Source organism: Microcoleus sp. D2_18a_D3 (assembly GCF_036702455.1).
Classification (GTDB): domain Bacteria; phylum Cyanobacteriota; class Cyanobacteriia; order Cyanobacteriales; family Microcoleaceae; genus Microcoleus.
The window spans coordinates 57,672-105,859 of sequence record NZ_JAUBTK010000016.1; the positions used below are offsets into that span (position 1 = coordinate 57,672).

Annotated in this window: 34 protein-coding genes and 1 tRNA gene (1 of these 35 only partly in view); 21 read left to right on the plus strand and 14 right to left on the minus strand. The window is 46.0% G+C overall.

Annotated features, from left to right (window positions below):
• Both QUB06_RS10260 and QUB06_RS10265 read right to left on the minus strand, forming a co-directional pair.
• Positions 1-122, minus strand: the start of a protein-coding gene (locus tag QUB06_RS10260) for a DMT family transporter (protein WP_333435204.1). 940 nt of this gene lie to the left of the window's left edge; 122 of the gene's 1,062 nt are visible here — the first part of the coding sequence; the start codon lies at positions 120-122; its stop codon lies beyond the left edge, outside the window.
• A 227-nt stretch (positions 123-349) separates the two neighbouring features.
• Positions 350-850, minus strand: coding sequence for a thioesterase family protein (locus QUB06_RS10265; RefSeq protein ID WP_333435205.1), 501 nt, complete (start codon positions 848-850; stop codon positions 350-352).
• Positions 851-994: 144 nt separating this feature from the next.
• Between QUB06_RS10265 and QUB06_RS10270 the strand changes: the two genes are divergently transcribed.
• A complete protein-coding gene (locus QUB06_RS10270; protein ID WP_333144098.1) occupies positions 995-1,846 on the plus strand; it encodes a universal stress protein in 852 nt (283 codons plus the stop codon).
• Between the two features lie 120 nt (positions 1,847-1,966).
• Here the strand turns inward: QUB06_RS10270 and psbM are convergent, their stop codons facing one another.
• From psbM to QUB06_RS10290, 4 genes are all read right to left on the minus strand, one after another.
• Positions 1,967-2,080, minus strand: coding sequence for a photosystem II reaction center protein PsbM (gene psbM, locus QUB06_RS10275; protein WP_015177760.1), 114 nt, complete (start codon positions 2,078-2,080; stop codon positions 1,967-1,969).
• Between the two features lie 295 nt (positions 2,081-2,375).
• Complete coding sequence (locus QUB06_RS10280) at positions 2,376-2,672, minus strand: 2Fe-2S iron-sulfur cluster-binding protein (protein ID WP_006631487.1); 297 nt, start codon at positions 2,670-2,672, stop codon at positions 2,376-2,378.
• A 147-nt stretch (positions 2,673-2,819) separates the two neighbouring features.
• Positions 2,820-4,664, minus strand: a complete 1,845-nt coding sequence (locus QUB06_RS10285; protein ID WP_333435206.1) for a TolC family protein — start codon at positions 4,662-4,664, stop codon at positions 2,820-2,822.
• A gap of 141 nt (positions 4,665-4,805) precedes the next feature.
• Positions 4,806-6,191 (minus strand): TIGR03279 family radical SAM protein, encoded by a 1,386-nt coding sequence (locus QUB06_RS10290; RefSeq protein WP_333435207.1) that lies wholly within the window; start codon positions 6,189-6,191, stop codon positions 4,806-4,808.
• Positions 6,192-6,313: 122 nt separating this feature from the next.
• On the opposite strand from QUB06_RS10290, the gene QUB06_RS10295 reads away from it, so the two are divergent.
• From QUB06_RS10295 to QUB06_RS10305, 3 genes are all read left to right on the plus strand, one after another.
• Positions 6,314-7,228 (plus strand): tetratricopeptide repeat protein, encoded by a 915-nt coding sequence (locus tag QUB06_RS10295; RefSeq protein WP_333435208.1) that lies wholly within the window; start codon positions 6,314-6,316, stop codon positions 7,226-7,228.
• Between the two features lie 39 nt (positions 7,229-7,267).
• Entirely contained in the window at positions 7,268-8,062 is a 795-nt protein-coding gene (locus tag QUB06_RS10300; protein WP_333435209.1) for a tetratricopeptide repeat protein, read from the plus strand.
• Between the two features lie 180 nt (positions 8,063-8,242).
• Complete coding sequence (locus QUB06_RS10305; RefSeq protein ID WP_333435210.1) at positions 8,243-9,445, plus strand: tetratricopeptide repeat protein; 1,203 nt, start codon at positions 8,243-8,245, stop codon at positions 9,443-9,445.
• Between the two features lie 193 nt (positions 9,446-9,638).
• Here the strand turns inward: QUB06_RS10305 and QUB06_RS10310 are convergent, their stop codons facing one another.
• A complete protein-coding gene (locus tag QUB06_RS10310; protein WP_333435211.1) occupies positions 9,639-10,541 on the minus strand; it encodes an undecaprenyl-diphosphate phosphatase in 903 nt (300 codons plus the stop codon).
• A gap of 322 nt (positions 10,542-10,863) precedes the next feature.
• On the opposite strand from QUB06_RS10310, the gene QUB06_RS10315 reads away from it, so the two are divergent.
• Entirely contained in the window at positions 10,864-11,475 is a 612-nt protein-coding gene (locus QUB06_RS10315) for a thylakoid membrane photosystem I accumulation factor (protein ID WP_333435212.1), read from the plus strand.
• A gap of 219 nt (positions 11,476-11,694) precedes the next feature.
• Positions 11,695-12,756: a mannose-1-phosphate guanylyltransferase gene (locus QUB06_RS10320; protein WP_333144091.1), complete on the plus strand. Its 1,062-nt coding sequence runs from the start codon at positions 11,695-11,697 to the stop codon at positions 12,754-12,756.
• 76 nt (positions 12,757-12,832) lie between these two features.
• Here QUB06_RS10320 and QUB06_RS10325 read toward each other — a convergent pair whose 3' ends face one another.
• Positions 12,833-13,420, minus strand: coding sequence for a Uma2 family endonuclease (locus QUB06_RS10325; protein WP_333435213.1), 588 nt, complete (start codon positions 13,418-13,420; stop codon positions 12,833-12,835).
• Positions 13,421-13,736: 316 nt separating this feature from the next.
• Here QUB06_RS10325 and QUB06_RS10330 point away from each other — a divergent pair, with 316 nt between their 5' ends.
• The 8 genes from QUB06_RS10330 (at position 13,737) to QUB06_RS10365 (ending at position 29,382) form a co-directional block, all read left to right on the plus strand.
• Positions 13,737-15,389, plus strand: coding sequence for an AarF/ABC1/UbiB kinase family protein (locus tag QUB06_RS10330; RefSeq protein ID WP_333435225.1), 1,653 nt, complete (start codon positions 13,737-13,739; stop codon positions 15,387-15,389).
• Between the two features lie 109 nt (positions 15,390-15,498).
• Entirely contained in the window at positions 15,499-18,810 is a 3,312-nt protein-coding gene (locus tag QUB06_RS10335) for a helicase-related protein (protein ID WP_333435214.1), read from the plus strand.
• A gap of 539 nt (positions 18,811-19,349) precedes the next feature.
• Positions 19,350-20,357 carry a sigma-70 family RNA polymerase sigma factor gene (locus QUB06_RS10340; protein WP_445251372.1) on the plus strand — a complete coding sequence of 336 codons (1,008 nt, stop codon included), beginning with the start codon at positions 19,350-19,352 and terminating at the stop codon, positions 20,355-20,357.
• Between the two features lie 30 nt (positions 20,358-20,387).
• A complete protein-coding gene (locus tag QUB06_RS10345; protein ID WP_333435215.1) occupies positions 20,388-26,177 on the plus strand; it encodes an AAA family ATPase in 5,790 nt (1,929 codons plus the stop codon).
• Between the two features lie 118 nt (positions 26,178-26,295).
• Positions 26,296-26,502, plus strand: a complete 207-nt coding sequence (locus QUB06_RS10350) for a hypothetical protein (protein ID WP_190661448.1) — start codon at positions 26,296-26,298, stop codon at positions 26,500-26,502.
• Between the two features lie 237 nt (positions 26,503-26,739).
• On the plus strand, positions 26,740-27,684 hold the full coding sequence (uvsE, locus tag QUB06_RS10355) for a UV DNA damage repair endonuclease UvsE (RefSeq protein ID WP_333435216.1): 945 nt from the start codon (positions 26,740-26,742) through the stop codon (positions 27,682-27,684).
• 489 nt (positions 27,685-28,173) lie between these two features.
• Positions 28,174-28,845: an SOS response-associated peptidase gene (locus QUB06_RS10360; protein ID WP_333435217.1), complete on the plus strand. Its 672-nt coding sequence runs from the start codon at positions 28,174-28,176 to the stop codon at positions 28,843-28,845.
• 150 nt (positions 28,846-28,995) lie between these two features.
• Positions 28,996-29,382 carry a VOC family protein gene (locus QUB06_RS10365; protein ID WP_333435218.1) on the plus strand — a complete coding sequence of 129 codons (387 nt, stop codon included), beginning with the start codon at positions 28,996-28,998 and terminating at the stop codon, positions 29,380-29,382.
• A 120-nt stretch (positions 29,383-29,502) separates the two neighbouring features.
• Here the strand turns inward: QUB06_RS10365 and QUB06_RS10370 are convergent, their stop codons facing one another.
• A complete protein-coding gene (locus QUB06_RS10370) occupies positions 29,503-30,120 on the minus strand; it encodes a CP12 domain-containing protein (RefSeq protein WP_333143433.1) in 618 nt (205 codons plus the stop codon).
• A gap of 494 nt (positions 30,121-30,614) precedes the next feature.
• Between QUB06_RS10370 and glpX the strand changes: the two genes are divergently transcribed.
• From glpX to QUB06_RS10385, 3 genes are all read left to right on the plus strand, one after another.
• Positions 30,615-31,652 (plus strand): class II fructose-bisphosphatase, encoded by a 1,038-nt coding sequence (gene glpX, locus QUB06_RS10375; protein WP_333287097.1) that lies wholly within the window; start codon positions 30,615-30,617, stop codon positions 31,650-31,652.
• A 152-nt stretch (positions 31,653-31,804) separates the two neighbouring features.
• The gene (locus tag QUB06_RS10380) at positions 31,805-33,097 is read left to right on the plus strand and encodes a glutamyl-tRNA reductase (protein ID WP_333083528.1); all 1,293 of its coding nucleotides are present in this window, start codon (positions 31,805-31,807) and stop codon (positions 33,095-33,097) included.
• 201 nt (positions 33,098-33,298) lie between these two features.
• The gene (locus tag QUB06_RS10385; protein WP_333435219.1) at positions 33,299-36,307 is read left to right on the plus strand and encodes a UPF0182 family protein; all 3,009 of its coding nucleotides are present in this window, start codon (positions 33,299-33,301) and stop codon (positions 36,305-36,307) included.
• A 162-nt stretch (positions 36,308-36,469) separates the two neighbouring features.
• On the opposite strand, the gene QUB06_RS10390 is transcribed toward QUB06_RS10385, so the two are convergent.
• The 3 genes from QUB06_RS10390 to QUB06_RS10400 all read right to left on the minus strand — a co-directional run bounded on the left by QUB06_RS10390 (position 36,470) and on the right by QUB06_RS10400 (position 39,709).
• The gene (locus QUB06_RS10390; protein ID WP_333435220.1) at positions 36,470-37,420 is read right to left on the minus strand and encodes a hypothetical protein; all 951 of its coding nucleotides are present in this window, start codon (positions 37,418-37,420) and stop codon (positions 36,470-36,472) included.
• A 240-nt stretch (positions 37,421-37,660) separates the two neighbouring features.
• On the minus strand, positions 37,661-39,187 hold the full coding sequence (locus QUB06_RS10395) for a site-2 protease family protein (RefSeq protein ID WP_445251373.1): 1,527 nt from the start codon (positions 39,185-39,187) through the stop codon (positions 37,661-37,663).
• A gap of 448 nt (positions 39,188-39,635) precedes the next feature.
• Positions 39,636-39,709: transfer RNA gene (locus QUB06_RS10400), tRNA-Arg, on the minus strand.
• Positions 39,710-40,874: 1,165 nt separating this feature from the next.
• Between QUB06_RS10400 and QUB06_RS10405 the strand changes: the two genes are divergently transcribed.
• From QUB06_RS10405 to QUB06_RS10420, 4 genes are all read left to right on the plus strand, one after another.
• Positions 40,875-41,549 carry an Npun_F0813 family protein gene (locus tag QUB06_RS10405; RefSeq protein WP_333055855.1) on the plus strand — a complete coding sequence of 225 codons (675 nt, stop codon included), beginning with the start codon at positions 40,875-40,877 and terminating at the stop codon, positions 41,547-41,549.
• A gap of 558 nt (positions 41,550-42,107) precedes the next feature.
• A complete protein-coding gene (locus QUB06_RS10410) occupies positions 42,108-43,178 on the plus strand; it encodes a hypothetical protein (protein WP_333435222.1) in 1,071 nt (356 codons plus the stop codon).
• A gap of 271 nt (positions 43,179-43,449) precedes the next feature.
• On the plus strand, positions 43,450-44,640 hold the full coding sequence (locus tag QUB06_RS10415) for an RNA-guided endonuclease TnpB family protein (protein WP_333435223.1): 1,191 nt from the start codon (positions 43,450-43,452) through the stop codon (positions 44,638-44,640).
• A 32-nt stretch (positions 44,641-44,672) separates the two neighbouring features.
• Positions 44,673-45,668, plus strand: coding sequence for a hypothetical protein (locus QUB06_RS10420; RefSeq protein WP_333435224.1), 996 nt, complete (start codon positions 44,673-44,675; stop codon positions 45,666-45,668).
• A 14-nt stretch (positions 45,669-45,682) separates the two neighbouring features.
• Here the strand turns inward: QUB06_RS10420 and QUB06_RS10425 are convergent, their stop codons facing one another.
• Together QUB06_RS10425 and QUB06_RS10430 are read right to left on the minus strand one after the other, a co-directional pair.
• Complete coding sequence (locus tag QUB06_RS10425; protein WP_333202540.1) at positions 45,683-45,958, minus strand: LapA family protein; 276 nt, start codon at positions 45,956-45,958, stop codon at positions 45,683-45,685.
• Between the two features lie 336 nt (positions 45,959-46,294).
• Complete coding sequence (locus tag QUB06_RS10430) at positions 46,295-47,785, minus strand: phosphoglucomutase/phosphomannomutase family protein (RefSeq protein WP_445251371.1); 1,491 nt, start codon at positions 47,783-47,785, stop codon at positions 46,295-46,297.
• Positions 47,786-48,188: the final 403 nt, after the last annotated feature.

Consider the following 48,188-nt stretch of genomic DNA (forward strand, 5'->3'; position numbering starts at 1 on the left):
TCTGGCTTTCCCGAAACAATAGTTTTGTCTTCAGTTGTTAAGGCAGAGTTTAACTCTGTTTTTTCCAAAATATTGCGCTGACGTTCAATATTTGGCTCTGGCAATTCCAGTTTTTTTGACATTATTAAAAGTTCCAATGAAGGCAAAACAGAGAAAGCAGAAGGTATAATTTATAATTATACTAATTATCAAAACTCATGCAACAGTATCTGTAGGGTGCGTCGCCATCAAAAATATTAAATAATATCCACAATCTTTGAGCGACGCACCTTACAAACAGTCTTTCAGTAAACAAACCCACACTCATCATTGTTGCAAGACGAGGCGAGAATTGATAGTTAACAGCAGCTTAGGTTGAAGGTTTAACAGAAAGCCTTGTCAAAGCCTCCTTTATCGCCGGTGGCAATTGCCGGATAATCTTGTTCTTGTCACGATCGACACCAACCAAAGTTACCTGTGCTGTCACATATAACTCCTGAGTATCAGCCGATCGAATTTCGTAATCCCAAAGCAGCCGCACACCCTCGGTAGCAGCCATCCGCGTTCTGACTGCCACAGATTGACCCATTTGTACAGCCCGGTGGTAGCGCAGCGAAAGTTCCACCACGGGCAATTCCAAACCCTGCGCCACCCAGTCTGCATACTCGATGCCAAGAGAGCGCAAACTTTCCACCCTAGCTTCCTCCATCCAAGTAATATAAGTCCCGTGCCAAACCACACCGCTGTAGTCAGTATGGTGAGGGTACACTCGCACCAAATATTCAAACCAGCCCTCAGAGTCTATCCCGCGCCGATTTTGAATAGCACCAGCCGGTGCGAGTTCTGGTTGAGTTCGATCGTTCTCTAACACTTTACAAATCGTTCCAAAACGCTACATTTCTACAAATCATAAGACAAACTTCAGGCTTATGCTTGACAGTAAGCAACTAGAGTACCAACGCCCTAGTTTAACGTCGCACAAGAAAACTCAACTGTTTTTACCGCCCAAAAAACCATGATAGAAAAAATTTTAGTAGCCGTAGCCGGTCGCGGCTTGTGCGAAGAGATGTTTAATATGTTGATGGACATCCCTTCCTTGCAACAAACCTCTGTCACCGTCTTGCACGTCGTGCCGCCCCAAGTAACCTCCGATGGCATGGCCGAGAAATTGGAAGAAGGAGGAAAGATTTTAGCACAAGCAGTCCAGTCTTTGAAAATAGATCCCAGCAAAGTCAACCCCCGGCTCAAACAGGGAGACCCGAAAACCACAGTTTGCCAAGTCGCAGAAGAAGAACAATCCGACTTAGTAATTATGGGTTCCCGGGGACTCGGACGGCTGCAATCGATTTTGGAAAACTCAGTCAGCCAGTACGTTTTCCAGCTAACATCCCGACCGATGCTGTTAGTAAAAGACGACATCTACGTCAAAAAAATCAAGCGAGTCATGGTGGCGGTAGACAAATCAGAATCTGCCAAACAGTCATTGCAGCTTGCGCTATCTTTGGTCAAAGAAGTCAGTGGCGGAGAGATAATTTTAGTACACGTCACCAAAGATTTGACGGGAAAAGCCAGCGAAGATTTAACAGCAAGTGCTGAAAAAGACCCCGTATTGGCCCCAGCAGTAGCACTAACCAAACAAATGGGAGTTAGCTACCGCTGCGTGAGTGCTACAGGCAAGCCAGGGGAAGAAATTTGTCGGATTGCAGACGACTTGAATGCCGACTTGTTGGTAATCGGTTCCCCGGATCGGCGACCCAATGTTGCCAAAAACTTTGTGGATATCGATCGACTCCTAGGAAATTCGCTATCAGACTACGTGCGAGTTTATGCCAACTGTCCCGTCTTGCTAGCCCGCACAGTGGGCTAGAATCTCATCATTAAGAGTTAGCAGCTAACACTCAACATTTAACAAAAAAAGCGCCTCAGCAAAAAGCTGTTGGCGCTTTTTTTTGCAAGCAGCAAAGCCAGAGAGAAATAGCAGCAGTTGCTAATCTTTTCTACCTTGACGGCTAGCTGTTTGAATGTACAGAATGATTAGAAAAACACTGGGAACCAATACAAAAAGAATGGTTGCCACAAACCCTAAATCGTTAACTTCCATGAAGACGCTCGCCTCTATCGGAAAATAGAAAAACACACACAACTAGGATATCACTCAAAGGCAAAAGGCAAACTCGAAGACAGAAGAAGAGCTAACGGACAAGCGTCGAAACCCGCTTTCTGCCTGGATGCCTCGCTGCCCAATCTCTTATTTGTCCTAGAAACCAAGTTTCTTTTCCTAGGCAGGCAAAAGGCGTGATTATACAGTGAAATAGGAAAAAAAACACAATTATTGCATTCTGCATTTTTCTTTCCTTCTGCATCTCTAGCATCTCTAGCCTTCTGCCTTCTGAAAGTCACGGTTTAGTCTTCACGCTCACCTGGCCATTGACCATAGCTTGACAAGCCAACCGATAGTTTTCGGGCTTTTTCTTGAGCTTGCGGTTCTCAAAGTCAGTGCGGGGCGACAGATTTTCACTGCCCTCGACAATTTCCACAATGCAGGTGCCGCATTGACCAATGCCCCCGCAATTCATGAGCTTTCCCGAAAATGTGTACAAATCGATGCGGTTTTCTAGAGCTTTGAGCCTCAAATTGGCCCCGTCTGCTGCGATGACTTCCTGATTTTCCTTCACAAACTTGATATTGGCCATTGCCGATTCCTTAACGCAGTTGACATCGAACTCTATTACAAAATATTAACTAATGTGTCGGACGTTTAATACCCCGATGTCTAATTGCCTTTGTGATTAAATATCCTGAAGCGTAGCTCTCCCGTAGGGAATCGCCCCAACTCAATCTCAAGGAGCATCCGAGAGGTTATTCGTCGGAAGATTGCTCACAGCCCGCTGGAGAGACGAAAGCCCCAGGTTGTAGGTGACAATTGCCGACAATCGGTTTCTCTCAGCCCTAGTCAAATCAGTTTCCGCCTGAATCACATCCGTCTGAGTACCCACGCCAGCTTGAAACCGCAGTCTCGCCAGACGCAGAGCTTCCCTTGACTGCAAAACCCCCGCCTCAGAAGTTTCAATATTCTCAAAACTCGACTCTAAGCCAAAATAAGCTTGTTCTACTTCCCGGCGCACCTGGTTGCGGAGTTGGTCAAATCGACTTTCGGCGATCGCAATATCAGCATCCCGCTGTCTCACCCTCGCGTTCGCCGCGCCCCCATCGAAGATACTCCAAGTCAGACTCGCCCGGATCGAATAACCATCGGCCCACCCACGAGTAGCAAACGGGTTGGGGTCGTCAGGGTCTTGTCCCAGCACGTTGTAACTACCCCCAACACTCAGTTGAGGCAAACGCCCCGCCTGAATCGATCGCCTCTGCTGCTTGCTGATATCCCTCTGCACCAACTGCTGTTCCAACTCTGGGCGATTCTTAAAAGCCTGCACAATACTCTCTTCCAAAGACAGCCTCCAAGAGCCCGCTTGCTCTACCGGATCTGCCGCCGTCAAGTTCGCCGACTGGCTGACATTCAAAATCTCAGCCAGACGCCGCTGGGCAACTCGCTGATCGCGACGAGCAACTGACAGTTGTTGCACTTCGTTAGCCAAATTTGCCTGAGCCTGCAACACAGCAAACCGGGTTCCTACCCCTGCCCGTTCCAGGGCTTCGGCATCCCGCAAACTTTGCTGAGCATTTCTGACCGAAGCTTGGCGGATGGCAACTTGTCCGTCCGCGTTTTGCAAGTTGTAGTAAGCCTCAGCAGTGTCGAAGCGGAGTTCCTCGGCTTGGCGTTCCACATCCAGTTCCCGAAGGCGCAACTGTTCCTCTGCCGCGCGGATGTTAGCGCGCCGCCTTCCGAACAAATCGATGTCGTAGCTCAACTGCAAAGTGCTGTTGAGACTGTTGCTGCCTAAATTTTGCCGGGCTTGCTCGGCGGGCTGCCCGGTTCCGTTAGCCCGAGAGTTGTTGAAGCGCTGTTGAGCTCGGACTCCGAGTTCTCCGCCGGCAGTCACAGACCGGCTGGCGTCCATTTGAAAATTCAGGTCTGGATAAAGAGCAGCTTGCTGTTCGCGCAAAGCTGCTCTGCTTTGTTCCACTTGCTGTCCGGCGATTTGCAAAACTTGGCTGTTGCGGCGCGCGAGGTCGATCGCCTGCTGCAAGGTAATTGACTCTGTTTGCTCGATCCTGACATCCTCCGGGTTTGCCGGAAAATTCAGCGGATTCGGGTTGGGTTCCAGGGAGGCCGGAGGCTTGGTGTCTAAAATGCCCCTCGGAGGGAGAGGGGGGAAACTTTCGTTCGGAGTGCCCCGGAGAATTGGTACCGGGGAACTGGGCACAGGAACATTGTTGGGAGGGTTCGGGGAAGGCTGCTGAGTCTGTGTCGGTTCCAACCCTCTTAGAGGCGTTGAACCGGCCTGAGACAGAGTTGATGGGGAAGCCGGAGCAGCCTGTTGAGGCTTTGATGCTTGCTCGGTTCCGGTTGGGGGGTTAAGGGCGATCGACTGTTCGGGCTGTGATGCTGATTCTGCCGCTGTGTTCGAGGTCGATCGAATATTGGGCCCTAATTCGAGCTGATTGCTAAGGGCCAAACTGTCCTGAGATTGAGCCGGAGACTGTGCTGAAGCACTCTGTGCGGCGTTGCTGAAAGTAATTGCAGCGCCCACTCCGACTACGATGATTTGACGAAAAACACGCATAATTTTTTAATTACTCTGCAATCCTAGAGACAATTTTAGAGCAAGATTGAGGTCTCAAGTTTCTAGTCTGTAGCCTGAACTCGACGGTTACAAGTCACAATTACCATACTCATCTTAACTTTTGAATGTTCGATTCAAAATTTAGAATTTAACTTCAGCATTTGCCAGACCGATCGCCGCCGAGATTAGTTCCTCTACTCCGCTCACCGGCAAAATCCGGGTTTTCAGCGAGCTGGCGAGCTGTTCGAGGGTCATGTCGTCGAGAAAACGCGGTTCCCCCTGTTTTAGCATCACCGACGGCAGCAGGATACCATCTCCCAAGTCTCGCCCCTGCAAACCTTCGAGCAAATCTTGCCCGGTGAGCAAACCCGTAACAGTGATAGTTTGTCCCCAGTAGTGGCTGCACAGTGCTGCCATGTTGACGGACAAGCCGGGAATTTGGTTTAGTTGTTGTACGATCGGCTCAAAAGCTTTTTCGACAGCATTCCCCACCACCCAAACTAACTTGCGCGCAGGCTCGACTGGCATCGGTTGCAGCTTCTCAAAAGCCGTTTCAAACTGCTGGATAAACTGGCGAATCGAACCCACACCGTTACCAATTTGCGGATAATCTTCGTAATCAGCAGCCGACGGCAAATCTAAACCCGCTATTAAAAACCACTCGTCAGCCAGCCAAATACACCGCGATTTTGAATTCTGCTTTTTAGCTTTTGGGCCGCCTTTTCCTTTACTCAAAAGCACTTGAATTTTTTGCACTTGCTCTATTACTTCTCGCGCTTTTTCCGCAGTTACTGCAATTAGTTCATCTTCAGCAGGGCGAAAGCGAGTTAAACCCACCGGCACTACAGCCACCGATGCTACCGTGGGAATATTTCCCGTATGAAACTTTGCCAAATCTAACAATGTGCGTTCTAAATGTTCGCCATCATTAATACCAGGACAAACAACTACTTGAGCGTGAATTTGCAAGCGGCGTTCTTGAAACCATTTGATTTGTTCGAGAATCTTCCCCGCGCGGAGATTTTTTAGCAACCGAATTCGCACTTCCGGTTCCGTAGCGTGCACGGAAACATAGAGAGGAGAAAGCCGCATTTGTTCGATTCTGTCCCACTCTTTTTGAGTCAGATTTGTGAGAGTGAGATAGCTACCGTAAAGGAAGCTGAGGCGGTAGTCATCATCCTTAAGATACAGAGTTTCCCGCTTTCCCGGTGGTTGTTGGTCAATGAAGCAAAAAGGGCAGCGATTGTTGCACTGAATTAGTCCGTCAAAAAGAGCAGTTTCAAATTCCACTCCCAAGTCTTCGTCATAATCTTTTTCTATTTCTAACTTGTGAGTTTTGCCTTTAGTGTCTAATACTTCTAATTCGAGAAATTCATCGGCGCACAGGAATTGATAGTCAATCAAGTCGCGGGGTTTTTGACCGTTGACGGCGACGATTGAGTCTCCGGGTTCAAATCCCATTTCGGCGCAGATGCTGTCGGGGATAACTTTGGTGATTAGGGCGGGCCGGATTGATAAGTCGCTCATGGTTATATTATCGGTTATTGCTTGAAGTTTGCTAAAGGCGATCGCCTTTAGAATCAGGGTTAGTTTTGGCTTGTGAATTTAGCTGAGCTGTGACAGGATATATCAAAAATGTGGATATATTTATGAAATTCAAAATTTTGACTGGATGCGTGACAGGGTTAGTGGTTTTTTGTACCACGAATGTACTTTTTTGTCAACCCAGTCCGGCGGGAAATGATACCTCTTTTAACAGTGGTACTCTCAAATATATTAGCACTGGGATTCGGAATGCAGAACCCGTGGTGTGCGCTGCTGTTAATCAAGATGATACTTGTACGAATAGGACTTTGCTATTCACTCTGAAGCAGGGGAGTGATGCTGACGCTACCTTGAAAAAACTGCCAAAAGTTGACTTAACAGTTGTAGAGTTTACCAACAGTCAAAAGTACAGCGTTGCTAAGATTGCCAACTCCGATTTTGCGGCCGGGACGAAAGCTGAGGATTTCTTTATTCGGGGTGAGGATAAGTATCAAAAAGGAGATTATCAGGGTGCTATAGCCGCTTACACTCAAGCAATTGGGCTTAATTCTAACTATGCCCAAGCCTACCACAACCGGGGAATTGCCCGCTCTAAATTAGGAGACAACAAGGGTGCTGTAGCCGATTACGATCGAGCTTTACGAATTAATCCTAACTATGCCAAAGCCTACTACAACCGAGGAAATGCCCGCGATGACTCAGGAGACAAGCAGGGTGCTGTAGCTGATTACAACCAAGCTTTACGAATTAATCCTAACTATGTCTTGGCCTACAACAACCGGGGACTTGCGCGCTTTAGGTTAGGAGACAAGCAGGGTGCTGTAGCCGATTACAACCAAGCTTTGCGAATTGATCCTAACCATGTTAATGCCTACTACAACCGGGGACTTGCCCGCCGTGGCTTAGGAGACAAGCAGGGTGCGATTCAAGACTTTCAGAAAGCAGCAGACTTATATCAGAAGCAAGGAGATAAAGATAGCTATCAAAAAGCCCTTAACCATCTGAAAAATCTTCAATAAACTGCAACAAATCTCCTTTTTTATTGACAGGTAAAATCCATGAAATTCTTTCACAAAATTTCGATTGCATTGATTGGTGCATTTGCAATAAGTGCGATCGCACAACCAACCCCAGTAGTCGCTATATCTGCTCAGCTTCCGAGTGCGACTGTGGCGACTGGGACGAAAGCTGAGGATTTCTTTATTCAGGGTCAGGAAAAGTATAAAAAAGGAGATTATCAGGGTGCTATACAAGCTTTCAGCCAAGCAATTGTGCTTAATCCTAATTATGCCCAAGCCTATAACAACCGGGGACTTGCCCGCCGTACTTTAGGAGACAACCAGGGTGCAATCGCCGATTACAACCAAGCTTTGCGAATTAATCCTAACTATGCCATAGCCTACAACAACCGGGGAAATGCCCGCTCTCAATTAGGAGACAAGCAGGGTGCTGTAGCCGATTTCAACCAAGCTTTGCGAATTAATCCTAACTTAGACGCAGCCTACAATAACCGGGGAATTGCCCGCCGTGCTTTAGGAGACAAGCAGGGTGCTGTAGCCGATTTCAACCAAGCTTTGCGAATTAATCCTAACTTAGAGGCAGCCTACAACAACCGGGGAAATGCCCGCTCTCAATTAGGAGACAAGAAGGGTGCTGTAGCCGATTTCAACCAAGCTTTGCGAATTAATCCTAACTATGCCGAAGCCTACTACAACCGGGGGGAGGCCCGCTCTGAATTAGGAGACAAGCAGGGTGCAATTCAAGATTTTCACAAAGCAGCAGACTTATTTCAGAAGCAAGGAGATAAAAATAACTATGAAAAAGCCATTAACTTTCTGAGGAAACTTCAATAAACTGCCACCTTACTAATCGCTATAGCCTAATTAACACCTGACAAATCCTCTGTCCTTCCATTTGAGCGAAGTTTGTACGAAGAACATAGCTTTGAAGTTCCTCCCAGTCGATCGCTTGCAATTAGTGTAGAAAGGCGAGTATGTTTAATTTCAAAGCTATTTTATTCCCAGGTAAAATCAATGAATTTTTTTAACAAACTGCCGATCGCGTTAATTGGTGCAGTTGCAATAAGTGCGATCGCACAACCAACCGCAGTTTTCGCTATATCTGTTCAGGTTCCGAGTGCGTCTGTGGTGGCTGCGACGAAAGCTGAGGATTTCTTGATTCAAGGAGAGGAAAAATATGATAAAGGAGATTATCAAGGCGCTATAGCCGCTTACACTCAAGCAATTGGGCTTAATCCTAATTATGCCGAAGCCTACAACGGCCGGGGAAATGCCCGCTATCGTTCAGGAGACTATAAGGGTGCTGTAGCCGATTTCAACGAAGCTTTGCGAATTAATCCTAATTATGCCGAAGCCTACATCAACCGGGGGAATGCCCGCGATGACTCAGGAGACAGCCAGGGTGCACTCGCCGATTACAACGCAGCTTTGCGAATTAATCCTAGCGATGCTATTGCCTACTATAACCGGGGAGTTACCCGCTCTCGTTTGGGAGACAGCAAGGGCGCTGTAGCCGATTACACCGAAGCTTTGCGAAATAATCCTAACTATGCCTCTGCATACAACAACCGGGGACTTGACCGCTCTGATTTAGGAGACAATCAAGGTGCTCTAGCGGATTTCAACGAAGCATTGCGAATTAATCCTAACCATCCCGGTGCCTACTTAAATCGGGGGATTACCCGCTATCGTTTAGGAGACAACAAGGGTGCTGTAGCCGATTACAGCGAAGCTTTACGCATTAATCCTAACTTTGCTCTTGCTTACTACCACCGGGGGAATATCCGTTATTTTTCAGGAGACAACCAGGGTGCTGTAGCCGATTACAACGAAGCTGTGCGAATCAATCCTAACTTTGCCGAAGCCTACACCCACCGGGGGAATGCTCGCGATGATTTAGGAGACAGCCAGGGTGCACTCGCCGATTATGATCGAGCTTTGCAAATTAATCCTAACTTTGCCAATGCCTACTTAAACCGGGGTGTTACCCGCTCTCGTTTAGGAGACACGCAAAGTGCTGTAGCCGATTACAACGCAGCTTTGCGAATCGATCCTAACTTAGCCGGTGCCTACTTGAGCCGGGGAATTGCCCGCGCTGAAGGGAAAGACAAGCCCGGGGCGATGCAAGACTTTCAGAAAGCAGCAGACTTATTTCAGCAGCAAGGTGATAAAAATAACTATCAAAAAGCCCTTAACTATCTGCGGAAACTTCAATAAACTGCAAAAACTTCCCAAAGGTCGATCGCACTACTAATCGCTAAAAAATAGAATACCCGATCCCCGACTTTTTTAAGAAGTCGGGGATATAATTAAAGATTATCGGAATCAGACAATTTAATTTTTTTTTCGTTATTATTTATACCGAGTTCAGAGCGACATAAGTCGCTCCTACTGCAATCAAATTTCTCTTTTAAATATTTTTAACAGCCCCACCTGCGATCGCCGTTAAAATCGCCACACCAAAAGCCAGCCGATACCACACAAACACCCAGGTATTTTGAGTTTGCAGGAACTTGAGCAGCCACGCGATCGACAAATAAGAAAACACAAATGCCGAAATCGTTCCAACTATCAAAGCTGCAACTCCAGCATCGCTGATTCCTTCTCCCAAAGCACCCTTCAATTCCACTAATCCAGCCAGAGTAATTGCCGGAATTCCCAATAAAAAAGAAAACCGCGCGGCTGCGGGTCTTTCTAATCCTATAAACAATCCTGCTGTTAGGGTAGAACCCGATCGCGAACACCCCGGAATCAAGGCTATTGCTTGAGCTAATCCCATAAAAATGCCGTCTGAGACAGTTAACTTTTCATAAGTGCGATGGCGCTTGCCAGTTTTTTCTGCTATTGCTAACAGCAGCGACATGACTATCGAAGCAATAGCGATGCTGGCCAAACTCCTGAGTGGCGAGTTGTCAAAATCTGGAATCAATGCCTTGATTAGCAGCCCAAAAAAGACTATAGGTATTGTTCCCAAAACCAGTGCCACCGCCATTTGAAACTCATGGGATTTGTAGTTGCGTTGCACCACGGCTTCTACAGCACCAACAGTTATATTTGTCAAGTCTTTCCAGAAATACCAAAGCACTGCGACAATACTGCCCAACTGAATAACAGCAGTATAAGCAACCCCGGGGTCGCCCCATCCCAGGGCGATCGGCACTACCTTCAAATGAGCGCTGCTGCTGATGGGCAAAAACTCTGTTAATCCTTGTACAATTCCTAAAACAAGGGCCTGCACCAGATTGATTTGAGCCGGCCCGGAAACATCAGCAGCCGGCGTTTGGGCGAGGAGTGCGTCAAGCAAAGCTATCATTAGTTGTAAATTCCCAGTTGTCAGTTTCTAGTAATCAGTTGAATTTAATATCTTGCACCCTTCTGGGAAGCTAGAAGCCCACCCCACCACAAATAAATTTTATTGTGGCGCGGACAGTTCCAGTCCGCCCCTGAAAAGCCGATCGCAAATAGTGATCTTCGGCCTGTAGAATCGCCTTGTCGATCGCAAGTATCAGCAATTTACGATCATCGAGTCGAAACTACTTTAACCTACTCAACAACATTTGCCTACATTTTGCTGATAAACTTAGGAAAGTTTTTGCATCTGATTCCGCTTTCCTTACAGCAACTGCCAATAACCTATGATATTTCCTGAAAACAAAAATTCGATTGTTACTGCAGCTTCAGGCATCCGCTGGCTGAGGCGAATCTTGTCAGCCAGTCTTTTAACAGTGGCGCTCGCACTTAGCTTAATACTGCTAAGCGGCACTGCGCCAGCCTTGGCAACTCTCACCGACGATCGCTATGACGGTACAATCTTTGCCCTCTACGCCGGCAACGGTTCCCTAGTTCCTCCTAAAGTCAAACTCACAGATTCTTTCAAACGAAATAAACCCGTATTGTTAGTGTTTTACACTGACGACAGCAGCGACTCCAAGCAATACGCGATCGTCGTCTCTCAACTCCAGGAATTTTACGGGCGCGAAGCCGATTTTATGCCCATAACAATTGACTCTTTGCCTCCGCAACAGTCACCCGAAATCACCGAACCAAGCCATTATTACGAAGGTTTCGTACCTCAAACTGTCATCCTCGACCAATCGGGAAAAGTAGTTTTTAATGAGAAAGGACAAATACCCTTTGAACAGGTAGATGATGCTTTTCGGAAAGTATTTGACTTGCTGCCCAGAGAAAAATCAATCCCGCTCAAACGCCGTGTCGTGAACGAACTTAACGTCGAATTGTCGAAGTAATAGGTAATGGCTAATTGCTAGTCGCTATAGCACTTTTCAATGATTCCTTAACGAGAGTTTTTTTGTTTTATATTGGGTAAGGTGCGCCCAGCGCACCCTACATTTAGGGTGAGACAGTCAACAGTCAACAGTCAACCGTCATTCTGCCTCAGTAATTCTTTACACACACCATATCGGGTCTCAGGGCAAAATGGACGTGAACTATTTAAACTTTAAACGATGAGTAGAACCTTAATTCCTGTGATTCTGGCCGGTGGTAAAGGCGAACGTTTTTGGCCGCTGAGTCGCAAGCAGCGGCCCAAGCAGTTTTTGAGTCTCGACGGTAGCGGCAAGAGTTTGCTGCAGGCTACTGCGGAAAGACTTTTGGAATTAGGTAACGGCTGGGACGATTTGTGGGTGGTAACGTCGGAAATGTTGGCTGCGGGAGTCCGCGAACAGTTGCCGCTGTTACCTCCTGAGAATTTGCTGGCGGAACCGGAGGGCCGGGATACTGCGCCGGCGGTGGCCTGGACTGCTATAGAAACTGCGAAGCGTTACGGTGAGGATGCGGTGGTGGGTTTTTTCCCGGCGGATCACTGGATTGGGGAACCACAGGAGTTTATCAAGACTTTGGAGGCGGCGGCCGAGTTGGCGAAAAATCAGGATGCGATCGCCACTTTGGGAGTAAAGCCGAGTTATGCTTCGACTGGTTACGGCTACATCGAACAAGGCGAGGAAATTGGCAGTTTTGGGGGTTTTCCGGCCTATCGGGTGGCGAGGTTTACGGAAAAGCCCGATCGCACAACTGCTGAAGAATTTGTAGCCAGCGGCAAGTTTAGTTGGAACGGCGGAATTTTTGTATTTCGAGTCGGAACAGTCTTGACAGAATTGCGAAATCATGTACCGGAAATGATGGCAGCTTTGGAAGCAAAAGGCGCGCAGGCTTACTCGGAATTACCCAAAATTAGCATCGATTACGCGCTGATGGAGAAGACGCAAAAAGCCTGTGTTTTGCCTGTAGGCTTTAGCTGGGACGATTTGGGTGACTGGAATGCGATCGGTCGTTTGCTGCAAGGAGATAAGCCAAATGTCGAGTTAGCAAAACACGTCGGAATTGACACCAAAGGCGGCATTTTTTATGCAGCGGATGAGAATGAGGTGATTGTCACCATTGGTTTAGAAGATGTGGTAGTTGTCAGAGATGGCAATGTGACTTTGATTGTGAAAAAGGACAGGACGCAGGAGATTAAACAGGTAATTAAGGTGTTGGGAGAAGATGAGAAATTGAAAGATTTATTGTAACTAATTCTGTAGGGTACGCACTGCGTACCTTACCGCTACCAATAGTTTGGATCTTCACTTTTTGCGTCCCGGAATGTTACATAATTTCTGCTAAATCCAAGACAAAACCTGGCAGTACATCTTCCCCTGATAGAGTCGCAGGATTTTCGATAATTTCAACATCTTGACCGGGGCGATAAATTTCTACCCGCCGATTTTGCCTGTCAATTAACCAACCCAATCTAGCACCGTTATCTATATATTCTTGCATTTTCTCTTGAAGTTTTTTCAAGGAATCAGTCCGAGAACGCAACTCAACAACAAAATCAGCAGGACACAAAGGAGCAAAACTGTCTTTTTGTTCCGGTGTTAAAGCATCCCAGCGTTCTTTTTTGACCCAAGAGGCATCAGGAGAGCGATCGGCACCATTGGGGAGTGTAAAGCCTCCCGAAGAGTCGAAGGCAACTCCTAGATTATTTTGCCGGCTCCAGGCTTGAAGTTGATACGATAGATCCATATTGCGCTTGCTAGTTTCACTGCCTGTCGGTGGCATAATAATTAATTCCCCTGATGCTGTACGTTCAAATTGATAATCGCGGTTGTGCTGACAAAGCTCAAAAAATTGCTCGTCACTTAAGTTGATGGATAATTCGATCGAGTTGGTAGGAAATTGGATGGCAATCATGTCTCTTATACGGTATTAAACACATTGAGAATCTGGTTTGTAATAACTTACTCATTCAATTCTTTGACACATCTTTTCAAGTCAATAAATTTAATTATAAAAATATCATGTCTGCTTTAAATGTATATTACCATGAGGATTAATGCCACGGCCAAAGACCGATCGCCCCCCCACCCCAAAATACGCGCGTGCGAAGCTATCCCGTAGGGAATCGCACCCTTTCGCCCAAGTTATTCCCCAAGACACTGGTCAGCCCGGTCAACAGCGCTATCCTAGTAGTTATATAGCCCTTAAACCCGATCGACCCGGAGGCCCCTTGTTTAGCCTAGTTCAAAACAATTCTCGCAAAGGAGAAATTCTAGAGGTCGTCTTCCGCAACGGTTGGGACTACATGAAAAGCCTCCTAACCGGCCGCAAAACCGACGCACCCAGTCTCCCAACTCCAGCAGTTCTCCGCAACATCCTCGTCCAATTAGGGCCAGTTTTTGTCAAATTAGGACAATTGCTGAGCACCCGTCCTGACCTTTTGCCGGCCAGCTATATCGAAACTCTCTCCACGCTACAAGCGGAAGTGCCGCCCGTACCGTGGTCGCAAGTAGAAGCAATCGTCCGCCAGGAACTCACACAATCTCTAGAAAATACCTTCGCCAAATTTAACACCGAAGCCATCGCCGCAGGTTCGATCGCGCAAACCCACAAAGCTACTTTAAAAGACGGCCGCGAAGTCGCCCTCAAAGTTCAGCGCCCCGGTATTGAGATTGTCATCGAACAAGACATCGCCGTACTCCGAGGTTTGGCAGAACTTGTGATGCTCACAGACTTCGGTCAACAATACGATATTGTCGCCCTAGCTGAAGAATTTGCGATCGCCCTGCGTGCAGAACTAGACTTCATTCAAGAAGCCAGCTACACAGACGAACTGCGCCGCAATTTATCTAAAAGTAAATGGTTTGACCCCACACAAGTTGTCCTACCAGAAATTAACTGGGAGTTGACTACAAAAAAACTCTTAGTAATGGAGTGGCTGAACGGAGTCCCAATTTTGTTAGGCGACTTGCAAGGAATTCGCCACAAAGGAGATGTAAATGCCGAACGCGAAGAAATTACAACCCTGCTTTGCCGCGTTTTCTTCCAGCAGTTGTACATAGACGGATTCTTTCACGCAGACCCGCATCCCGGCAATTTATTTTATCTCAAAGACGGCCGCATAGCCCTGCTCGACTGCGGCATGGTCGGCAGATTAGACCCGCGAACTCAGCAAAATTTGACAGAAATGTTGCTGTCAATTGTCGATTTAGATGCTCAGCGCTGCGCTCAATTAACTTTGGAAATGGCAGAATTTGCTCAGCCGACAAGTTTAGTTAATCTAGAGAACGATTTGGCTCGAATGCTCCGCAAGTATTACAATATCAGCTTGTCGCAAATGAACTTGTCGGAAATTTTTTATGAGGTGCTGGAAATCACCCGCAAAAATAAAATTCGACTGCCCAGCAATCTCGGTTTGTATGCAAAAACTCTAGCTAATTTGGAAGGACTGGCGCGCTCTTTTAATCCCCGATTTAATATTGTAGAGCAGGTCAAACCGCTGATGACCGATATGTTTCGGCGTCAGTTATTAGGAGACGATCCGATCCAAGCTCTGCTGAGAACTGCCCTGGATATCAAAAGCTTATCTTTGCAATCTCCGCGACAGGTGGAAGTGCTTTTAGACCGAGTTACTTCGGAAACTTTGAAGTGGAACTTGACCCTAAAAGAACTCGACCCGCTGCGCCGCACTCTGGGGGATTCTGCGAACCGGCTTTCTTTTAGTATTGTCGTGGGTTCGCTGATTGTGGGGGCGGCAATTATTTCTTCTAACGCACAAACTGCTCAACTATCTTTTCTGAGCACTGGTTTGTTTGGGGCGGCGAGTTTTTTGGGCTTGTGGTTAGTTATTAGCATTATGCGATCCGGCCGTTTGCGGAGTTGATTGTACAATGTCGGTATGTGTTGTAGAACGAGCCGGGAAGCCTGTTCTTGAGAATGGTGGAAGATGTAGAATATAGCCAACAAGTGCAACAACCGCATAAAGGTAGGCTATGTCACAGCATGATTCTTCTCTCCCAAAGTCGGCAATTAGAGACAACCGCCACCGCGGCACTGTGGGCGATTTTTTGAAAGCCAAGGTTGAGGAAAACTCAACCTTGTCAATTGTTTCTGCTTACTTTACAATTTATGCTTTTGATGCTTTGAAGGAACAACTTCTAAGTATTAAAAGCTTGAAATTTCTGTTTGGCGAACCGCGCTTCATCAAGTCCCTTGACCCCAGTAAAACCGATAAAAAGGCTTTCCAAATTGAGGATGAGGGCTTGCAGCTACAAAATCGGTTGGAGCAAAAGCGGGTTGCAAAAGAATGTGCAGAATGGATTGAGAAAAAAGTACAGATACGGTCGGTAAAGCAATCTAATTTACTGCACGGCAAAATGTATCACATTGCTCATAACGGAACTGAAAATGCTATTATGGGCAGTTCTAATTTTACCGTGCGGGGACTGGGATTAGGTACGAAATATAACAATATTGAACTCAATCTAGAAGTAGATAGTAAACGCGATACCCGCGACCTTAAAGCCTGGTTTGATGATCTCTGGAATGATGCCGAACTCATCGAAGATGTCAAACAAGATGTGCTGCTGTACCTAGAGCAACTTTACCAGAATAATACTCCTGAGTTTATCTACTACAAAACTCTGTTTCATATCTTCGAGACTTTTCTAGATGACCTAGAAAAAAGCGATATTCTCAGTGAACAGCTACACCTATTTGATACAGAAATTTGGAAATCTCTATTTGAATTTCAAAAAGACGGAGTTAAGGCAGCCCTCAATAAAATCCGACGATATAACGGGTGTATTATTGCTGACAGTGTTGGTTTAGGTAAAACATTTGAAGCTCTAGCGGTTATTAAATATTTTGAACTTCGCAATGAAAAAGTTTTGGTTCTGTGTCCCAAAAAACTCCGCGAGAATTGGACTGTATATCTAGCACAGAACAATAGCGATCTCAATCCTTTGGTTAAAGACCGCTTTAGCTATACAGTCCTATCTCACACCGACTTGAGTCGCGATTCCGGCTGGTCTGGGGACATTAAGTTAGAAACGATTAATTGGGGTAACTATGACTTGGTAGTTATTGACGAATCGCACAATTTTCGCAACAACATCAAGAGCAAACGGGACGAATTTGGCAATCTAATTAGAAAGAGCCGTTACGAAAGGCTGATGGATGACATTATCAAGAGCGGTGTCAAAACTCAGGTGCTACTCTTATCAGCAACTCCGGTTAACAATGATTTAAAGGATTTGCGGAATCAACTTTATTTTATCACAGAAGGTGGCGACGCTGCGTTTGGGGAATCGCTGGGAATTGCCAGTCTGCGCGATACACTAGCTGATGCTCAGGGGAAATTTACCAAGTGGGCCAAGAAAAGTAGGGATCGCAAAACTAGCGAACTGCTGGAAGAACTTAGTTCTGCTTTTTTTAAACTGCTTGACCAATTGACGATCGCACGATCGCGCAAGCACATTCAAAAATACTATAAAGATGCGATCGCCCAATTAGGCGGCTTTCCAGAACGGCTCACACCCATCTCGGTATTTCCTGAGATTGACCGAGAGGGTGAGTTCATGTCCTACGAACAGCTTAACAGCGAAATTTCTAAGTATCAACTCTCGCTATTCAACCCTTCGAAATATGTCCTGCCGCCATACCGTTCTGTGTATGAAAATAAAGGAGTGCGAAATTTCAAACAGAGCGATCGCGAACGCTGTTTGATCGGCATGATGAAAGTCAATTTCCTGAAACGCTTAGAAAGCTCCATCCGTTCCTTTGCGCTGACAATCGAGCGCACGATTAACAAAACTGAAGCTCTAGAGACAAAAATTAAAAATTTTCAGAAATTGCAGCAATCTCGCGACCCTAACCAGACAGTAACTTTCAGCGATTGGATGATTGAAGACTTGGACGATGAAGAGTTGCAAGATGCCATGCAAGTAGGTCAGAAGCTGATATTTGAAATGGCGCACCTCGATGTCGAAACCTGGTTAAAAGACCTGAAAAACGACAAGGAACAGCTTAAAAAAATTTACAATTCAGCCCAAAATATTTCTGTTGAACGCGATGCCAAGCTGGCTGAGCTAAAAGAACTGATCGCCAAGAAAGTTAGGAAGCCTACGACTAACAAGCATGGCCAACCAAATCGCAAGGTTTTAGTTTTTACTGCCTTTGCAGATACGGCAGTCTATCTCTACGAAGGATTGCGGGAGTGGGCAACAGTAGAATTGAAAATTAACTTAGCTTTGGTGACTGGGGGATCGGCGGCAAATAAGACTACCTTTGGCAAAAACGAGTTCAATCACATCCTGACAAATTTTTCACCTTTCGCCAAGAAACGCGCCCAAATTCCATCTATGCGACAAGACGGCGAGATTGATTTATTAATTGCCACAGATTGTATTTCCGAAGGGCAAAATTTACAAGATTGCGATTATCTGATTAACTACGACATCCACTGGAACCCAGTCCGAATTATCCAGCGGTTCGGTAGGTGCGATCGCATTGGCAGCCCCAACCACACGGTACAATTAATTAATTTTTGGCCCACAGAGAACTTGGATCGATACATCAATCTGAAAAATCGAGTAGAAGCACGGATGGCTTTAGCGGACATGGCTGGTACATTTGAAGATAACCTGCTGGAGGCAAAGGAGACTGAAGAACTGATTGAGAGTGATTTGAAATACCGCGACAAGCAGTTGCTCAGATTGAAAGAAGAGGTGCTGGATATCGAAGATTTCACGGAGAGTGTAGCCCTAACGGAATTCACTCTCGATGATTTCCGAATGGAACTAGCCAAATACATTGAGAGCAACCGCAAACTACTGCAAGATGCTCCTTTAGGACTCTATGCAGTAGTTCCAACTAACTCGGAGTACCCGATAATTGCTCCGGGCGTAATTTTTTGCCTCAAACAAAAAGGCGATTGTCTTGATAATAAAACCGTCAACCCGCTGCAACCATACTTTTTAGTTTACGTTCGACAAAATAAGAAAGTGGGATTAACTTTTGCTCAACCCAAACAAATACTTGAAATATATCAGTTGCTGTGCGCGGGGTGTACTGTTCCCTATGAAGAGTTGTGCAACTTGTTCGATCGACAAACTAATAACGGATTTGATATGAGTTTGTATAACGATTTGCTTGAGGAGGCGGTTGATTCAATTGCAGGTATTTACAACAAACGGCTCATCGGCCACCTGCAGTCTAGCCGCAGTGCTGTGTTGGTTGAGCAAGCGCATCAGGTTAAAGCAACAACTGATTTTGAACTGATTACCTGGCTGGTGATTAAATGAGCGTCAGCGAACAACAAGCCAAAGGATCTATTAATCAAGCTTTAAGTAGTTTTGTCAAGGGAAAACTAGCCGATAACGCCCGTAATTTGTTTTTGGCTCTTGGCTACCGCAGTGAGAAAACTATTCCGTTTTATCCTAAGAGTTCGGATAATTTTATTGCCAAGTTTGATAGTGATAAACAGCTAAATCAGCAAAAAGCTCTCTTAAATGAATGGCTGACTGTTGATTTTTTATTTCAGCTCACTTGGGATGAAATTGCGGGTGATGAGCCGCTAAAATTATCCTTGGAGACAAGAGCTAAGGGAGAAAATACGTTTTTCATTTCCTCCTACTTGTTTTTCGCAATAGAATTGCGGCGTAGCACCTACACTAGCGAACAGCTTGACGGCATTGTTCACGAGATTAATAAACTCTTTCTCAAGCCCGCGATAATTCTATTCCAGCATCGAGAAACTCTGACTTTATCCATTATCAACCGCCGCCCAGAAAAAGGCAATGAATCTAAAGATGTATTAGGAAAAGTCAAACATATTAAAGATATCCCATTCGCCAGTCCGACAAACTCGCATTTAAAAATTTTCTTCGATCTTTCCTTGGCAGAGTTGCATAAAAATCACGGCTTTAGCAACTTTGACGAATTTCATGAAGCTTGGCATAAAACTATTTCTAACAGCATCAAATTTAAAGAAGACCGTATAACGCCAGATTCGCTTCGCGTTTATCTACAAGAAATCCGTCGATTTCCCATGCTCAAAGCTGACGAAGAGATTAAATTAGCTCGAAAAGTTGCTGAGTTAGAATTAGAGGATAGCCGAAAAGCTAAAGACAAAATGGTAGAGTCTAACTTGCGGCTGGTAGTCTCAATCGCTAAAAAATATCAAAATCGAGGGCTGGATTTGTTAGACTTGATTCAGGAGGGAAATCTGGGTTTAATCAGGGCTGTAGAAAAGTTTGATTGCAGGAAAGGCAACAGGTTTTCCACCTACGCGACTTGGTGGATTCGTCAAAAAATTACGCGAGCAATTTGCAACCATTCCCGCACCATTCGGCTACCGATTCACTTGTGGCGCACAATTTCCGAGGTTAAGAAAACTACTAAACGGCTTTCTCAAGAATTTGGTCGCATTCCCAAGATGGAAGAAATCGCCAATTGTTTGGGAATGACAACGGCCAAATTGCGCTTGGTTATTCAATCGGATAAACCTATCATTTCCTTGGATACTAGGATGGGTAATGAGGAAGGTTCTACATTGGGAGAGTTGATTGAATTCGATGGGGAAACACCAGAAGATTATATTTTTAAAATTAACCAGCGGCGAGACATAGAAAGTGTCTTAAACACCCTCAGTTCCCGCGAATGTGAGGTTATACGGATGCGATTTGGCTTGGATGACGGCCGCGATAATAGTCTACAGGAAATCGGCAATAGATTTAATCTTACCCGCGAGCGGATTCGGCAAATTCAGGATAAGGCTTTACTAAGATTGCGCCATCCCAACCGTAACAGCATTTTAAAAGATTATATTCGCCCGACAGCAATTGACTAAACACAGACAAAAAGATCGATCGCCCAACCGATGCAGCCCAGACAGTGCAACATTCCAGAAAACTTGTCTCGCAGCCCGTGCGACACTTTCTTACAGGAGCCTGTTGGGGATAAAATAGTTGATACAGCTAATATGACCGAACCATTAATTCCTTTTAACAACTTCATAGAAGAATCAAATATAGAAGAAACTATATTGGAGCAGACTTACTTGTCGAGAACCGATGGAAGTCAAAATAATCTGAATCCTGCAAATTTGAATGAGCATAATTTCCACATTGCCGAACTGACAGAAAATGACTTGAATGGAGTGATTAAACCGATGGAACACAATTCAGCAGACTTACTCAAACAACTCACCGCACTAGAAAATGTTTTTTCCCAACTGGAAGCACGGCTGTCAGAGGGGAGTCGAAAGTTGCTAGACCCTGGTATACCTATATCTCAAAAGCTGATTCAAGAACTTGACGATTCCCGGGAAAACTTTATTCAGCTTCGCGACAAGGTGCTAGAACTGGCTGAATATTTGGCAGTATCGACAACGCTGAAAGTTGAGGAAATGGGTTCTTTAGCGGATATCAAATCTGTACTTGAGCGTGTTGATTTTGCCGAGAAGCAAAAAAGTGCGATCGCTCTTGTCCGCGACTCTGCTTTGAGGGTTCTGGAACGAATTTTAGCGATCGCCCATCGAGTAGAGAGCAATTTTCCGTCATTGCTGGAATGTCAGGACAAAGCCCGCGAACTTCAACGCGCGATCTCCGAATCCCAGGAGTCTGACTTGCATCCCGACACCCAACTCTTGGCTGACGGCAATCATCCATTCTGCAAACTGCTAACACTAATTGCAGAATGGGAAGCAGCAGATGACGAGCATTTAGCTTCTTTACAGGATGCCGTAGCAAAATCATTTGAAAGAACTCTGGCGATGGCAGCAGTCAGAGGTAAACTGATTATTCAGTCGGAAACAATACCAGATTTGCCTGCGGTTTCTACTAACAATAACTTAGACGAAACTTGCTTAGTTTATGAGCCGGAATCTGAAACAGTTCCTGTTGTCGAACAACCAGCATTAGCAGAGTTGAACTCGGTATTGACAGAGGAGGCGATCGCGCAGCCAACCACTGAAAATATCCCAGATATTCCACCAACAGAAGCGCCTACCGCAACTCAGATAAATCATCAAAATTCGGAAAATAAGCAAGGAAAAGAAGTTGACAAGCCGGGAAATAAAAAAAGAGAAGAAAAACAGTCTCTCTACAGCTTCTCGCCCAATGAGACCGCTCAACAAATCGCTCAATCCATCTTGGACGACCCCGATCGAGAACGCCCAGCAGTTTTGCGCGACTTAGTTTGGCGGCTGATTTTTGAACAAAAACTCAGCCTTGCATTTCATTTAGCTCGCTGCTTTGAAAAACAATACTCCAACTTTGAACCGCACCTGCCACCGCAGTTAATTCGAGCAGTATTGCTAGGACAAAACCTGCGCTATGACGTAGGATATGGAAAACTTGCAAATCTGCTTAAAGATGACTTCACCAGTTACACCGCCAGCTATTCATTACCAGACAAAAGTGAATGGAATCAAGCTGCAAGCTTGCTCTTAGCCGCAGCAGCAATGCGACCGTCTTTACTAGCGCCAAATACTGGTGCGAAGCACCTTCTCCAGCAGATTCATTTCGGTAAAGCTGGACTTGCAAAACTGTACGATTATTGCCAAATTATCGCCAAACACGGCGATCGGCAGCGGGCGCTGGATATCACAGCCATCAAGAAAGCTCAAGACCAGGCTGACATACAAAAATCTTTAGACGATCTGCATCTAAAAATCGAAACTTGGTGGTCTCAAGCACAGAAAAAAGATATGATTTACCCGCCGGCGAAGAAGGTTTGGCAGGATTGGTTGAAGCCGGACGAACTGATTCACTCTTTACTATTTCCTGTACTTGAAAGCGATTTGAGTAAACTTTCAGCACTCAAGCAGAAAGTCAATCGATTGTCTGACGAATCCCAGATAGACTCTGAAGTTGAGAAGACCGATCGTAAAATTCGCCGCAGTCGCAGTGACGCCATGATGGGGAAAGCCGTGATTCAGTTTCGCGATCGCGTTCGTGAACCTGTTGATTTGGTGCGAAATTGGATTGAAATTCAGGAATCGCGCTTAGATCGCAGAGACAATTATCTTCAGAAAGAAGCCAAACAGTTAAAAGAAGATATTGAGAAGCTTCAAAATACTGTTATCAAAGAATTGGATACCTTTGAAGAAACAAAACCTCCAGTGTTTATTTTAGCTGGTATTGCCTGTTGCCGAAAAGCTGTGGAAGACATCGGCAATATCTTCGATCCAGATACCGAATTGCCAACCGCAGAACCTTACCTAAAACATATCCTGCACGCGGATCTGTTAAGAATGCCGTCTATCCCGATCGACGATGCCTGGGAACTGGATATTGCTAATCCTGAAGCGGGTATAAAGGGAATTTTGGAGTTAGTCAAAAATGACATTTGGGATTGGCAAAAAGCCTTCGATATGCAGAGTTATGTCTGTAGTTCAACAACTGTGGGAAATCACGAGGCTACGGCGCAAATCATCGAATACCTCGAAGTCTGCCCCGAACAAAAAATAGACCTCGCTCAGCTAAAAGACTTACGAAATAATCGGATTAAAGAGTGTCAAGGAATTTTGCTGGAGCAGGTCGAGACTACTAGCAAACAGCTCGAAAGTGCCGTAGCTTTTGGTTTACTAAGAGAAACAGATAGAAGTGCTTATGCAGCACAGATTGAAAGCATTAAAAATGCTCTGGTAACAACCAGGCGGTTTTCCGAAAAAATTGAGCTGCTTCGGGCGATCGGTCAAGGAATTAGCGCCAAGCGCCAGGAACAGATCGATCGAGTATCCGAGGAATTAGAGAGTCTTCAGCAAACAGGTATAGCAGATGCCGATCGTACCAGAATTTGCAGTGTATTGGAACAAGGCGATATCCTGACGGCTAAGGAATATATATCTATGCTGCAAGAGCGGCGATCGCTTCCTGAACCAGAGGAAAAGAGAGATGCTTTTAAAGACTTCTTCGAGCATAAGTATGCTGCGATCGAAAAAGTGCTTGAGGAGTGCGATCGCGATCGACAAAAAAAGCAAAATCTAACTGCAGACATTGGCAAAGGGAAAAGTATCGCCAAAATCCAGATGCCGCAGGGGCCCCAAGCCAAAAAAGCCGCTGAAATGCTGGATGCTTGGTTTGCAGTCAAGGGCAGAAATCAAGTCACAGAGAAAGATGCTTACCAAATTCTCAGCAACCTCGGTTTTAACATCAAATCTGTTACCGTCAAAAAATTAGGAAACTATACCTGGATTGACGTTAATTCTGAGCCGATATCTGACCAAAATCGCTGTCCTGTGTCTGCCTATGGTTCAGCGGCAAAGGGTCATTACCGCATTCTTTGCGTATGGGATAGACCGAACGAACAGGATCTTCTCAATGCCGTTGGAGAAACTGCTCTTGGAGGGCCGATCTTCGTCTTTCATTTTGGGCGAATGACCGAAAAGAAACGCCGAGATTTGGCTGATTTGTGCCGGCAGCGTCGGAGCAGTTTCATTGTTATAGATGACGTGCTGATGCTCTACCTTTGCGGAGAACAAAAAACACGCTTACCTGTATTGTTTGACTGTACCTTACCCTTTACTTTCCTAGAACCGTATAAAACCGCAGCAGGAGAGGTTCCGCCTGAAATGTTTTACGGTCGAGTACGAGAACGGGAATCTATAATCAATCCCGAAGGTTCTTGTTTAATTTATGGAGGCCGCCAGTTAGGTAAAACGGTTTTGCTTAAGTATGTACAGCGGACTTTTCACGCAACCGACGCGGGAAGGAACGCCCTATTTTTGGATATCAAAAAAATTGGGCGCCAGCAACAGTTAGATGAAATTTGGCATCTACTAAACGAAGAATTGGATAAATTGCAAATTCCCGGTATCAACCGGCGCAATTCCGTCCGCGAAAGCAGCTTGCAGCGGATTAAAAGTTGGCTGGAATCGGACAATCAGCGACGCTTTTTGCTGTTGTTGGATGAGGCAGATAATTTCCTGGAAGCCGATGGTAAGGAGGATTTCCCGCGCTGTGATGAGTTCCGAAAATTAATGACGGAAACTAACCGACGTTTTAAGGTGGTCTTTGCCGGATTGCACAACGTTCTGAGAACCACTAGACAAGCAAACCATCCCCTGGCTCACTTTGGCAAGCCGATCTGCATTGGACCTCTGCTGAATAATGGTGAAATGCGGGCGGCAACAGCTTTGGTTAAACGCCCGCTGGCTAGTCTTGGCTATCGTTTTCAACCGGAAGATTTAATTCCGCGCATTCTGTGGCAGACCAACTATTATCCGAGCTTGATTCAACTTTATTGCGAGCAGTTACTCAAGCACATCACTAACCCAGATGTCCCTACTTTCGATCCTAAAATTAGTCCGCCTTACGCGATCGCTTCTCGCCATGTAGAAGAAGCTTATCAAAGTCAAGACCTTCGCAATAATATTCGCGATCGCTTTAAGTTGACACTGGGGCTCGATCTGCGCTACGAAGTAATTGCCTACTCAATTGCTGATGGTTCTCAGCAGAATGAAACAGGTATGGAGGATGGGTTTTCTCTATCTTGGATTCGCGAACAAGTCTTGTATTGGTGGTCTGAGGGATTCGCGGGAAGGTCATCGGAAGATGAAATTCTTGCTTTACTCGAAGAAATGGTCGGATTAGGAGTTTTACGAGAAACCGATGCAGGTTACTTCACTCTGAGAAGTTCTAATTTAGCCTTGCTTATGGGTACGCAGCCAGAAATTGAAGCAGAACTTCTGAGACCCCGCAAAGCTCCACCTGAATACGAACCTGCTACTTTTAGGTCTCCTCTTGTCAAAAATAAAGCTGATTCCCGGCGGAGTCCTTTAACTGTTCAACAGGAATCAGAGCTGCTGCGCCGGGAGTACGGTGTCTCTATTATATTTGGCTGCCAAGCGGCAGGAATTGACGATTTGAGAGTTTTTATGATGGAAGCAGCATCTAGTAAGAAGGATTGCAAAATTCACTATTTAGAAAATCTCTCTGATCGATCGGATTTCAGCCAGCGTTTGACAGAAATTATTAACCGTCGCAAGAAAGATACCACGACGCTCGTTGTTGTATCAGCCACCACCCTTTGGAGTAAGGATTGGGTTGATGACACACTTAAGAAACTCAAAAGATTCACTAAAGAAAAGTCGTTTATTCAGCTTGTTTTCGTCGCATATCCTGAGAAGGCTTGGCAGTTAGTTATTCATAATTGGACAGGTTTTGATTCCTTTAAGGAAGTGAGATTTTTCAGCCTCAAACCTTGGCACGAGGCCGCCCTGCGACATTGGTTGGAAGATGTTAATTTACCCAGCGAACTAGAAGTTAGAAAGAAGATTACGGCAGTTACAGGGAATTGGCCAAACCTGCTGCAAAAATTCTATCAATTTTCTCAAGCTAATCCGCATTGCTGGCAAGATTCCTTGGCTGAACTGAAGAATCAATTTAATAACTCTGACAAACTAATTAATTCAATGGGCTTTGACTGTTGCGAACCTCAAATAAAACTGGTGATGAGAACTTTGGCCCAATGGGGAGAAGCAGCAGCGGTTGAGGAATTAATTGAGGTTCTTGATGATGTATCGCCTGAAATTGTCAAGCAGACTCTCAGATGGGCGGAGCTCCTCAGTCTTGTCTCGCATTTAGGAAATCAGAAGCAAGACGGTAAGGATTACTGGCAGATTGACCCTGTAGTTTGTCGTCTGCTCGAATCTATGGCAGAGTAATACAAACTTTCTGCTGTGCGATGTACTCAAGCAGATATCTGACTTAAGATAGGCGATCGCCCGCAGCAGCTAAGTCTAAGCTAGAAATTGTTCCATAAGCCTAATTGAGGAAAAAAAGATGAGTAGCGGTCACGCCAGCCATAAAGGCTCTTCCACAAAACCCAATACCAACACTAACGGTCAAATAACATCCCCTGCCGACCAACCCGCTGACCCGCTAAATCAAGAAACATCCGGTTATCCGTTCCATAACGAAGCAATGGAAAATCCTGTTGCCACCGCGCGGCCCGACGAAGAGGCTGAGTCTGGCGAAGAACAGCAATAGTTATATCGATTAAATTGTCATCGATATGCTATCTGCGACGCGGTTGATTAGATGTTTGATCAAAATCAGGTTTGTACTAATTACATCTTGCACCTGTTCCCATAGTCCGCCAGGGATTTGAATCTCCGGCGGACTATTTGGGCAGGTTCAGTAGTACCTCACAGCTTCAGAACAAAGGACTAAAGTCCTTACTACAAAACTATTTAACCTAAAATTCAAGTTAGGAATTATTGATACATGAGCGAGATTAACCAACTATTTCAAAAAGACAAATTGCCGGAATTGGGGTTAGTCTGCATTACAACATCCGATGCCGTTCGCTTTCGCACTGTCACGCGGAAGCGACTTTTACAGCTTTCGGAAGCTGAACAAGAAAAAGTATTGCGCGAGCTTTATACAGACAACTTAAAACGGCTTCACAAAGCGATCGACTTCTGTGCAGCTAATCAGATTAAGCTCTACCGCATGACTTCTGCACTGTTCCCTTTTGCAGATACAGATTTGGGGGAAGCAGTGCTACACTCCATGACTGAGGAATTGCGGATTACCGGCGATCGCGCCCTCTCTTTGGGCATCCGTTTGGTACTCCACCCAGATCAATTTGTGGTGCTCAGTTCCGACAAGCCTGATGTGGTTGCAAACAGCATTAAAATTCTCGCCACTCATGCTTTAATTTTAGATATGTTGGGACAGCCCCGATCGCCCTGGGCGCTGATGAACATTCACGGCGGCAAGAGCGATCGCACTTCGCAGCTCAAATCAGTCATCCGCGATTTACCCGAATCCATTCGATCGCGCTTAACCTTTGAAAATGACGAATACGCTTACAGTTCCTCGGAAATTTTAGAAGTTTGTCTCGATACCGGCGTACCAATGGTTTTTGACGCCCACCACCACGTCATTCACGAACATTTAGAAACTTACGACGATCCCAGCGTTGCCGAAATGCTCGCAGCAGCCCGCACAAGTTGGTCTGTTCCTGAATGGCAATTAGTACACATATCGAATGGAAAAGAGTTTTTTACCGATCCTCGCCACAGTGATTTAATTACAGAAATGCCTAATTGCTATTATCAGGCTCCTTGGATTGAAGTAGAAGCTAAATTCAAAGAATTAGCTATTGAAAAGTTGCGCGCCGAATGGTTGTGTGCGAATGTTCCACAACTTAGCACTGTCTCGTAGGGGGAAATTTTACTAACAATAATTGCCTCAAACCCATCATCTCGAAAACCCGCCCCCACCCAACGGTAAATCCAAAGAACAGGCAAGATGCCTGTTCCACAAAGAATGAATTTTATTGTGGGGTGGGTGTCCCGCCCGCCCGGTTTAGTCCGACAGTGCGAGAGGGTTTTTAACCCCTATCTCATAGCTAAAGTCCACTAAAAGGGCACTAAAATAGATAGATATTGAGATCATATTTACCGTCGGTTTCAACTGACATCTTGCACCATTGTCAAGAACAGGTAAGATGCCTGTTCCACCATAAAATTCATCTCTTGTGGAACAGGCAAGATGCCTGTTCCTAAACAAGTAATGGAGAATGTTGCAATATCTCACTTTTAACCGACTTTAGCTTTGAGCCAAGGGTTTAAACCTCTGCCCGGATGCCGGATTACCAGACTATCGAACTGCCGGAATCGGTAAAAACCGCGTTAATACCAACTATAAATTATGTGCGGACGATACACTTTAACTACTTCAGGTCAAATCATCGCCGAATTCTTCAAACTGTCGGAAGTTCCCGACATTAAACCGCGATACAATATCGCCCCAACTCAATCAGTGGCGACAGTAACAGTTTCTCAAAAGCAAATGCAGCGACAGTTTCAATTTATGCGCTGGGGTTTGATTCCAAGTTGGGCAAAAGACATGAAAATGGGCAGCAAGATGATCAATGCGCGATCGGAAACAGTAGCCGAAAAACCTGCTTTTCGCAGCGCTATCAAGCACAGGCGATGTTTGATAGTCGCTGACGGTTTCTACGAATGGCAACAGCAGGGAAAGAACAAACAGCCTTACTATTTTCAAAAGGCAGACGGCGAACCTTTTGCTTTTGCAGGTTTGTGGGAAAATTGGGAATCTCCTGAAAAAGAAAACATTGTATCTTGCAGTATAATTACTACGGATGCTAACGAAACAGTGCAGCCAATGCACGATCGAATGCCAGTGATTCTCCCCGACAGCGATTGGGAACAGTGGCTAGATCCTGCTGTTAAAAATGCTCAGGAAGTTTTGCCCATGTTAAAGCCCTATGCTTCCGAAGCTATGAAAGCAAAGGCGGTAAGTGCGATCGTCAACAGTCCCACTAGAGACAGTCCCGAATGTATTAGCGATCGGCAATAAATCATTGGCTCGGACAAAACCGAGATAGTTTGAGTTATGATCTAAAATGATGTTTGAGCTGTAGCTTGGGTTTTCTAAGGCTCAGTTTAACTCAGTTGTTATTTGCTCAAACATTTTTTTAAGCTTAACATCAGTTAGAAGACAAAAAATATGATCGGATACGTTACACTCGGTACCAACGATATTGAAAGTGCAGCCAAATTTTATGATGCTTTGCTTGCTGAAATTGGCGCTCGACGATTCATGGAATTCGACCAATTTATCGCATGGAGTGTTTCTCCCGATCGACCAGCACTTGCTATTACAAAACCCTTTGATGGTAACAGAGCAACTGTTGGCAATGGAGTAATGATAGCTCTTCAAGTTGACAGTCCAGAAAAAGTCAACTTAGTTTATAACAAAGCGATCGCACTTGGGGCTAAGGATGAAGGAGCCGCAGGACCACGAGGCGTGTTGCCGGGGTTTTATGCGGGATATTTTCGGGATCTTGAGGGGAACAAGCTGAACGTGTTTTGTATGCCTGGGCCAAACACTTAATCTTTTTGTTTTTCGTGAATATCGAAGAAAAAAAGCTATTTCCGATCGTTAGCTATTAGTTATCAATCCCTAAATAAGAGTTGATAACTAATAACTAATGACTAATGACTAATAACTAAATTAGCTATCGTACATCCGCGCTTCAGCAGCCTCGGGATTTTCCTCGCAATACTCGTCAAAAGCCGTTTTTTCAAGCTTCATCGATCGCTGGTGAGAAGCCTCAGCCTGCATTTCCTCTACAATATCCCACGCTACCGCGCACTCTCTAGAGGTAGCGCCTTTTTCGGCACAGATAGTTCTGGCATCCGCGATCGCCTGTTCGATTTGTTCCTCAAATAAAACACTCTTCGGCTTCTCAAGAAAATCGCTTTTTGTCAATATATCCGTGACCGAAATAATGCCCACTAGCTCGTCCTTAATCACCGGCGCCCGGCGGATGCGGGTATTGGCGAACAACCTCGCCACGTATTCCACGCCCAAGTCAGGATTGACCGTAATGCAAGGTTTGGTCATAATCTCGAAGACGCGGACTTTTTTCGGGTCTACTCCGTAGGCTGCTACTTTATAGACAATATCCGTTTCTGTCACAATGCCATAGGCATCTTGTTCGTGGCGACGTTCCACAATCAACGCGCGCAAACACAAATCGTTCATCATCGCCACCGCTTCAGCTACCGTTGCTGAACCGCGAATGGTAACAACATCTGTGGTCATAATGTCTTGGGCTTTCATCATCATTTTTTATTCCTTCCCGCTGATAAAGTCTACTGCGTCCCGATTTGGGGCTGTCCATTTGATTTGCGATCATCATTAGGACTTACCCTCAGAAACCCGGTTTATACGAAAATATTGGGTTTAGTAAGGATAAATCCGGTCAGCAACCAGGTTTCTGAGAAATCGTGCGATCGCAAACTAATCATAAAACCTTTAACGGCACTCGCGATGACAAGTTGCCTGAAACAGCCCCTCGCTGCCCCGGAACCTCTGGAGTCCGCGATTTAGGACTCAGACGGGGCTAGCGTGCGATCCTCCAAGCAAGAGTGAAGTATTGGGGCGATCGGATCTTTGAGCTTGTGGGACTCAGATTTTCCAGCCCCAGTCTCAAAGAAGCAAAAGTTAACACAAACTAACCAACTGCTTGCGCTCGCACAGATCCCCGCCTCTGATAAACTTGATGGCTGGGAGTGCAAAATAGCACAAGGCACGCATCAGCAGTTGGGAGGATCTAGTTCGTGGACAATGTAATCGGTTTAGAGATCATCGAAGTAGTTGAGCAGGCAGCCATCGCCTCCGCTCGCTTGATGGGCAAAGGCGAAAAAGATGAAGCTGACAGAGTGGCTGTAGAAGCCATGCGGGAGCGCATGAACAAAATTCATATGCGCGGCCGCATCGTGATCGGCGAAGGCGAGCGCGATGACGCACCGATGCTTTACATCGGGGAACAAGTAGGTATTTGTACCCGCGAAGATGCCAAAGATGTCTGCAACCTAGATGAATTGATCGAAATTGACATCGCTGTTGACCCCTGCGAAGGTACTAACCTGGTGGCTTACGGTCAAAACGGTTCGATGGCAGTTTTGGCAATTTCTGAAAAAGGTGGTTTGTTTGCGGCACCGGATTTCTACATGAACAAATTGGCTGCTCCGGCGGCTGCTAAGAATCATGTAGATATTCGCAAAACGCCGACTCAAAACCTCAAAATTATCTCTGATTGTCTCGGCCGCGGTGTTGAAGATTTGGTGGTGGTGGTCATGGATCGCCCCCGACACAAAGATTTAATTAATGAAATTCGGCAAGCGGGTGCAAGAGTTCGGCTGATCAGCGACGGCGACGTTTCGGCAGCGATTTCTTGCGCGTTTTCTGGTTCCAACATCCACGCACTTATGGGTATTGGCGCAGCACCCGAAGGTGTGATTTCCGCAGCAGCAATGCGCTGCTTGGGCGGTCACTTCCAAGGGCAGTTAATTTACGATCCGGCTGTTGTAAAAACTGGTTTGATCGGTGAAAGCAAAGAGAGCAATATCGCCCGCCTGAAAGACATGGGCATCACAGACCCAGACAAGATTTACAATGCTGAAGAGCTGGCATCTGGAGAAACAGTTCTGTTTGCAGCTTGCGGGATTACTCCCGGAACGCTGATGAATGGAGTTCGCTTCTTTGGCGGCGGCGCTCGCACTGAAAGTTTGGTAATTTCTTCTCAGTCGAAAACTGCTCGGTTTGTGGATACAATCCATATGTTTGACCAGCCGAAATCTTTGCAATTGAATTAGTGATTAGTTAGTGGTTAACAGTTAACAGTTAACAGTTAACCACTAACAGTTAACTGTTAACAGTCACCGGTGATTAGCAATTAGCGATAAACTAAGAACTAATAACAGGTGACTGTTAACAACTAAGAAAGAAATAGTGACAAATCACAGATATGAATATTGCAGTCGTAGGTCTCAGCCACAAAACAGCACCGGTAGAAGTTCGCGAAAAACTGAGCATTCCAGAACAGAAAGTTGAAGCGGCGATCGCCCAATTGCGCGGCTATCCGCACATTCAAGAGGTTGCCATCCTCAGCACTTGCAACCGCTTAGAGATTTATATTGTTACCAGCGAGTCGGAGCCGGGAGTGCGAGAGGTTATTCAGTTCCTTTCAGAATGCAGTAAAGTTCCTTTGCAGTCTTTGCGCCCTCACCTGTTTATTTTGCTGCACGAAGATGCGGTGATGCACTTGATGCGAGTGGCTTCTGGCCTCGACAGTTTGGTGCTCGGAGAAGGACAAATTTTGGCTCAGGTAAAACAAACTCACAAACTCGCCCAGCAGTACAAAGGTGTAGGCAGAATTTTAGAGCGCTTGTTCAAGCAAGCTCTCACAGCAGGGAAGCGAGTTCGCACGGAAACTAGCATCGGTACCGGTGCAGTTTCGATTAGTTCTGCGGCGGCAGAATTGGCTCAAATGAAGGGTCAGCATTTAGCAAGCAGCAAAATTGCAATTATCGGTGCTGGCAAAATGTCGCGGCTTTTGGTGCAGCATTTGCTCTCAAAAGGAGCTAGCCATATTTCGATCGTTAACCGCTCTGTGCGGGGCGCCCTGGAGTTGGCCGGTCAGTTTAAAGATGCTGAATTGCACCTGTATCAGCTCTCGGAAATGATGCAGATAATTGCCAGTTCTGACTTGGTTTTTACCAGTACCGCAGCTACCGAGCCACTGTTAAATAAAGCTAAATTGGAAGCGGTTTTAGACCCGAATCGCCCTTTGATGTTGGTGGATATTTCTGTGCCACGCAACATTGACTCGGATGCGAACGAACTCGCTAATGTGCGATCGTTTAATGTGGACGACTTGAAAGCAGTGGTAGCTCAAAACCACGAAAGCCGCCGCAAAATGGCAATGGAAGCTCAGGGCTTGCTGGAACAGGAAGTAGAGGCTTTCGATCTCTGGTGGCGCAGTCTGGAAACAGTTCCTACTATTAGCTGTTTGCGGGATAAAATAGAATTGATTCGGGAACAAGAGTTAGAAAAAGCTTTATCGCGTCTGGGTTCGGAATTTTCGGAGAAACATCAAGACGTGATTGAATCTTTAACCAGGGGGATTGTGAATAAGATTTTGCACGATCCGATGGTACAGTTGCGCGCTCAGCAGGATATTGAGGCGCGGCGGCAAGCGATGCAAACTTTGCAAACACTGTTTAATTTGGATGTGGATGTCAATCAGCAGTACAGCTAGTTTGTCATTAGTCATTGGTCATTAGTCATTAGTCAGTTGACCCGAAAGCAGGAGTCATATTATGTCCGGTAAATTACCATGAATAAAAATGCCTCCAACCCTTGCGGCAAAAGCATCATTCGGGAGGGTAATTTGCTCGAACCTGATATCAGTTATCATTCCACCAATAACTAATGACTAATAACTAATGACTAATAACTAATGACTAATAGGCGAATTTATCAAATAATCCTACTGATTGCGGGGCTAGGGCTGGTTGTTGAGTTTGCCTCCCGCATTTCGGCAGAAATTCTCTGGTTTCAGGAAGTTGGATATCTTCAGGTTTTTCTGTTAAAGCTGAAAACTCAAGGGTTGCTGGGGACGATCGCAATTGCTGTTTCTTCTGCCTTTTTGCTCGGAAATTTGGCTTTAGCCCGCCGCCTGGAACATCCCGCAGAGGAAATGAAATCGCCGATTGCGGGGGCGCTATTCGCTCCACTAAGAACCAACAAAACTGGGAAGAATTACGAATTACCTGTTGCTAAATCCCAACTTACCTTTTCCTGGCTGCTGTTGACGGTATTCGGATTGAGTTCGATCGCAACTTTTATAGTAATTCACTGCGCGCTGTTAGCTGCAAGCAGTATCGCCTATTTCCGTATAGCTGGCAATTTGCCTGCACCGCCCGTGCAGTTGGGAATTGAGTCAATCCAACAAATAGGGGTGCAGCTATTTTCTCGCTGGTGGCAGTTGGGCTTGCTGCTGGGGGCAATTTTAGCTGTGGTAATTAAGCCTGATTTTTGGCTGCGGGCGATCGCCCTTTTTCTCAGTTTGGCGATCGGGCTGATTGCCACCAGTCGCTGGACAAATGTTTTGCAATATTTTCACCCTATTAATTTTAACACAACCGACCCTCTTTTCCATCAAAATATTAGCTTTTATGTATTTATTTTGCCAATCTTAGATTTGCTAGGATTCTGGCTGACAGTTGTATTTTTGTACAGTTTAGTATCTTGTGCTTTAACATATTTGCTATCGGGAAATAGCCTGAGTCAAGGGGTCTTTTTGGGGTTTTCTCGATCACAGCAGGGGCACTTGTACGGGTTGGGTGCAGCTTTCATGCTAGCCGTTGCATTCCGCTACTGGCTGGGGCGCTACGCATTGCTGTATTCGCGGGGAGACGTTACTTACGGGGCGAATTATGCTGACGTAACGGTACGGCTGCCCTGGTATGGATTTTTGAGTATTTTGGCGGGGGCGATCGCCGTTTTGATGCTGTGGCAAGTTTACCCATTCAAAATAAAACATGAACTCATAAAAAAGATTATTATAGCGTGGCTAACTTTAAGCTTGTTGGGAACTTGGCTGCTGCCAACAATTGTGCAGCAACTCCTAGTTAAACCTAACGAATTAGCAAGGGAAAAGCCCTACATTAAGCGCAGTATTGCCTTTACTCAAGAAGCCTTTGACCTCAACAATATAGAAATAAAAACTTTCGATCCCGCCGGAAAACTTACTTATGCCGACTTAGAAAAAAATAAACTTACTATTAGCAACATCCGGCTGTGGGACAAGCAGCCGCTGCTGCAAACCACCCGACAGTTACAGCAAATTAGACCCTATTATACATTTCCTGATGCCGATATAGAGCGCTACACAATCAAAAATGAAAAAGCAAAAAAGGGAGATTCTGAAAGCCAACAAGTGTTTCTGGCAGCGCGGGAATTAGATTACACGGCAGTTGCCCCCGAAGCTCAAACTTGGGTGAACAAACACCTGATTTACACTCACGGTTACGGCTTTACTCTTTCTCCGGTAAATACAGTCGGTGTCGGCGGTTTACCCGATTATTTCGTCAAAGATATTGGAGTTGCAGCCCAGGAAGGGGAGACTGCTTTGGAAGTAACCAGCGATCGAATTCGGGCCAGTATTCCGATCGGCTACCCGCGAATTTACTACGGCGAAATCACCGATACAGAAGCGATGGCGCCCACAAAAGTCAAAGAATTCGACTATCCCAGCGGCGAAGACAATGTTTACAATACTTACAGCGGTAGGGGCGGAATTGCGATCGGTTCTATGTGGCGGCGCTGGCTGTTTGCTAATTATCTCAAAAATTGGCAAATGGCACTGACGCGCAATTTTACGCCAGAAACTAAATTGCTGTACCGTCGAAATATTAATAAAAGAGTCCGGGCTATAGCTCCTTTTTTGCGCTACGATTCTGACCCGTATTTAGTAGTAGCGAACGCCAATCTTAGCAATGACGATATAGAAAAAGAAAAAGATGAAAATGGCAACGAGATTAAACCTTCACCCTCGGTCACTGATAAATCTCCCAACTATCTTTACTGGATTATCGATGCCTATACAGCGAGCGATCGCTATCCGTATTCTGACCCCGGAAATCATGAGTTTAACTACATCCGCAACTCCGTTAAAGTAGTGATTGATGCCTACAACGGGTCTGTTGACTTCTACGTTGCCCATCCCTCCGATCCGATTATTAACAGTTGGATGGCTATCTTTCCCGGACTATTCAAACCCCTTGACAAAATGCCTCCGGCTCTCCGCAAACATATCAGATATCCTGTAGATTTGCTGAGCATTCAATCAGAACGCTTGCTAACTTATCATATGGAAGACCCGCAAGTATTTTACAATCGGGAGGATTTGTGGCGAGTTCCCAATGAAATTTATGGCAGCGAACAGCAGCCCGTATCACCCTATTATTTGATTATGAAGCTGCCAACTGAAAAAGCCGAAGAATTTATTTTGCTGCTTCCATTTACACCAGTAAGTCGCAACAATTTAATTGCTTGGATTGCAGGGCGATCGGATGGTAGCGAGTACGGAAAATTGCTGCTGTATCTGTTCCCCAAACAGCGATTAGTTTACGGCCCGGAACAAATAGAAGCTTTAATTAACCAAGATCCGGTTATTTCCGAACAAATATCTCTCTGGAATCGCCAGGGATCAAAAGCCATTCAAGGAAACTTATTAGTAATTCCCATTGAACAATCTTTACTGTATGTGGAACCTCTTTACTTAGAAGCCGAACGCAATAGTTTGCCGACTTTAATCAGAGTTATTGCTGCCTACGAAAACCGCATCGTCATGGCAGAAAGTCTTGACTTGGCACTCAAGGCACTTTTTCAGCAACGATCTACTAATAAACCGGTCATTATTCGACCTGTGGAAGGAACAGCACCAGCTTTAAATAGTGAATGATATCAATTCCGGTTGCACTCATCATGATTGTTGACTGTTGACTGTTGACTGTTGGTTGTAGAAGGAGGAGTCGAAAAACTGAATGGTTGAGTGTTAAGCGTTGACTCGATTTTATTATTCCGATGCCAGGGGATCAGAAGGTGAAATTTTCAGAAAACCAGATTATTTAGGGTCGATCGACTTAACAAATTGTTGCACAGGCTGTGGTAGAGCCGGCACAAAAGTCTTTCTAAAACCCCTAACATCGAACACTCGCCACAAAATACCTACCGCTACCGTCAAGAAAAATAACGCTCCCAAAAAATTGAACGCACTAGACAGAAAACCGCTGTTCCTTTTTTTCGGAGGTGTAATATGTTTCATGCGATATACAGCCGGCTCGTAATCTATCGACTCCTCGCGACTGCGGGGCGACGTTTTGGGGCGCGAACTCGCACTGCGCTTCTGAGTCAAACCCGTTTTATTAGTTTTAGTAAAACTGCTGGGCGATTTTAGCTCCGAAGCGCCGCGGGTTCCCGTTAACTTGCTAGCAGAAGCCCCCGTTTGGCCAACAGCAGCATCCTGAATTCTGCTGTTAGGGCGCTGAGTCGATTTGCGTTCGGCGAGGGTACGCATCAAACTTTGCAATTGCTGAGTCGCCGCCGGCGGGCGTTCCCCTTTCCTCGCCCAATTTAACAGCATCGCCCCGGTAATCCCGCAGAGATTCGTAGCGCCTACAGAAGCCAGCCGCTTCAGCAGAGGCTGGCTGTTGGAAACAAAAATCACCAATGCCTCCGGGTGTTCCTGAGCCAAACCGTAAACGCACTGAGCCGTCGCCACCACGAGCATTGCTGGCTTGCTTTGATTTTTGATCGAAGGTTCGAGAGCTCGGTGTGTTTCCTGAGCGTCAGTTGCAATCCAACCGCTGTCGGCAAAAAATCGCATAAACTCTCTAGCTACTTGCTCTTGAGCTTTTTCCACCGCTTGCCCTGTCAGACGATCTATTTCGTCGTACACTACTTCCGGGATATAGCAAGTTCCCACCTTGGAATATTCTTGCCACACTTGGGTTCTGCCCGTCATTAAAACATCTGCATCAAAAGTTACCAATACAGGAGGAAGTTGATTAGCCATGACTTTATCCTATAGGCTCAGATAAGTTATTTAAACTTAATTGATCAAGTTTAAACAAATTTTGGGTTATAAAAAAATCAACTTTTGGTAATAGATAAATTGCCCCGGGCGGGGCTCTTAATTGGAAATTAGTAGTTAGGAACCCGATCGCCCTTCAGTTCTCAGTTCGATCGCTCAATTCCTATATTCCACTAATTTACCGCAACCCAAGAGCCTATTACCACAGATGCCCGACTACTGCTAGTTCCCGATTCCCAGACGGCCAGCCAAAGCCGGAGTCAAAGGCAACAGGGCAGCAATCATCAAGAACAAAGCTAGCAAACCCAAAGCCGCGCGAGCGTCGTCAGGCTCAGTCAGCTCGTTGAGGCTCGGCCGCTCCAGATTCCGCTGTAAAATCAGAATCACGATCGCCCAATACAGAGCCAAAGGATTAACTAAAGAAACGATGGCCAGCACCACAAAAGTCGCCAAAGTAGTGCGGCTGGCTATTTTCCGACCGTAGATGGCTTGCACGATTCTACCCCCGTCCAACTGTCCCGCCGGCATCAAATTAATCGCCGTTATTACCAAGCCCAACCAACCGATAACTACCAGCGGGTGAACGTCAACAATCTGCTGCTGCAACGCCGAACCCAAAACCACTTTTGCCAAAGTTCCCACCAAAACCGATCCCTTGAAAAATTCTGCGGGAATTTGAAACAAACTGCCGGGGTGAGACAGCAGCAAACCCGTTACCAGCATTAGCACAGAAACTATTCCCCCAGCCGCTGACCCGGCAAAAGCGATGTCAAACAAAACTTTACGGTTGGGCAGCAGCGACTCAAAACGGTCGATCGCGCCAAAACAACCTATCTGCAAAGTTGGTATAAAAAACGGCCAACTCAAGCCAACCTTGTACCGATTTGCCAGCACTCGGCGAGCAATTTCCCCAGAGCCTAAAACCGCCCAAATTCCCGCTGCAATTGGCAGAACTTCTAGATATCTAGCCGGCGAGTTAAAGAAATCGAAACCTAGCAGCAAACCGCCTGTCTCTAAGCTAGTAGCAATTGTTGCCAGCAGCAGCACGACTGCTAGGATTTTTTGAGACACGGTTGTTGGCTGCGGGTCGTTGGTGCTGGGCAAGATAATAACTACGGGCTTGTCGTCCTGATTTTCTACTAAAAATAGGCGGTAGCGATCGTTTAATCTTTCTTCCAAACTTGCCGTCAAACGTGAGTGTACTTGTTCTGGGTCTCCTCGGAGATTGCCTTTCAAGATTACCCCATCTTGATAGGGAATCGTTTCTGTGGCAAAGAAAGTATCAATTCCAAAGATGCCTTTAATTGCCTTGAGGTCTTCCACTGGAACGGGAATAATTTGTAATTCATTATTCGCTGGCGACGAGGTGACGATCTTAATGGTTTCTGGGCCTGGTGGTCGCTGCGACTCAGGGGTCGAGAAAGCATCGCTTTGGGACTTTACCTCAGCAGCATCCGGCCTCGGCAGCACTGTATCAGATGCAGCCTTACGCAATTGCCGGCCCAGATAAATGTACAATCCCGTGGATGCCACTAGCAGCAACAATACCGCCACTAGATTGAGGTAAATTCCGGCGGCGAACAAACCAAAGAACAGCAGCCAGGGACTCATCAGCGCAACAGACTGCAACCAAGCCAAAATTCCCAGTTTGCCAAAAGGTCTGGCGCGATAAAATCCCCAACCCAGAATTCCCAGAGCAACCAATACGAGCGCAATTGTTGCCGTATTTTCCGATGCAACTATAGGCATTCCGGTTGCTTGCGCCAATAGGGGCTTTAATTGGTCGATCGCGCTGCGGTCGAGTAATAGCATTAAATTTTGGGGAACATGAAATAGAGTTGTTGGGAACATATCCAAACCTGTCGGAAACTAGCCTGATTACTAAGGATAACCTCTGAGGGCTACTCGGCCCACAACCTGCTGTTGCTGTTTGAACATCGCAGGAGCTAGGCTATTGACACAATAGACTTTTTATGATACCACATCGGCTGTGGCAAACCTATACTCAGAAGGGTAGCAGTGTCTACCGACAGGATGCCGGGATACCACCTGACCCAGATAGGCAGTGTTGTGCGTTTGTTGTGCAATTGTCTTGCACAACAAATGCACAACAAATGCACAACAAACAAGGTTTGAGCCGCTCTCTACTTTTCGGTAAAGAACGGCTCAAAGCATTGATGTTATTAGGTTTTATCTACGGGTACGGCAGGACTTGAACCTGCGGCTCGCTGCTTAGAAGGCAGCTACTCTATCCAACTGAGTTACGCACCCAACTCAAAAATCGCTAACAAGATTATTGTATCGGTGCAGTGTGCGATCGAGCAAGTAAATTATTTGATACTCCCCACTGATGAATCAGGGGGATTCTTGAATAAGACCACAAAGGGACTTTCAAAGGCGTTATGAATGCGCCTCTACCCACTCAGCATGGACGAATCCAAGCTTTGCGTATACTTTTGGCTTTTTTCGGCTTTCGGAGTCCATCACTTATGCCAGATAGGTACGCTCCACATTTTGATATTTTTTGTCAGTTAAGTAGGCTTCCTGCTCAAATGCAGTAGTGGCGTACTGTGCCGGAATCTCACCGAAACTAAAATGCTTCAACACGTAGATGGTTATTCTTAATCGCTGCACTTATCATATCATTGCGACTCAAGTTGCGATCATTCCACGGCGACGGTCGTCGCAGCCGCTTTCCTCCCCATGTCGGTAGCCCGGTGCTTCTCGCTCGTTTTTTGGTGAACTCGGGTAAAGTATTTAGAGGTCGAGTTGAAACCCCAATATTTGGTCGATCGGATATCTCCCCAAATTAAGACGGAACTCAGACAGCACAAGAGTCACAGGTGCTTTTTCCCAGATGTCTATTGGTTATGTTAACATCCCCTAGTGGCAAAGCCTAAAACGCTGACCGCATTACCGCAAAACCAGAGATCGTCTCCTGATTTGAGGTATGAGTTGAGCCAGAATGACTAATTTGCTGATATTGAGTTATGTTGGCTAACATTCTGCTCGACTTGATATTTGATAAAAATGTGGTAGAACTAGGATTGAAAGACTCAGGTGAAAATCCCTGATGGTACGGAGCCTCTATATAAGCTTCCTCTACGGCATCAAAGCAAAACAGTCAATCGCCTGCTCGGCACGAGCGCGAAAATCAAGCGTTGCCAGTACAGCAGTCCTAAATTGTGCGCGGGGGATTTTCCTTCGTGCATTGATTTATACGCCAAGGCTGAGAGACAATCTCAGCTTAGATAATTGTTAACATTTGTTAGCAAAAAAGTATCGGAACGCTTGAGGAGAGAACCATCTCTGGGTGATCGGGAGCAATCCTGCTAATTTAAGTGGACTCGCTGAATCAAGAATCCCTTCGCCTTTAGGCATCGGGAGTGTCAAAAGCACAGCACCTCGGCCATGACAGGAGTCAAATCGCAGTGTCATGTTTATTCTGAAACGGCAGGATGTTGAAATAACCAATTTTCAACACCCAAAACGGGATCAACAAATTCCCATTCTCAATTATCAGGGGCAGACTTTTCGCCTGATCAGCGCCTTCAACGGCAAGCAAGCAGAAGACGCCAGAGCCTTGTGGCGGGACTTAACCGACAACCGAGGCAAAGCCTGTGTTCTGCTAGAAGAGCCGGATAGATATAGCGTCTGGGGAAAAGTCCGTTTAGATCAGCTTGCCGGTGAAGAACCGGCAGGGAATGAAGCAGCCAAAGCACCACTGTTCGCGCAGGCTTGTCTGCTGCTCCTCCAAGCTGTTTACTTCGATGTAGAAGACCTCTTAGGCGCAAGGCAAGCCACATCGTTTCAGAAAGATATCGCCAAGGTATTTCAGCAGGGAAACTTCCCCCAGGCAGACTCCCCTGATGCGATAAAAAACTGGCTAACCGTTAGTCCCTTGCAAAATCACAAGGTGCCTCCTTGGCAAGAGCAGCATCTCAAGACCTTATTGCAAGAACTCCACCGCTTGGGCAAATCATATTTTGGCAATACGGACTTCGCGGAGGGAGTGAGCGATGTGCTGCAAGATATGCCAGCACCGGATCGGACTCAGTTTCTAGATTGGCTGAAACAATCAGCCCTCAACAAGTTGTGGATCGCAGGATAGAAAATCTGTGACAATTGCTCAGACAATTGGGTCGAGATAATGGAGCTTAGATAATTGCACTGTAGGGGGTACGCGATATACAGGTTGGATTGCCAACTTGTATTGACCAACCAAATTGTTGATTCGGTTTGGATGCCACCTATGGTCTGGCAATTTAACTAAGTTTCGATCGCATTCCCCGCCTAGAATCATTGATATGAGTAGGGAAATGGGAAAGCAAAAAAACAGATACCTCAACCTTTGAGGGTATAATTTCAGAGATAGATTTGGTACTGTAAAAACCTTAAGGGTGGAGACATCTACCGTATGTCTATCATTATATTTCGGGGTACAAGATCGACTAACAACTAATTTATTGAATTAGTAAATAGATATTATTCTTGCTTAGTCTTTCTATAGTGTACGAGGGCAAAAGCCCCGACGACACACTGAGGACGCCAGTTATCCCGGAAGCGTCAGATCGAGGTTTTTTAAGGTTTTTGGCGAAAGAATCCTCATCTCCAATCAAAGATTGAGATGGGGTGCGTTCAACCGCTAGTTAGGTCTCGTGGAATCCCTATGAGTAGCACTTCAGAAAAGTCATCTACATCTTCATCTTTACTGTCAGCTCAGACCCTAGTGATTGTGGGCATTGTCTGGGCTGTCATGGCGCTGCTGTTCTTTTTGCTGTTCAGCGTCCCCCTCTCAGCAGAAGAGGGTTTACCTCTGTGGTACTCGATCGGCACTTATATTTTTGAATGCGGGGCCTACCTGGGAGCTGCATTAGTTTGTTTTAGAAACTGGCAAAGCCCGCACATGGTCAGCGGGCGCAACGTCTGGCTGGGCATTGGTCTGGGGATGCTGTTCTATTTTATCGGCGGTGTGCTATTTGGCATTTGGGAACTGTATTTCGAGGCCGACCCGGACGTGTCCCCCGCAGATGCCTTTTATCTGGGCAGCTATGTGGTACTGATTGGGGGCATGGTGATCGCTGTGACTTCCAAACGGCTGAATCTAGAAATTTGGCAGTGGGCTTTGTTAGCGGGAATTGCAGCCTTCGGGATTGCTGTAGCTATCTGGGTTGCTGCACCTGAGTCTTGGAGGCTACAGCTAGGAATGTCTCCAGCAGCCACCCAGGAAGTAGTGACAGGCTCTGCGCCAGCGCCTGCGGCAAAAGGGCCTGGTTTAGAAAATTCCTCCAACTCAAAGGTAACAGGAACAGCCGCGACTGCTGCTAAATCCGCACCCGAAGAAGAAGAAGAAGAAGAAGCAGCAGCAGAACCAAGTAAAACTCCCACATGGGTAATAGCACTTGACAAGCAACTGTCGCCTTACGCCTATGCAATCAATTTGTTTTACATCGTCGGGGACGTTTTTCTGCTGATTATTGCTACTGCATTGCTGCTGGCGTTTTGGGGAGGACGTTTTTCCCAATCTTGGAGAATGATTGCGGCGGCAACTTTTTCGCTTTACATCGCAGATATGTACTTTAAATGGCGCGATACTCAGGCTGAGGGTACTTATCAAAGCGGCAGTTTGCTGGAAGTCTTTTTTGTTTTCAGTGCCATACTGTTTGGGATTGGAGCTATCTTGGAACATGACATCTCAACCCGTTCTCGCCAGAGCAGGCGCAGTCGTCGCGCAGCGTAGCGATTTGAGATTAGGGTTGCTTGGGCAAGCGATGGGGACGCGAAAGCTTCTTTGCCCTTGTCGGCATCTCTGAGCTTGAAATCGAAGATGAAAAATCACAGTTCGCTGACTGCTAGCCTGCGTCTTTTCACCAAAGAACTGGGCGGAGCGTAGCGGAGGGCTCAAGCCCCGTCCTTGTAGGACGGCTTTAATTCTCTTCGATTTTTATCGTTTGTATCAATAGTACATGGTATAATATGGTATAATAAAGTAATTCAAACAACAGAAAACAATGAAAGCAAGGTATCAGTACAGAATCTATCCGACAGCTCAACAAAAGCAGAGCTTAGCTCAGTTGTTTGGTTGTGTTCGGGTTGTCTGGAATGATGCCTTAGCTCTCTGCAAGCAGTCTGAAAAAAAGCCTAAATCCGCAGAGCTTCAGAAAATAGTAATTACTCAGGCAAAAAAGACTGAAGAAAGAGCTTGGTTGGAGGATGTGTCATGTGTTCCCTTGCAGCAGTCTGTGGCCGATTTAGAAATCGCTTTCAAGAACTTTTTCGACTCCTGTAAAGGAAAGAGAAAAGGACGTAAAGTTGGACATCCTAAGTTCAAAAAAAGAACGAGCCGCCAATCGGCAAGACTTACCCGTCGTGGCTTCTCAATGAAGGAGAACGGAGGTGTCTACTTAGCTAAGATTGGGATTGTCAATCCGATTTGGTCAATAGAATTGCCGTCGGCACCTAGTTCTGTCACGGTAATCAAGGACTGTGCCAACGGTTATTTCTTGAGTTTTGTCGTAGAGATTCAACCAATTCAAGTCGAAGCTAAGAATCCAAGCATCGGAATTGATTTAGGGATAAAAACTTTTGCAGTAATGAGCAATGATGAAAAAGTCGAAAGCCCAGGCTACAAAGAGCTAGACCGGAAAGTTCGCAAACTACAAAGCAAATTAGCTCGTCAACCAAAGGATTCTAGGAGAAGGAATGTAACTCGCATCAAAATTGCCAAGTTGCATAATCAAATCACCGATACTCGCAAAGACTTCCTGCACAAACTATCTGCCAAAATAGTCAACGAAAACCAAGTGATTATTTTGGAAGATTTAAATGTGTCGGGCCTGGTCAAGAATCGGAAACTTTCGAGAGCGATTAGCCAGCAAGGATGGAGAGAATTCAGGACTCTTTGTGAAGCCAAGTCTGAAAAGTTTGGCAGAGAGTTCAAAGTAATTAGTCGATGGGAACCTACTAGCCAAGTTTGTTCAGACTGTGGCTTCAAGTGGGGTAAAATCGATTTGTCTATTCGCTCAGTGCTTTGTTTGAATTGTGGCACTGAGCAAGATAGAGACGAAAATGCTGCTAAAAATATAGAAAAAGTCGGGATAGGGAATTGCCACGACTCTAAATGGACGCAGAGGGATTGTCAGACTACCTCGGTAGCAGAACCCAATGAAGCGTCAAGAATCACTGCGGCTTTAGCCCGGTGAGTATTTCAAGTCTTTTTGCTGGAAAACTTGGCATGACGCCTACAAAACTCTCCGATTCAGACAAACGCGAACTCATCAGGCTGTACCGACAGTCAAACGAGAATACTATCACTCTGGCAAAGCGCTACGGAGTGAGCAGTTCGACTGTGAGGCGCATCCTTCAGGGTGCTTTGTCGGAGCCGGAATACGAATTTCTAGTCCAGCAAAAACAAAAGCGTTTGTCCGATCGCAGCAGTGTTTCTGAAGCGACAGAGGCGACTACTGAGCCGTCGGCAGATGGCGAAATCGATCCTGTAGGTGTCCCCCTGTCGGAGTCAGTCCCAGTCCAGCAGTCAGCCTCAAATTCGAGACCGACGATCCGAAAGCGTTCTGGATCAGTCCCTGAACCAGTTGCAGAACTCAAAACTCGAGGGAATGTAGAGTCGGATTGGGATATTTCTGATGTGCCAGATGCCCAAGCACCCAATCTTGCCGATCGGAGCCACCGCGCTGTTGTGACTGGTGAACTAAAGGCAATGCTGCCAGCAGAAGGGCTGCTGGCAGGTGAAGACTTTAGGGATTTCGAGGACGACGACGAGGATGATGAGGATGATGAGGATGATGAAGACGATTTAGATGACGACTTCGACGAAGATGTAGAGGATGAAGACTCTCTGTTTGAAAGCAGTCTCCTGGGTTCACTATCGTCGGGCGAGTTGATCGAGCTTCGGGGTACAGGACTAATTCAAGTTTTGCCTTTAAGCGAAGCATCTCTGCCCAAAATTTGTTACTTGGTGGTCGATCGGGCGGCAGAGTTAATCACCAGACCTCTAAAAGCTTTTGGCGAACTGGGTCAAATTCCGGCGGCGGAAATTCGCGAGAAAACTCTGGCAGTGTTTGACAATCACCGAGTGGCCCGCCGGTTTGCTACTCGCAATCAAAGGGTTTTCAAGATTCCTGACAGCAGTATGCTGCAAAAAGCAGCACCTTATTTGCGAGCAAAGGGAATTACTCGGCTGCTGATTGACGGCCAGGTATATTCCCTTTAATGGCTCAAATCTATTTAATATTGTACGGTGTCGGATTCTTCTGGATTTGCCGGAAATTTAGGACGCGAGTTTTGGGAATCTGAAAGGTTCCACAGCGGTTGCAGTAGCGCACCTCCGATCAGTCCTGCACTCAGGCTCATTGCCAATACTACTCCTACGGGCATTTGTATCGATTGAAAAAAGATAAAGTTTAAGGATACTGGGGCGGCGTTCTGCACTGAGATAATGCCGATCGCGCTTACTAAAATTGCTACTAAAAAACTAATGGCGAGCAGAGGAATTGTTTTCATAAACCGGTTGACAGGCTAGTAATTTAACTTGTATAGTTTTTTTTATAATTGAAATACGTGTAAAAAAAATTTTATTTTTGCCACCCTCCTATTATATAATAGTCTACAATACGATTAGGGGAAAAGTCAAGTAGATGCGGAAAAATAGAGGATTTTTTTAATTAATTAAAAATTTAACAAACATAAACAAATTGACACTTCCCCAACTTAAACAAATCCAAGTGTATTGCAAATATATAACTGACCCAGCAGTTATCAAAAATACGTAAGGTGCGCTTGGCGCACCTCACAATCCCAAACGCTAGGGGAAAAACCCCCGTTGGAATAGGTAGAAAGTTAAACAGGTTCTAACTGAGAAATTACCTTTTCCATGTGTTCGGCAACTTGGCTTTCTTTTTCCACAGAATTGGTTTCCATGTAAACGCGCATCAAGGGTTCGGTTCCCGAAGGCCGCAGCAGTACCCAGCCACCGTCTTCAAGATAAAGTTTAATTCCGTCTTTGCGGCCGATTTCCTTAACGCCGATACCTGCTATTTCTGTGGGGGGATTCTTGGTAAAAGATTCCAAAACGGCTGCTTTGTGGGCTTCTTCGAGGTGCAAGTCCAAACGTTTGTTGTACAGGGGGCCGTTGGCTTCTTTAATGGCTTCTTCGACTAGCTGAGAAAGCGGTTTGCCTTCATAGGCGATCGCCTCGGCAACTAGCATATCAGCCAAAATCCCGTCTTTTTCAGGAATGTGACCCAAAACGCTCAAACCGCCAGATTCTTCGCCACCGATGAGCACCGCAGTTTCCCGCATTTTTTCGCCGATGTATTTAAAACCGACGGCGGTTTCGTAGATTGTTAAACCGTACTTGGCGGCCAAATTGTCCAGCAAGTGGGTAGTTGCGACTGTACGGACGATCGCCCCAGTCAATCCTTTATTCTTAACCAAGTGACGCGCCAGCAGCAACAGTACAGTATTTGGAGTCAAGACATTTCCCAACTCGTCAACAATACCAAAGCGATCGCTGTCGCCATCGGTAGCTAAACCCAAATCCGCCGAATCCTTCTTAACAGCTTCCACCAACTCAACTAACTGTTCCCCCTTGGGTTCGGGCATTCCGCCACCAAACAGCACGTCGCGGTAGGTGTGAAAACTTTCGACTTCGCAGCCGCAGTGTTCCAAAACCCCATCGAGATAGCCGCGAGAAGTCGAGTAGAGAGCGTCGTACTTCACCTTCAACTTAGCAGAGCGAATCCGCTCCACATCGATCAAAGTATAAAGAAACTTCAGATATTCGGGTTTCGGGTCAAAACTGGAGATTTTATCGTTGTGGCTGCCTTTGGCTGGGGCATCAGAAGCACCAGCAATATTTGCCACAATGGTATCAGTAATTTCCGGGGTGGCCGGGCCCGCGTAGTCGGGGATGTATTTGATGCCGCAGTAAGGTGCGGGATTGTGCGAAGCCGTGAACATCAGGGCTCCTGCGGAGTTGAGATGCTTGGCGCTGTAGGCGATGACTGGTGTGGGGCAATCTCGATCGACCACTTTCACCGTCCATCCCAAATCTGCCAATACTTCCGCCGAGGTGCGGGCGAACTCGTCTGCCAGAAAGCGGGTATCGTAGGAGACTAGAACTGGGCGGTCTTTGGTGTAAGCGGTTTCTAGGTAACTGGCGATCGCACGGGTGACTTTTCGCACGTTGGCAAAAGTAAAGTCATGGGCAATCAGTCCCCGCCACCCATCGGTTCCGAACTTAATTTCTGTTGAATTGCTGCTAGCGCTCATTTTATCCACTTCCTCTCGTCCTACTAATCCTACCCGAAGGCATAGCCTTAAAGACATACCGGCCGTGCTGTTTGTGAGGATCGATCGCCCGTGGGGCCCGCATCAGCCTAATCCTATCGTTGTAGGGACAGGCTTGGGCCTCCGGCAGAGGACTCGAACAAGTCAGAGTGGGCAAAATGTGGGAGGGATGGGGCTAGTCAGTCGCTAATTCTGGTTTTGAAGGGTAGGTAGCCGATCGAAGGGACGACGATCAATTGCGGGCGATTCGCTACGGGATAGCTTCGCTTCACGGCGCAGCTAAAAAACCGATCGCAAAAAACGGCCCTGGCAATAGCCTTAACGAAATGCACATAAATCTCATCCTAATCTTAAATTTAATTTTTTATAGGACTTACGCATTGACAAAATAACCAAATAGTGCATTGATAAAGAGGGAACGTCTACTAACGGGTATCAGACA

Coding starts and splice junctions, on each gene's coding strand:
- QUB06_RS10270 (WP_333144098.1), top strand. CDS start 995: ATGATAGAAAAAATTTTAGTAGCCGTAGCCGGTCGCGGCTTGTGCGAA.
- psbM (WP_015177760.1), bottom strand. CDS start 2,080: ATGGAAGTTAACGATTTAGGGTTTGTGGCAACCATTCTTTTTGTATTG.
- QUB06_RS10280 (WP_006631487.1), bottom strand. CDS start 2,672: ATGGCCAATATCAAGTTTGTGAAGGAAAATCAGGAAGTCATCGCAGCA.
- QUB06_RS10285 (WP_333435206.1), bottom strand. CDS start 4,664: ATGCGTGTTTTTCGTCAAATCATCGTAGTCGGAGTGGGCGCTGCAATT.
- QUB06_RS10290 (WP_333435207.1), bottom strand. CDS start 6,191: ATGAGCGACTTATCAATCCGGCCCGCCCTAATCACCAAAGTTATCCCC.
- QUB06_RS10295 (WP_333435208.1), top strand. CDS start 6,314: ATGAAATTCAAAATTTTGACTGGATGCGTGACAGGGTTAGTGGTTTTT.
- QUB06_RS10300 (WP_333435209.1), top strand. CDS start 7,268: ATGAAATTCTTTCACAAAATTTCGATTGCATTGATTGGTGCATTTGCA.
- QUB06_RS10305 (WP_333435210.1), top strand. CDS start 8,243: ATGAATTTTTTTAACAAACTGCCGATCGCGTTAATTGGTGCAGTTGCA.
- QUB06_RS10310 (WP_333435211.1), bottom strand. CDS start 10,541: ATGATAGCTTTGCTTGACGCACTCCTCGCCCAAACGCCGGCTGCTGAT.
- QUB06_RS10315 (WP_333435212.1), top strand. CDS start 10,864: ATGATATTTCCTGAAAACAAAAATTCGATTGTTACTGCAGCTTCAGGC.
- QUB06_RS10320 (WP_333144091.1), top strand. CDS start 11,695: ATGAGTAGAACCTTAATTCCTGTGATTCTGGCCGGTGGTAAAGGCGAA.
- QUB06_RS10325 (WP_333435213.1), bottom strand. CDS start 13,420: ATGATTGCCATCCAATTTCCTACCAACTCGATCGAATTATCCATCAAC.
- QUB06_RS10335 (WP_333435214.1), top strand. CDS start 15,499: ATGTCACAGCATGATTCTTCTCTCCCAAAGTCGGCAATTAGAGACAAC.
- QUB06_RS10345 (WP_333435215.1), top strand. CDS start 20,388: ATGCAGCCCAGACAGTGCAACATTCCAGAAAACTTGTCTCGCAGCCCG.
- QUB06_RS10350 (WP_190661448.1), top strand. CDS start 26,296: ATGAGTAGCGGTCACGCCAGCCATAAAGGCTCTTCCACAAAACCCAAT.
- uvsE (WP_333435216.1), top strand. CDS start 26,740: ATGAGCGAGATTAACCAACTATTTCAAAAAGACAAATTGCCGGAATTG.
- QUB06_RS10360 (WP_333435217.1), top strand. CDS start 28,174: ATGTGCGGACGATACACTTTAACTACTTCAGGTCAAATCATCGCCGAA.
- QUB06_RS10365 (WP_333435218.1), top strand. CDS start 28,996: ATGATCGGATACGTTACACTCGGTACCAACGATATTGAAAGTGCAGCC.
- QUB06_RS10370 (WP_333143433.1), bottom strand. CDS start 30,120: ATGATGATGAAAGCCCAAGACATTATGACCACAGATGTTGTTACCATT.
- QUB06_RS10380 (WP_333083528.1), top strand. CDS start 31,805: ATGAATATTGCAGTCGTAGGTCTCAGCCACAAAACAGCACCGGTAGAA.
- QUB06_RS10385 (WP_333435219.1), top strand. CDS start 33,299: ATGACTAATAGGCGAATTTATCAAATAATCCTACTGATTGCGGGGCTA.
- QUB06_RS10390 (WP_333435220.1), bottom strand. CDS start 37,420: ATGGCTAATCAACTTCCTCCTGTATTGGTAACTTTTGATGCAGATGTT.
- QUB06_RS10395 (WP_445251373.1), bottom strand. CDS start 39,187: ATGCCTATAGTTGCATCGGAAAATACGGCAACAATTGCGCTCGTATTG.
- QUB06_RS10405 (WP_333055855.1), top strand. CDS start 40,875: ATGTTTATTCTGAAACGGCAGGATGTTGAAATAACCAATTTTCAACAC.
- QUB06_RS10410 (WP_333435222.1), top strand. CDS start 42,108: ATGAGTAGCACTTCAGAAAAGTCATCTACATCTTCATCTTTACTGTCA.
- QUB06_RS10415 (WP_333435223.1), top strand. CDS start 43,450: ATGAAAGCAAGGTATCAGTACAGAATCTATCCGACAGCTCAACAAAAG.
- QUB06_RS10420 (WP_333435224.1), top strand. CDS start 44,673: ATGACGCCTACAAAACTCTCCGATTCAGACAAACGCGAACTCATCAGG.
- QUB06_RS10425 (WP_333202540.1), bottom strand. CDS start 45,958: ATGAAAACAATTCCTCTGCTCGCCATTAGTTTTTTAGTAGCAATTTTA.
- QUB06_RS10430 (WP_445251371.1), bottom strand. CDS start 47,785: ATGTCTTTAAGGCTATGCCTTCGGGTAGGATTAGTAGGACGAGAGGAA.